The 55787-nt window shown below is 52.8% G+C and carries 55 protein-coding genes, 1 tRNA gene, 1 rRNA gene and 1 pseudogene (1 of these 58 running past the window's edge); 24 read left to right on the forward strand and 34 right to left on the reverse strand.

Features of this window, described 5'->3' with window-relative positions; translation table 11 throughout:
* The first annotated feature begins 365 nt into the window (after nt 1-365).
* Nucleotides 366-2159: a translation initiation factor IF-2 gene (gene infB / locus MVK60_RS05990; RefSeq protein WP_297437640.1), complete on the forward strand. Its 1794-nt coding sequence runs from the start codon at nt 366-368 to the stop codon at nt 2157-2159.
* A gap of 62 nt (nt 2160-2221) precedes the next feature.
* Here the strand turns inward: infB and MVK60_RS05995 are convergent, their stop codons facing one another.
* Both MVK60_RS05995 and rlmD read right to left on the reverse strand, forming a co-directional pair.
* Nucleotides 2222-2968: a hypothetical protein gene (locus MVK60_RS05995; protein WP_297437481.1), complete on the reverse strand. Its 747-nt coding sequence runs from the start codon at nt 2966-2968 to the stop codon at nt 2222-2224.
* A gap of 146 nt (nt 2969-3114) precedes the next feature.
* The gene (rlmD, locus tag MVK60_RS06000; protein WP_297437483.1) at nt 3115-4380 is read right to left on the reverse strand and encodes a 23S rRNA (uracil(1939)-C(5))-methyltransferase RlmD; all 1266 of its coding nucleotides are present in this window, start codon (nt 4378-4380) and stop codon (nt 3115-3117) included.
* Nucleotides 4381-4442: 62 nt separating this feature from the next.
* Here rlmD and gyaR point away from each other — a divergent pair, with 62 nt between their 5' ends.
* Entirely contained in the window at nt 4443-5447 is a 1005-nt protein-coding gene (gyaR, locus tag MVK60_RS06005; RefSeq protein WP_297437485.1) for a glyoxylate reductase, read from the forward strand.
* Between the two features lie 76 nt (nt 5448-5523).
* On the opposite strand, the gene MVK60_RS06010 is transcribed toward gyaR, so the two are convergent.
* Nucleotides 5524-6261 (reverse strand): DUF72 domain-containing protein, encoded by a 738-nt coding sequence (locus tag MVK60_RS06010; protein WP_297437642.1) that lies wholly within the window; start codon nt 6259-6261, stop codon nt 5524-5526.
* Nucleotides 6262-6322: 61 nt separating this feature from the next.
* On the opposite strand from MVK60_RS06010, the gene MVK60_RS06015 reads away from it, so the two are divergent.
* Nucleotides 6323-7861, forward strand: coding sequence for a dihydropteroate synthase-like protein (locus MVK60_RS06015; protein WP_297437487.1), 1539 nt, complete (start codon nt 6323-6325; stop codon nt 7859-7861).
* A 3-nt stretch (nt 7862-7864) separates the two neighbouring features.
* On the opposite strand, the gene MVK60_RS06020 is transcribed toward MVK60_RS06015, so the two are convergent.
* The 4 genes from MVK60_RS06020 to MVK60_RS06035 are packed head-to-tail and all read right to left on the reverse strand — an operon-like array spanning nt 7865 to nt 9891.
* A complete protein-coding gene (locus MVK60_RS06020) occupies nt 7865-8155 on the reverse strand; it encodes a DUF3216 domain-containing protein (protein ID WP_297437489.1) in 291 nt (96 codons plus the stop codon).
* Nucleotides 8152-8916, reverse strand: a complete 765-nt coding sequence (locus MVK60_RS06025; protein WP_297437491.1) for a YchF/TatD family DNA exonuclease — start codon at nt 8914-8916, stop codon at nt 8152-8154. Before MVK60_RS06025 ends, MVK60_RS06020 begins: the two co-directional genes overlap by 4 nt.
* Complete coding sequence (locus MVK60_RS06030; protein WP_297437493.1) at nt 8909-9172, reverse strand: DUF504 domain-containing protein; 264 nt, start codon at nt 9170-9172, stop codon at nt 8909-8911. The genes MVK60_RS06025 and MVK60_RS06030 overlap by 8 nt, the downstream gene beginning before the upstream one ends.
* Nucleotides 9172-9891, reverse strand: coding sequence for an MBL fold metallo-hydrolase (locus MVK60_RS06035; RefSeq protein ID WP_297437495.1), 720 nt, complete (start codon nt 9889-9891; stop codon nt 9172-9174). Before MVK60_RS06035 ends, MVK60_RS06030 begins: the two co-directional genes overlap by 1 nt.
* A gap of 68 nt (nt 9892-9959) precedes the next feature.
* Here MVK60_RS06035 and MVK60_RS06040 point away from each other — a divergent pair, with 68 nt between their 5' ends.
* Nucleotides 9960-11015: a M20/M25/M40 family metallo-hydrolase gene (locus MVK60_RS06040; protein WP_297437644.1), complete on the forward strand. Its 1056-nt coding sequence runs from the start codon at nt 9960-9962 to the stop codon at nt 11013-11015.
* A 60-nt stretch (nt 11016-11075) separates the two neighbouring features.
* On the opposite strand, the gene MVK60_RS06045 is transcribed toward MVK60_RS06040, so the two are convergent.
* Nucleotides 11076-13844, reverse strand: coding sequence for a DEAD/DEAH box helicase (locus tag MVK60_RS06045; protein WP_297437497.1), 2769 nt, complete (start codon nt 13842-13844; stop codon nt 11076-11078).
* A gap of 87 nt (nt 13845-13931) precedes the next feature.
* Here MVK60_RS06045 and MVK60_RS06050 point away from each other — a divergent pair, with 87 nt between their 5' ends.
* On the forward strand, nt 13932-15410 hold the full coding sequence (locus MVK60_RS06050) for an MFS transporter (protein WP_297437500.1): 1479 nt from the start codon (nt 13932-13934) through the stop codon (nt 15408-15410).
* A gap of 9 nt (nt 15411-15419) precedes the next feature.
* On the opposite strand, the pseudogene MVK60_RS06055 reads toward MVK60_RS06050, so the two are convergent.
* Nucleotides 15420-16004: pseudogene (locus tag MVK60_RS06055) on the reverse strand (iron-containing alcohol dehydrogenase); the annotation flags it as partial.
* Between the two features lie 5 nt (nt 16005-16009).
* On the opposite strand from MVK60_RS06055, the gene MVK60_RS06060 reads away from it, so the two are divergent.
* The 6 genes from MVK60_RS06060 to MVK60_RS06085 all read left to right on the forward strand — a co-directional run bounded on the left by MVK60_RS06060 (nt 16010) and on the right by MVK60_RS06085 (nt 21443).
* Nucleotides 16010-16162, forward strand: a complete 153-nt coding sequence (locus MVK60_RS06060) for a hypothetical protein (RefSeq protein ID WP_297437502.1) — start codon at nt 16010-16012, stop codon at nt 16160-16162.
* Nucleotides 16163-16172: 10 nt separating this feature from the next.
* Complete coding sequence (locus tag MVK60_RS06065; RefSeq protein WP_297437504.1) at nt 16173-16427, forward strand: hypothetical protein; 255 nt, start codon at nt 16173-16175, stop codon at nt 16425-16427.
* A 426-nt stretch (nt 16428-16853) separates the two neighbouring features.
* The gene (locus tag MVK60_RS06070; RefSeq protein ID WP_297437646.1) at nt 16854-18086 is read left to right on the forward strand and encodes a radical SAM protein; all 1233 of its coding nucleotides are present in this window, start codon (nt 16854-16856) and stop codon (nt 18084-18086) included.
* 355 nt (nt 18087-18441) lie between these two features.
* Nucleotides 18442-19653: an MFS transporter gene (locus MVK60_RS06075; RefSeq protein ID WP_297437506.1), complete on the forward strand. Its 1212-nt coding sequence runs from the start codon at nt 18442-18444 to the stop codon at nt 19651-19653.
* Nucleotides 19654-19836: 183 nt separating this feature from the next.
* Nucleotides 19837-20607: a type IV toxin-antitoxin system AbiEi family antitoxin gene (locus MVK60_RS06080; protein WP_297437508.1), complete on the forward strand. Its 771-nt coding sequence runs from the start codon at nt 19837-19839 to the stop codon at nt 20605-20607.
* Complete coding sequence (locus MVK60_RS06085) at nt 20604-21443, forward strand: nucleotidyl transferase AbiEii/AbiGii toxin family protein (RefSeq protein WP_297437510.1); 840 nt, start codon at nt 20604-20606, stop codon at nt 21441-21443. Before MVK60_RS06080 ends, MVK60_RS06085 begins: the two co-directional genes overlap by 4 nt.
* A gap of 596 nt (nt 21444-22039) precedes the next feature.
* Here MVK60_RS06085 and MVK60_RS06090 read toward each other — a convergent pair.
* Genes MVK60_RS06090 through MVK60_RS06105 form a run of 4 tightly spaced genes read right to left on the reverse strand, consistent with a single transcriptional unit; the run spans nt 22040 to nt 24048 of the window.
* Entirely contained in the window at nt 22040-22222 is a 183-nt protein-coding gene (locus MVK60_RS06090; protein WP_297437512.1) for a hypothetical protein, read from the reverse strand.
* Nucleotides 22219-22677, reverse strand: coding sequence for a hypothetical protein (locus tag MVK60_RS06095; protein ID WP_297437514.1), 459 nt, complete (start codon nt 22675-22677; stop codon nt 22219-22221). The genes MVK60_RS06090 and MVK60_RS06095 overlap by 4 nt, the downstream gene beginning before the upstream one ends.
* Nucleotides 22678-22693: 16 nt before the next feature.
* Nucleotides 22694-23599: a hypothetical protein gene (locus MVK60_RS06100; protein WP_297437516.1), complete on the reverse strand. Its 906-nt coding sequence runs from the start codon at nt 23597-23599 to the stop codon at nt 22694-22696.
* Between the two features lie 53 nt (nt 23600-23652).
* Entirely contained in the window at nt 23653-24048 is a 396-nt protein-coding gene (locus MVK60_RS06105; RefSeq protein ID WP_297437518.1) for a hypothetical protein, read from the reverse strand.
* A 299-nt stretch (nt 24049-24347) separates the two neighbouring features.
* Between MVK60_RS06105 and MVK60_RS06110 the strand changes: the two genes are divergently transcribed.
* On the forward strand, nt 24348-25247 hold the full coding sequence (locus MVK60_RS06110) for an MBL fold metallo-hydrolase (protein ID WP_297437648.1): 900 nt from the start codon (nt 24348-24350) through the stop codon (nt 25245-25247).
* On the opposite strand, the gene MVK60_RS06115 is transcribed toward MVK60_RS06110, so the two are convergent.
* From MVK60_RS06115 to MVK60_RS06125, 3 genes are read right to left on the reverse strand one after another with little or no spacing between them, the layout of a single operon-like run.
* Nucleotides 25239-26015, reverse strand: coding sequence for an SDR family NAD(P)-dependent oxidoreductase (locus tag MVK60_RS06115; protein WP_297437520.1), 777 nt, complete (start codon nt 26013-26015; stop codon nt 25239-25241). The genes MVK60_RS06110 and MVK60_RS06115 overlap by 9 nt on opposite strands.
* A gap of 18 nt (nt 26016-26033) precedes the next feature.
* A complete protein-coding gene (locus MVK60_RS06120) occupies nt 26034-26582 on the reverse strand; it encodes a TetR/AcrR family transcriptional regulator (RefSeq protein ID WP_297437522.1) in 549 nt (182 codons plus the stop codon).
* A 51-nt stretch (nt 26583-26633) separates the two neighbouring features.
* On the reverse strand, nt 26634-26966 hold the full coding sequence (locus tag MVK60_RS06125; RefSeq protein WP_297437524.1) for a flavodoxin domain-containing protein: 333 nt from the start codon (nt 26964-26966) through the stop codon (nt 26634-26636).
* Between the two features lie 376 nt (nt 26967-27342).
* Here MVK60_RS06125 and MVK60_RS06130 point away from each other — a divergent pair, with 376 nt between their 5' ends.
* The gene (locus tag MVK60_RS06130; RefSeq protein ID WP_297437650.1) at nt 27343-28515 is read left to right on the forward strand and encodes a nicotinate phosphoribosyltransferase; all 1173 of its coding nucleotides are present in this window, start codon (nt 27343-27345) and stop codon (nt 28513-28515) included.
* A gap of 57 nt (nt 28516-28572) precedes the next feature.
* On the opposite strand, the gene MVK60_RS06135 is transcribed toward MVK60_RS06130, so the two are convergent.
* From MVK60_RS06135 to MVK60_RS06145, 3 genes are all read right to left on the reverse strand, one after another.
* Entirely contained in the window at nt 28573-28764 is a 192-nt protein-coding gene (locus MVK60_RS06135) for a ferredoxin (protein ID WP_297069531.1), read from the reverse strand.
* A gap of 132 nt (nt 28765-28896) precedes the next feature.
* Complete coding sequence (locus tag MVK60_RS06140) at nt 28897-29427, reverse strand: metal-sulfur cluster assembly factor (protein ID WP_297437526.1); 531 nt, start codon at nt 29425-29427, stop codon at nt 28897-28899.
* A gap of 65 nt (nt 29428-29492) precedes the next feature.
* Nucleotides 29493-30233: an ATPase gene (locus MVK60_RS06145; RefSeq protein ID WP_297437528.1), complete on the reverse strand. Its 741-nt coding sequence runs from the start codon at nt 30231-30233 to the stop codon at nt 29493-29495.
* Between the two features lie 108 nt (nt 30234-30341).
* Between MVK60_RS06145 and bpsA the strand changes: the two genes are divergently transcribed.
* The gene (gene bpsA, locus MVK60_RS06150; RefSeq protein ID WP_297437530.1) at nt 30342-31397 is read left to right on the forward strand and encodes a N(4)-bis(aminopropyl)spermidine synthase; all 1056 of its coding nucleotides are present in this window, start codon (nt 30342-30344) and stop codon (nt 31395-31397) included.
* The gene (locus tag MVK60_RS06155; RefSeq protein ID WP_297437532.1) at nt 31394-32074 is read left to right on the forward strand and encodes a nucleotidyltransferase domain-containing protein; all 681 of its coding nucleotides are present in this window, start codon (nt 31394-31396) and stop codon (nt 32072-32074) included. Before bpsA ends, MVK60_RS06155 begins: the two co-directional genes overlap by 4 nt.
* On the opposite strand, the gene MVK60_RS06160 is transcribed toward MVK60_RS06155, so the two are convergent.
* The 3 genes from MVK60_RS06160 to MVK60_RS06170 form a co-directional block, all read right to left on the reverse strand.
* The gene (locus tag MVK60_RS06160; protein ID WP_297437534.1) at nt 32063-33817 is read right to left on the reverse strand and encodes a squalene cyclase; all 1755 of its coding nucleotides are present in this window, start codon (nt 33815-33817) and stop codon (nt 32063-32065) included. The two genes, MVK60_RS06155 and MVK60_RS06160, sit on opposite strands and share 12 nt — an antisense overlap.
* A 41-nt stretch (nt 33818-33858) precedes the next feature.
* Nucleotides 33859-35928: a S8 family serine peptidase gene (locus tag MVK60_RS06165; RefSeq protein WP_297437536.1), complete on the reverse strand. Its 2070-nt coding sequence runs from the start codon at nt 35926-35928 to the stop codon at nt 33859-33861.
* Between the two features lie 255 nt (nt 35929-36183).
* A tRNA-Arg gene (locus MVK60_RS06170) sits at nt 36184-36261 on the reverse strand.
* A 102-nt stretch (nt 36262-36363) separates the two neighbouring features.
* On the opposite strand from MVK60_RS06170, the gene MVK60_RS06175 reads away from it, so the two are divergent.
* Genes MVK60_RS06175 through MVK60_RS06185 form a run of 3 tightly spaced genes read left to right on the forward strand, consistent with a single transcriptional unit; the run spans nt 36364 to nt 38049 of the window.
* Nucleotides 36364-36729 (forward strand): BlaI/MecI/CopY family transcriptional regulator, encoded by a 366-nt coding sequence (locus MVK60_RS06175; protein ID WP_297437538.1) that lies wholly within the window; start codon nt 36364-36366, stop codon nt 36727-36729.
* Nucleotides 36729-37520: a M48 family metallopeptidase gene (locus MVK60_RS06180; protein WP_297437541.1), complete on the forward strand. Its 792-nt coding sequence runs from the start codon at nt 36729-36731 to the stop codon at nt 37518-37520. Before MVK60_RS06175 ends, MVK60_RS06180 begins: the two co-directional genes overlap by 1 nt.
* 4 nt (nt 37521-37524) lie before the next feature.
* The gene (locus tag MVK60_RS06185; protein ID WP_297437543.1) at nt 37525-38049 is read left to right on the forward strand and encodes a cytidine/deoxycytidylate deaminase family protein; all 525 of its coding nucleotides are present in this window, start codon (nt 37525-37527) and stop codon (nt 38047-38049) included.
* Nucleotides 38050-38051: 2 nt separating this feature from the next.
* Here the strand turns inward: MVK60_RS06185 and MVK60_RS06190 are convergent, their stop codons facing one another.
* Nucleotides 38052-38423: a DUF2304 domain-containing protein gene (locus MVK60_RS06190; RefSeq protein ID WP_367270859.1), complete on the reverse strand. Its 372-nt coding sequence runs from the start codon at nt 38421-38423 to the stop codon at nt 38052-38054.
* Nucleotides 38423-39745 (reverse strand): glycosyltransferase, encoded by a 1323-nt coding sequence (locus MVK60_RS06195; RefSeq protein ID WP_297437545.1) that lies wholly within the window; start codon nt 39743-39745, stop codon nt 38423-38425. Before MVK60_RS06195 ends, MVK60_RS06190 begins: the two co-directional genes overlap by 1 nt.
* Nucleotides 39746-39799: 54 nt before the next feature.
* On the opposite strand from MVK60_RS06195, the gene MVK60_RS06200 reads away from it, so the two are divergent.
* Nucleotides 39800-40699: a glycosyltransferase 4 family protein gene (locus MVK60_RS06200; RefSeq protein WP_297437654.1), complete on the forward strand. Its 900-nt coding sequence runs from the start codon at nt 39800-39802 to the stop codon at nt 40697-40699.
* Here the strand turns inward: MVK60_RS06200 and cas6 are convergent.
* Nucleotides 40653-41411, reverse strand: a complete 759-nt coding sequence (gene cas6 / locus MVK60_RS06205) for a CRISPR-associated endoribonuclease Cas6 (protein ID WP_297437656.1) — start codon at nt 41409-41411, stop codon at nt 40653-40655. The two genes, MVK60_RS06200 and cas6, sit on opposite strands and share 47 nt — an antisense overlap.
* 220 nt (nt 41412-41631) lie before the next feature.
* On the opposite strand from cas6, the gene MVK60_RS06210 reads away from it, so the two are divergent.
* Genes MVK60_RS06210 through MVK60_RS06220 form a run of 3 tightly spaced genes read left to right on the forward strand, consistent with a single transcriptional unit; the run spans nt 41632 to nt 44286 of the window.
* Nucleotides 41632-42828, forward strand: a complete 1197-nt coding sequence (locus MVK60_RS06210) for a proteasome-activating nucleotidase (protein WP_297437547.1) — start codon at nt 41632-41634, stop codon at nt 42826-42828.
* A gap of 49 nt (nt 42829-42877) precedes the next feature.
* Nucleotides 42878-43834, forward strand: coding sequence for a serine/threonine-protein kinase RIO2 (locus MVK60_RS06215; protein ID WP_297437549.1), 957 nt, complete (start codon nt 42878-42880; stop codon nt 43832-43834).
* A complete protein-coding gene (locus MVK60_RS06220) occupies nt 43798-44286 on the forward strand; it encodes a hypothetical protein (protein WP_297437551.1) in 489 nt (162 codons plus the stop codon). The genes MVK60_RS06215 and MVK60_RS06220 overlap by 37 nt, the downstream gene beginning before the upstream one ends.
* Here the strand turns inward: MVK60_RS06220 and MVK60_RS06225 are convergent.
* The 4 genes from MVK60_RS06225 to MVK60_RS06240 are packed head-to-tail and all read right to left on the reverse strand — an operon-like array spanning nt 44267 to nt 48301.
* Nucleotides 44267-45217 carry a radical SAM protein gene (locus MVK60_RS06225; RefSeq protein WP_297437658.1) on the reverse strand — a complete coding sequence of 317 codons (951 nt, stop codon included), beginning with the start codon at nt 45215-45217 and terminating at the stop codon, nt 44267-44269. The two genes, MVK60_RS06220 and MVK60_RS06225, sit on opposite strands and share 20 nt — an antisense overlap.
* Nucleotides 45218-45219: 2 nt before the next feature.
* Nucleotides 45220-46404, reverse strand: a complete 1185-nt coding sequence (locus tag MVK60_RS06230; protein ID WP_297437553.1) for an MFS transporter — start codon at nt 46402-46404, stop codon at nt 45220-45222.
* 1 nt (nt 46405) lies between these two features.
* Nucleotides 46406-47326 carry an isoaspartyl peptidase/L-asparaginase family protein gene (locus tag MVK60_RS06235; RefSeq protein ID WP_297437660.1) on the reverse strand — a complete coding sequence of 307 codons (921 nt, stop codon included), beginning with the start codon at nt 47324-47326 and terminating at the stop codon, nt 46406-46408.
* 60 nt (nt 47327-47386) lie between these two features.
* Complete coding sequence (locus tag MVK60_RS06240; RefSeq protein ID WP_297437662.1) at nt 47387-48301, reverse strand: phosphate uptake regulator PhoU; 915 nt, start codon at nt 48299-48301, stop codon at nt 47387-47389.
* Nucleotides 48302-48388: 87 nt separating this feature from the next.
* Between MVK60_RS06240 and MVK60_RS06245 the strand changes: the two genes are divergently transcribed.
* On the forward strand, nt 48389-49555 hold the full coding sequence (locus MVK60_RS06245; protein ID WP_297437555.1) for an MFS transporter: 1167 nt from the start codon (nt 48389-48391) through the stop codon (nt 49553-49555).
* 9 nt (nt 49556-49564) lie between these two features.
* Here the strand turns inward: MVK60_RS06245 and MVK60_RS06250 are convergent, their stop codons facing one another.
* From MVK60_RS06250 to lysS, 3 genes are read right to left on the reverse strand one after another with little or no spacing between them, the layout of a single operon-like run.
* A complete protein-coding gene (locus MVK60_RS06250) occupies nt 49565-50149 on the reverse strand; it encodes an indolepyruvate oxidoreductase subunit beta (RefSeq protein WP_297437664.1) in 585 nt (194 codons plus the stop codon).
* A gap of 41 nt (nt 50150-50190) precedes the next feature.
* Complete coding sequence (gene guaD, locus MVK60_RS06255) at nt 50191-51411, reverse strand: guanine deaminase (RefSeq protein WP_297437557.1); 1221 nt, start codon at nt 51409-51411, stop codon at nt 50191-50193.
* Between the two features lie 53 nt (nt 51412-51464).
* Nucleotides 51465-53045: a lysine--tRNA ligase gene (gene lysS, locus MVK60_RS06260; RefSeq protein WP_297437666.1), complete on the reverse strand. Its 1581-nt coding sequence runs from the start codon at nt 53043-53045 to the stop codon at nt 51465-51467.
* Nucleotides 53046-53309: 264 nt separating this feature from the next.
* Here lysS and MVK60_RS06265 point away from each other — a divergent pair, with 264 nt between their 5' ends.
* Nucleotides 53310-53921: a hypothetical protein gene (locus MVK60_RS06265; protein ID WP_297437668.1), complete on the forward strand. Its 612-nt coding sequence runs from the start codon at nt 53310-53312 to the stop codon at nt 53919-53921.
* Here MVK60_RS06265 and MVK60_RS06270 read toward each other — a convergent pair.
* Entirely contained in the window at nt 53915-54481 is a 567-nt protein-coding gene (locus tag MVK60_RS06270; protein WP_297437560.1) for a DUF366 family protein, read from the reverse strand. The genes MVK60_RS06265 and MVK60_RS06270 overlap by 7 nt on opposite strands.
* A gap of 279 nt (nt 54482-54760) precedes the next feature.
* Nucleotides 54761-55787: ribosomal RNA gene (locus tag MVK60_RS06275) — 23S ribosomal RNA — on the reverse strand (it continues 1999 nt past the right edge of the window).

Raw genomic sequence — 55787 nt, forward strand, 5'->3', positions numbered from 1 at the left:
AGAGCGCGTGGAGGAAAATGGAGTTCGCTGGAGCAGGGGACGACGTTAAGGAGCCGGAATGGATTTTTGCGCCGGCCTATGCGAGGAGTGTGTAGATTGTCAGCCCGGAAATCATCAGAATCGGTCATGCACTTGCAGATAGACCAATTCCAAAGCTTGCAGTTGCTCAAAAGAACATGGAGAACCTGGCAAAGTCATCAAATCCGAAGGTCCTTCCTCCCCTCAGCTATATGTATTCCGGCAGGATTGGCCATGCAAGGGATGTCTGAAGCAACCATCGACCAAAATTACTATAGGACTTCTTAATATCCGCCAGAACCCTTTAAAAGCCTTATCCTGAGTCAGTGTCAGAGGTGAGGGAAATGGTGAATGGGATTAGACAGCCCATCATAGCGGTTCTCGGTCACGTTGACCACGGCAAGACGACGCTCCTTGACCGAATAAGAAAAACAAACGTCGCCGGCAAAGAAGCCGGCGGGATAACCCAGCATATAGGCGCGACGGAGGTTCCCATCGAGACCATCAGGGGGCTTGCAGGGCCACTCATCAAGCTTTGGAAGGGCGAGATAAAACTCCCCGGCCTGCTCTTCATCGACACCCCTGGCCACGAGGCCTTCACCAGTCTGCGCGCGAGGGGAGGGAGCCTTGCTGACCTGGCGGTTCTCATCGTGGACATCAACGAGGGCTTCCAGCCCCAGACGATAGAGAGCATCGAGATACTCAGGAAGAACCGGACTCCATTCATCGTCGCCGCCAACAAGATAGACAGGATAAAGGGCTGGAAGGTAGAGGGGGACGAACCTTTCCTCGTAAACATAAAGAAACAGGACCAGAGGGCCGTTCAGGAGCTCGAAACCAAGCTCTGGGAGCTGATAGGTAAGTTCTACGAGATGGGCTTCAACGCTAACCGTTTCGACCGTGTCCAGGACTTCACCCGCGAGCTGGCGATAGTCCCGATTTCGGCCAAGTACGGTATAGGTGTCCCTGAGCTCCTTGTCCTTATCGCCGGCCTGAGCCAGAAGTACCTGGAGGAGAAGCTCAAGATTGAAGTTGAAGGTCCGGCGCGCGGCACTATACTTGAGATACGGGAGGAGGTCGGCCTGGGAACCACGCTTGACGTCATCATATACGACGGGACGCTTAGAAAGGACGACACGATAGTGGTTGGTGGCAAGGATAAGGCGATAGTCACTAAAATCCGCGCGCTCCTCAAGCCCAAACCCCTCGACGAGATACGCGATCCAAGGTTCCGCTTCGACCAGGTTGACGAGGTTGTCGCCGCCGCGGGTATAAAGATAGCCGCTCCAGGCCTTGAGGAAGCGTTAGCCGGCTCGCCGGTTATAGCGGCACGCTCGGAGGAAGAAGTTGAGAGGGCCAGAGAGGAAATCTTGAGCCAGATACAGAGCGTCGTCATAAGCACCGGCAAGGTCGGTGTCATAGTCAAGGCCGACACCCTTGGCTCGCTGGAAGCTTTGAGCAAAGAACTGGGGGAGACGGGGATTCCGATAAGGAAGGCGGACGTTGGCAACATCAGCAAGACCGACGTTATGGAGGCGCTAAGCGTTAAGGAAGAGGAAGAGAAGTACGGCGTCGTCCTTGGCTTCAACGTCAAAGTGAACGAAGACGCTGAGGAAGTTGCGAAGGCCAAAGGAGTGCCCATCTTCACCGGCAACATCATCTACAAGCTCATCGAGGACTATGGGGCCTGGGTCAAGGCCGAGGAGGAGAAGAGAAAGCGCGAACTCCTCAAGAACGTCACCTTCCCCGGGGTGATAAGGCTCTATCCGGACGAGCGCTACGTCTTCAGGAGGAGCAAGCCGGCCATAGTTGGTGTTGAGGTCGTTGAGGGAAGGATAAGGCCTGGTGTGGTTCTGATAAAGCAGAACGGAGAGAAGGTCGGCGTCATCAAGTCCATCAAGAACAAGAACGACTTCGTCCAGGAGGCCAAGAAGGGCGACGCTGTCGCAATAGCCATCGAAGGGGCAATCGTCGGCAGGCACATACACCCCGGCGAGACGCTCTACGTTGACCTGAGCAAGAACGACGTTATAATCCTCGCCAAGCAGCTCAAGAACGAGCTTGACGACAGCGATATAAAGGCCCTCAAGATGACGGCGAAGGTGAAGGTCCAGAGGGACCCGTTCTGGAAGGCGGTTTAATTTTTCCCTATTCTTTGTTGTAATGAATGTAGGGCTTTTGGGGATAGGTAAAAGAAGAAAAATCACCCAACCGAGAAGGCTATCGTGACTTCGCTCTTACCTCCGGTGACGCCGTTGACCCTGAACGTTCCGCTCCAGCTTTTGTGAGGCACCCCGTAGTTGTAGTCCCAGTCAAGGTAGTCATCGTCGAGCAGAATCGTCACGCCGAATCCCCCCATCGGGTCGTCGTTGCCCCTCTGAACCTCCTTTAACCCCTCTTCGGTGAGATTGTAGAGCATGAAGTATCCGGAGTCCCCGGTTATGCCTGAGTAGAGGTGTATCTCCCACCGCCGACCCCATTCGTAACCCTCGTCAATCCTGATAACCGTCGGGGGGTACACGTAGGTCTTGCCGTTGAAGAAGTCGATGAACTTCTCCATGTGGATGTACCTCCCTAGGGCACTCTCGTTAACGAAGCGGATCGTGAATGTCACATCCTTCCCGGGGTTCTGGGATGATGTCAGGGCGCTCACGTAGGTGATGACGTCGTTGTCCCACGGGGGTTCTACCTTTGAGGCTACCGGACCGGCGTAGACGAGACTCACGTTGAGCCTCAGGTTCTCAGGCAGAGAAAAGCCAGGGTCGGCCCCTGTTTTCACTTCAATCCCTTCACTACATCCACTATCCTCGTCCACATCCCACTCGCAGACCGTGTTTCCGTCCTCGTCCTGCTTGGGTTCCGGGGCAGGCGTCCCAGTGGAGGTTTCCGTGTTTGTTTCTGTGGTTGAGGGGGTGCTGGGCCCCGTAACACAGCCGCTTATGAGGACCATCCCATAAGCATAATTGCGAGGATTAATTCCTTTCCCATCTCAGTTGCCCTCCTGTCCAAGCCACGGCGAATAGACTCCATGACCTGAACTTCTTTAAGTTATGTTGCAATCTTACTTAAATTTTGTCAATGGAGAATAGAGATACATCAATTTTTTCTCACCAGTTTTACAACCGCCTCAACGTGGGGCGTGTGGGGGAACATGTCCACCAGCCGGGTGTCCTCTATCCTGTATGCCCTCTTCAAGTAGTTCTTGTAGTCGAGCTGAAATGCCTTTGGGTTGCAGGAGACGTAAATGACCTGTTCAACGCTGCTCTTCACCAGGGATTCAGCCGTTTCCCGTAGTCCTTTCCGCGGAGGGTCAGCTATCACAGTATCGTAATCGCCTAGGGGTGTCTCCTCCACCCTACCAACGCTGAACTTGACATTTACACCATTAATCTCGGCGTTTTCTCTGGCCATCTCGACCGCGAAGGGGTTCAGCTCGACACCTGCAACGGTAAAGCCCCTCTTAGCCAGCCAGACGCCGAAGGTCCCGACGCCGGAGTAGAGGTCGAGGACTTTTTCACCATCGGTGAGGCCCTCAACCGCCCTGAGGAGCAATTCTAAGGCGTAGCTGTTGGTCTGGAAGAAGCTGTTGGGGTGAATGAGGTATGTAACGTCCCCGATCCTCTCACGTATGAAAGGTTCGCCGTCTAGAAGCTCCGGCTCTCCTCTCGGGTCGTCTCTCTCGTCCCCCTTGAGGCTCCAGTAGAGGGAATCCACGAAGGAGAAGTAGTCTTGGAATGCTTCCAGAATCTCATCTGGAGGGTTAACGTGGGCGATTAAGTTCACCATTACCTCTCCCGTGAACTTTCCCTCTCTGACCTGCAGGTAGTGGACGTCGCCGGCTTTCCGCTTTAAGTTCCAGGGCTTAAGCCCCATCTCGGAGAGAAAATCTCTGAGGGCACGGAGATATTCAGGCGTTCTCTTTGAGAAGACCGGGCATTCCGAAAGGTTCACCACCCCCGACGGGCTTCCGTACCCCTTCAGGCCAATTCTTGAAGTGGTTACAATGAAGTTGCTCACGTTTCTGAAGTCCCAGATTTGGGGCGAGCCCTCGATCTCCGCCTCTATCCCGGTAATCCCCTCGAAGAGCTCCGCTTTAAACCTCAACTGCTCTTTATACTTCAACCCCTGCCAGAGGCAACCGCCGCAGGTTCCGAAGTGGGGGCATTTTGGCCTCCCCCTGAGCGGCGATGGCTCGAGGATCTCAAAATCCTCTGCAAGAAGTCTGCCGAATCGCCTTTTGGTTCTTCTAACTCCCACCTCGTCGCCGGGATACGAGAACGGGACATAGATCCGCCTGCCGCCCGTTTCCAGTATTCCCAGGCCGTCGTCGCTTAAGGCATTTACCCTTCCTCTGGCGTGCATGTCCCCATCTCGCCGGCAGGGTTTTTATAACCAGCGCCAATTCTTTAGATGGTGGTGATAACGTGAAGCCGAAGGTTTTTATCACGCGTGCTATTCCAGAAAACGGCATCCAGACCCTGAGGGAGCACTTTGAGGTTGAGGTCTGGGAGGATGAGCACGAGATTCAAAGGGAAGCCCTGCTCGAAAAGGTTCGCGACGTTGATGCACTTGTTACCATGTTGAGTGAGAGGATTGATAAAGAAGTCTTCGACAGCGCGCCAAGATTGAGAATAGTAGCCAACTACGCAGTCGGCTACGACAACATAGACGTTGGGGAAGCAACGCGGAGGGGAATTTACGTCACAAACACCCCCAAAGTTCTCACGGACGCCACCGCTGACTTCGCCTGGACCCTCCTTCTAGCCACCGCAAGGAGGCTCATTGAGGCGGACAGATTTACCCGCTCCGGAGAGTGGAAGAGGAAAGGAATAGCCTGGCACCCGCTCATGTTCTTGGGTCATGATGTCTATGGGAAGACCCTCGGAATCGTCGGCTTCGGAAGGATAGGCCAGGCGGTGGCAAAAAGAGCCAGTGGCTTTGGAATGAGAATCCTCTACAATTCACGCACGAGGAAGGCCGAGGCTGAGAAAGAGCTCGTGGCTGAGTTCAAACCGCTGGACGAGCTCCTCGGGGAGAGCGACTTCGTGGTTCTGGCCGTCCCGCTGACGAAGGAGACATACCACATGATAGGCGAGCGAGAGCTTAAGCTCATGAAGAACACGGCGATACTAATCAACATCGCAAGGGGAAAGGTGGTTGACACAGGAGCACTAGTTAAGGCCCTCCGGGAGGGCTGGATTGCCGGTGCCGGCCTGGACGTCTACGAGGAGGAGCCGTACTATCACGAGGAGCTATTCAGTCTCGACAACGTGGTTCTGGCCCCGCACATAGGGAGCGCGACCCACGGTGCAAGGGAGGGAATGGCTGAGCTCGTGGCGAGGAACCTCATAGCCTTCAAGAACGGCCAAATCCCCCCGACGCTCGTGAATAGGGAAGTGGCGAATGTCAGGAAGCCGGGATTTGAGTGAGCCCATCCGGCGATGATGAGCACTGGTCTCCCCGGCTGACGGTGATGAGCTGGACCCGTGCCTGAGCCCCTTTCCTTTACTCTTTTTTGGAGAGAACTTCCCTAACCATCGCCCTGAACCTCTTCGCGTCTTTGCACATGTCCGAGTTGTTGAAGAAGACGAGGCTCTCCGAGCGGTTCCGGCCAGGAACCCTTTCCCTCACCTTTCCCAGCTCCTCGTCGCTGTAGGAGTGGCGGTAGATTATCCTCCCGTTCTCGTAGCGCCCGTGGAGGCGGTAGTAGCTGACCTCGCCGAGGTGAAGCGGAATCCTCACGAGCGGATCGGTCACGTCTATGACATCAAAAGCTCTCACGAAGCGTTTTACTCCATCTTCACTCCAGCCCCTCAGCTCCACCGCTATCTCAAAGCCTCCCCGCTCTATCGTTTCAAAAAACCTCTCGGCGCTGGTAAAACTCTCCTCGCTCTCCCTGAAGCTTTTGGGTAGCTGAATCAGTATAAACCTCGCACCGAGCGTTTTCGCTTCTTGCAGGGTTATCCTCCAGAAGTTAAGCACCTCGCTGTTCAACCTTAACAGGCCTACATTCTTCCCTGGCTTTACGTTGCTCCTGCGCCACGTCGGGTTGTTAGACGGGTGGGTAACTCCTTGAAATGCCTTGATGGCAAAGGTAAAGCCCTCCGGAGCTTCTCTCCGCCAGCGTTCGAGCGTCTTCTCCTGAAGTATCCGGTAGAAGGTCTGCTGCACCTCTATAGCGTCGAAGTCGCGGTAGTAATTCGAATGGCTCTCGCAGAAGCCGCATGTCCCGACGTTAATCACCCATACCACCGCTGGTCGTTTCTTCCAAAAGCCTAAATACTTTCGGGGTTAATTCCAATCCATGAGGCCACCCGCAAAAATCCTCTTAGTTACCGGGAAACTCGCCGAACCCCTCGTGAGGAAGTACGGTGAAGGCTGCGACGTCTTCGTTACGCCGGTGAGCGTTGCCGCCTTCCTGACGCCCGAGATGGTAGTTCACTACCTGAAAAAGGCCGGAATCAAAAACGGGGACTACGACATAATCCTCATCCCCGGGCTCGTCCGCGGTTCCACCGGACTTATTGAGGACGAACTCGGAATCCCTGCCTTCAAAGGGCCGAGGAACGCGATGGACATCCCTCAAACGCTTAAAGCCCTGGGTGAGGGTTTCAGGCTCAGCAAAGAAAAACCGGCGGACGAGCTCTTCTCCTTCGATGCCCTAAAGCGCGTCGAGGACATCAGAAATAAGACTAGAAACAGGCGCTATATCGAGAAGGCCTTCAAGAAGCCGTGGAACGTCCTCATCGGCAACCTCCCCGCGGGGAGGGACTTTCCGGCGAGGATTTTAGGGGAAGTTGTCGATGCCCCGAGACTCGGGGTTGAAAAGACCGTCGAGAGGGCCCTATACTACCTCCGGGAGGGGGCCGATATAATCGACATCGGCATGGTGACTGGAGAGACCAACCTCGATTTTATCGAGCTGATTCCCGAAATCCGCGAGAGGCTTGGGGAGAAGGGCTTTGAAGTCCCTATAAGCTTTGACTCCCTCAACACCGCTGAAATCGAGAAGGCGCTCGAATACGCCGATCTCTTCCTCAGCGTTGACGGGGGGAACCTTGAGGAGCTCGTAACGGAGAAACCCGTTGTTTTAATCCCGACCAATCAGGGGAGGGGCTTTTTCCCTACCAGGCCGTCCGAGAGGGTTGAATTCCTAGAAAACCTCAAGAAGCAGGCCCTTGATTTGGGTTATAAAACTGTAATACCTGACCTGATTTTGGAGCACGTCCCCCACTTAGCGCGCTCCCTTACTGCCTTCCAACTCTACCGCGGGAGGAATCCGGACGACGTTCTTTTGGCCGGGGTCGGCAACGTTGTCGAACTCTACGATGCTGACAGCGTCGGGATGAACGCCCTGCTGGCGGGAATCGCGAAGGAACTTTCAATAAACCTCCTCCTCACGACCGAGACGAGCGCCAAAGCCAGGGGCTCCATAAGGGAGCTCAGGCGGGCGATAGACATGAACCTCTTTGAGATGCCAAAGGATTTGGGCTTCGACCTGCTCCTCTTAAAGGAAAAGAGGCCTGCTGACTGGCGATTTGAACCCACGGGGGAAGTCATCAAGGCAAGGGAAAGGCCGGTTCAGCTTGAGCCTATCTACTTCCGGATCTGGGTTGAAGGAGGAAAAATCTGGGTCAACGCTCACCGCGGGACAGAGGCCGTTCTCACGATAGTCGGCGAGGAGCCGAACGCGATAATCGACACGATTCTGGAGCACTTTGAGATAAGCCCAAGGCACACCTTCTACCTCGGCAGGGAGATTGAGAGGGCCAAAACGGCGCTGAAGCTGAGGAGGAGCTACGTCCAGGAGGTTGAAGTATTCCAGGATTTTTATGAAGGTTGAGAATTACTGGAGGTTTTGCATTTTTGGTCTTCTGAAGAGTTCATCCAGCTCGGCCCTCTTTGCCCTTATCTCCTCGTAAAGCCTGGCCACGTTTTCTTCGTCCATGTACTTTGTTTTGAGGGTCATCAGCATGCCTTCGAGGAACCCGAGGACTGAGAGCCTAACGTAGTCCCTTCCTTTCTTCGTTTTGAGACCTTCGTTGAGCATTACAAAGGAGTCCAGCCTCACTATCAGGGCCTTTTCGCCCAGTTCCTCCAAGAGTACCCGCGTTTTCTCAACCTCCTCCATTTTCATCCCCCCACTTCCAGACCGAAGAACTCAACGGCGTTTTTCTCTGTTATCCTCTCAACCTCCTCAAACTCAATCCCCTGGAGCCTCGCTATCCACTCGACTGCAACCTTCACATTGCACGGGACGTTGCGATGTCCCTTAAAGGGGCTCATGTAGGGGCTGTCGGTCTCAACTAGGAGGTAATCGACATCGATTACTCCAGCGACGGCCTTTACCTCCGGAATGAAGACCACACCCGTGTTTATCCCTATGACGTGGCTGTTCTCTACTATCTCCCCCGCCAGCTCAACGCTCCCGGCGAAGGAGTGGAAGTACGCCCTAACGCCCGCGCGCTGAACTATCTCAAAGGCCTCCCTTTCGGCCTCGCGGGCGTGTATCACCACGGGAAGCCCCAGTTCGAGGGCCAGCTCAAGGAAGTGCCTGAATATCGCCCTCTGGTTCTCCCTCTGAGTTTCGTTTTCCGCGTAGTGGTAGTCGAGTCCTATCTCCCCTATCGCCACTATCTCGTCCCTGTGGGCCAGGATGAACTCCTCTACTTTTTTCACTTTCTCCCAGTTGCCGCGCCGCGCCTCGTTCGGGTGGTACCCCAGGGTAGGGGCGATGAAACCGAAGTACGGCTTCAGCATCTCCCAACTCCTCCAGACGTGGGCTTTCCGGTACTCGGTGATTGAGTCCACAACGGCCGTCAGCTCCTCCCTGCACTCCTCTATCATACGCGGTGCGTCTTTCTTGTAGAACTCGAAGTGGGCGTGTGCGTCAATCACTCTCTCCCCTCCTGTCCTTTCTGGTCTCCCATATTACCTTCCCATCTTTTCTGACGACCTTCAAAATCCGATGGTACGGTATCTGGGCCTCTCCGACGAAGAAGTAGCCGTGACCGAGCTCTATCATCCCGACGGGGATTTTCTTGACATCGCCGTAGGCTCCGCGGTGCTCTATGATGACGTAATAATCACCCTCGTCCTCCCTCGGATCGTACTTAAGCTTCGCTAGAACCTCCTTCACTGAACCCTTCCGCATCAAAGCCACCCCAGGATTTCGTCGATGTTCTTCTTCCAATCTTTGATGGCCCAACCGTGCCCCGGAAGGCCGAAGTCAACATCGTAATCCCTGAGCCTCTCGAGGCTCTCCTGGAGTTTCCATCCGTTTCCGGTCGGCAAATCCGTCCTGCCAACGGTTCCCTTGAACACTGTATCCCCTGTGAACATGATCCGGGTTTCACCATCGTCGAGGTGGAGGCACGAGCTTCCCGCGGTGTGGCCGGGTGTGTGGATCAACTCAAGCTCCAGGGAGCCGACTTTGAGCGCATCGCCCTCCCCTAGGTGGAGATCAACCCTCTGCGGTTCGAACCTCCTCCCGTAGGAATAGGCCAGAATCACGTAGTCGTCTCCCCTCTCCAGCGTTTTTGCCGTGGTTTCATAGGCGGCGAAGAGAACCTTGATCCCCTTCCTTTCAAGCCATTCCTTCAGCACCCCGTTTCCGCCGACGTGGTCGAAGTGCTCGTGGGTGTTGAATATCGTGACCTTCTCAACACCGTTGAGGTAACCTTCCCTCTCCCAGATTTCAGTGTAAACGTGCCAGTTAACGCCGGTGCCGGTGTCCACTACGAGGGCCTCCCTCCCGTCTCTCACCAGGTAGACGTTCGAGTCCCAGCCTATGCCTCGGAGCATGACCGTGTGTGGCGGAATCTCAACGGGCACCAGCTCCCTCGGGAACTCCTCGATGGAGCTTATCCTCACGCTTTCACCACGTTAAATTGGCGGCTGGGTTTATAAGGCTCACCTTCAATTGATACTAGGTGACCTCAATGAAAACCGAGCGCGCGAAGGAGATACTCCTTCAGCTTCTGAAGGTACCATCCCCCTCTGGAGAGGAAGACAGAATCATGCTCCACATCATGGAGTTTCTCCACAGGCTGAACTACGACGTCCACATCGAGAGCGACGGTGAGATAATAGATCTGGTTGTGAACCCTGAGGCAGACCTCTTCTACGAGGTTCACATCGACACGATACCGATTCGCGCGGAGCCCTTCCTGAGGGGCAACATCGTCTACGGAACCGGCGCGAGCGACATCAAGGGCGGTGCCGCTGCCATACTCCTCATGCTCGAGAACCTGCGCAGGGAGGGAAAAGACCTCAACGTCGGCATCGTCTTCGTCAGCGACGAGGAGCTGGGGGGCAGAGGCTCAGCCCTCTTCATGGAGCGCTATAAACCCAAGATGGCCGTTGTCCTTGAGCCGACCGATTTAGAAGTCCACATCGCGCACGCCGGCAACATCGAGGCCTACTTTGAGGTGGACGGCAAAGAGGCCCACGGAGCGTGTCCCGAGAGCGGGGTTAACGCCATCGAGGAGACCTACAAGATGCTGGAGGGGATGAAGAAGCTTGAGCCATTCAAGGCCAAGGGCAAGTACTTTGACCCACATATCGGAATCCAGGAGCTCGTCTGCGAGAACCCGGTCTATCTAATCCCCGCGCTCTGCAAGGGCCGGCTTGAGGCGAGACTTTTGCCAGACCAAGAAGTCGAGGGGGTACTCGACCTGCTCGACCCGATATTCGACGAGTACACCCTGAAGTACGAGTACACCGAGATATGGGACGGCTACGAGCTCGAACCGGACGAAGAGATAGTCCAGCTGGCGAAGAAGGCAATGGAAGCTACCGACATAGACGAGTTCGGTGGAATGAGGAGCTGGACGGACGCGATAAACTTCATGTACAACGGCACTAAGACGATAGTCTTCGGCCCCGGGAACCTCGACATCTCTCACACCAAGAATGAGCACATCGACGTGAGGGACGTTGTAACTGCCAGCGAGTTTTTGAAGGCGTTGAACGAGATTTACGGGAGGGATGGATGAGCTTTTTCTTTCTCCTTTGAACAAATCTTTTAAGCAGGGGCCCCACCAGTAACTGGTGGGTCATTCCTCTCCCTCTTTCTTCTCCTTCCTGTCCACCCAGAACCTCCTCGTCCTTATGAACTGCCTCTCCCGCTCCATGAGGGCTACGAGCAAAGCCTCCCCCCTGTATTGAGCTAAAAGCCTCGCCGCCGTGTCGGGCCCCGTCCCGTAGCTCGCCAGCGCCAGAACGGCCTCAAATCCGTAGGAATCCACCAGATCAGCGGATTTCAACAGCTTCCTGTAGGCTCTCTCCTCCTTTCTCTCCAGCGGCCTCCCGTGGCGGACCTTATCGAGAACGGGTAAAAACTCCTCGGCATCGATGGGGTGGGCAACGGCCAGCATCTTCGAGCCGCAGCGCGGGCACTGCCTCAGCTTTATGTTTTGTAGCCTTACAACCTTCGTCTTCGAGTGCCAGCCGCAGTTGGTGCAGACCAAGACGACCTCGTGGTCGAGCAAGCGCTTCCTGAAAAGCTCCAGTATCTCGTCCCTCTCCAGGACGCCGGAGAGTAAGAACTCGCCGCTGACGGTCATGTTGAGTCCGGCTAAAGTCGAGGGCTCCCTCCTGAGCTCTGTCTTCACCCTCATCGTGCCCCTCCTGAGCATCCCGAGGACGAGTTCTCCTTTGCTCACGTCCACCTTGTCATGGTACAGCTCGCTTAGGGTTTCTCTCTCAACAACCGTCCCCTCGAAGAGCCTCTCGATTCTCCTTATCCTGGCGTCCCTCCGCAGGGCTCCAAAGCGCTTCGCCACGTTCAGCATTCTCCAGCGGTAGGCGTGGGAGTCCCTCATGACACGGGAAACAATGAACTCCAGGCTTTCAGGCTCCCCGTAGAGGTAGCCCTTAACCTCCTCCGGGTTCAGCTGGAAGGGCGTCTTGAATACTATAGCGTGGGCCTGTGAGCGGACGGAGAAGACTCTCCCGTAGCGCAGAATCAGGAGCGAGTGAACTAACCTCCCCAGAGCCTCGTTGGCCCTGTTCCCGAAATCGGCGTGGATGACGAGTGCCTTGGGCGTGCTCTCGACGACGATGTCGCGGTCGGTTGAGAATGGCTCGTCCCTGATTTCCCCAAAGGCCCTCCTCAGTTCCTCCTCGATGAACTCGACCCCCTCCAAAAGCCCCTTCGCCTTCTTGAAGTCAAAAGCCAGTTCTCTCTTCAGCCGGCCGACGTCGAGGGCAACGCTGAACGGAACGGGGATCATCTCGCCCTCCCAGCTCGGTATCGCACTCTCCAGGCTCTTGCTCTCGCGAACCTTCAAAAGCCTTGCCTCGTCATCGATTTTAAGCACTATCCAGCTCCGTCCGTTCATCACGAAGTCCATGCCCTCCTCCAGATCCATGATAAAGCTCTCGTCTAAGCGACCTATGACGTGCCCGCTTCCAGCATCGAAGACCCTCCACGAGACCTCGTCCGGTATCGTCGAGAGGTTCTCGTAGTAGTACCCGAAGGCCCCCCTCCTGAGGTAGAGAAGGCCTCTTTCCTCGTCGTAGCCTATCAGCCGAGCATCCTCCAAAACGCGGAGAACGTCGAGGTAGTCTTCCCAGCTCAAATCCCTGTAAACATAGGCCCGCCTCGCTATCTCATAGGGCCTCTCGCGGGGCAGTCTTTTGTACTCGATGAGCAGGCCGACGAGGAAGTGGGCCAGAACGTCCAGACCCCCAATCGGCTCGACCGCCTCAAAGCGACCCTCAAGGGCGTGCTTCGCTATGATTAGACTCTGGAGGTAGTCCTCGACGTTGGAGGTTATGACGTAGCCCTCGCTGATTTCACCGATGCGGTGCTTTGCTCTGCCGACGCGCTGGACGAGCCTGTTCACCTGGCGGGGGCTCATGTACTGGATCACAACGTCAACGTCGCCTATGTCTATGCCAAGCTCCATCGAGGAGGTGCAGATTAAGGCTTTGATTTTGCCCTCTTTCAGTGCCTTCTCTGCCTTAATTCTGGCTTCCCTCGAAAGCGAACCGTGGTGAACCTCAACCGGCTTCTCCCAGGCCTTGAGGCGGTGCGCCAATATCTCCGCGAACTGGCGCGTGTTGGTGAATATGAGGGCTTTTCCGTGCTCCTCTACTATCTCCCAGAGAAGCCTCAGCCTCGCCGCTATCTCGGTTGGGAGGCTCAGCTTCCGGGCGAGCGCCATGTCCCTCTCATTGGGCTTCGGATAGAGCACGTGGAAGCGGTAGTTCTTCTTCCAGCTCGGCTTCACTATAGTATCAGCTTTCAGCCACTCCCTCACCTCATCCTCGTTGCCGACGGTTGCGGTCATGCCTATCCTCCTAAAGTCCGCTATCTCGGCCAATCGCTCAAGACCAAGGAGGAGCTGGGCACCTCGTTTGTTGTCCACAAGTTCGGCTATCTCATCGACGATGACGAACCTCACGTTCTCAATGTGCCCCCTGAGCGACTTCACCGTCAGGATCACGCCGAGGGTTTCGGGGGTTATGATTAGCATCCGAGGGGGATTCTTCACCTGCTTCGCCTTCCTGTAGGCCGAGGTGTCGCCGTGCCTGACCTCAACGGTTATCCCAAGCTTCTTTCCCCACCATTCAAGTCTCTCAAGCAGATCCCTGTTGAGGGCCTTGAGGGGGGCTATGTAGAGTGCCGAGATTGGTTTAAGCCCCTCTTCAAGGATTTTGTTGAAGACAGGCAGAACGGCAGCCTCGGTCTTTCCCGAACCGGTGGGGGCGATGATCAGAACACTCTTCCCGGAGCTAACCTCGTGGAATGCCTTGGTCTGAACCTCATTGAGCTTCCCAAAGCGCTCTTTGATGGCCTTTCTCAGGAGGGGGTGCATGATGTTACTCCATTGGAGCCCTTTATAAGTCCCACCACCGCTAACTTTATAAACAAACCTATCGCCCGATACATTGGTGATACAAAGATGCAGGTGAACACTGGGGACGAGGTCTATGACATGGCATACGCCAAGAGGGCCATGATGGTGGTGGTCATACTGCCCTTGCTTGTCATGTATACGGAGGCGATGCTCACTCCAGCTCTGCCGACCATCCAGAAGGAATTCGCCATCAATCCCAACGACGTCAGCTGGGTTCTCACGATGTACCTCCTCGTAGGAACCGTCAGTGTAGCTCTCTTCGGCAAGCTCGGCGACATGTACGGTAAGAAGAAGATGTTCCTCGTTGCTCTCGGCTTCTATACGCTTGGCGTTGTTCTGAACGGCTTCGCTCCGAGCTTTCAGTGGCTTCTGGTCACGCGGGCTGTGCAGGGCTTTGGAATGGCGATCTTCCCGCTGGCTTTCTCCCTCGTTCGTGAGGAGTTCCCGCCTGAGATGGTGCCGCAGGTCCAGGGTATGATAAGTGCGATGTTCGGTGTAGGGATGGTCATAGCCCTGCCCCTTGGCGCATGGGTCACGCAGAATTACGGGTGGAGGTGGACTTATCACTCGGCGGCTCCATTTGCCGTATTGATGTTTCTCCTAGCATGGAGGGTTCTCAGAGAGAGTCGCTACGTCAATCCTGGAAAGATCGACTGGTTGGGAACCCTGTTTTTAACGATCGCAGTTGTTCCTGCATTGGTGGGGGTTACCCGTGCCCCCAACGTTGGCTGGACTGCAAGGGAGACCCTCGTCCTCTTTGGCGTTGCAATAATTGGTGCCCTCCTTCTGGTCCTTTGGGAGCGGGGGGCTGATAACCCGCTCATCCCGCTGGATATAATCTCCTCCAGAAACCCAGCAATCGTCAACATCGGAATAATGTTCGCGGCCTTTGGTATATCCATGATGAGTCAGGCAAACACCTACATCTTCCAGATGAAGCCTCCCTTCGGCTTCGGCAAGACGATACTGCAGAGTGGTCTACTTATGACCCCAATGGCGGGCGTTATGCTCATCGTTGCGCCAGTGGCGGGCAAGGTAATGCCGAAAACGGGAGCAAAACCCCTTGCGATAACCGGTGCACTGATCGCAAGCGGGGGGCTGGCCTTCCTCGCGAAGTACGCAACGACACTCTCCCTGTGGGAGTTCGTGGCGACGATAACTCTGGTGGGCACGGGTATAACGCTCATGAACATCTCGCTGATCAACGTACTGGTCTTCTCAGTCCCACCGAGGGTCATGGGGGTAGCGACCGGATCAAACAGCCTGTTCAGAAACTTCGGCTCGACATGGGGACCGGCCATCGCTGGAACCGTCATGAGTACCTACTACACCCTGATTCACATTCCGGGGGTTCCGATGGCGATAAAAATTCCGACCTCAAAGGCCTACGAGGTGCTCTTCGGGACTTCCGCTGGGATATACCTCTTCCTGGCCCTGCTGAGCCTTGCCATAGTGGAGGTCATGAAGGGCGGAAAGATACATGAGGTAGAGAACGGGGGAGAAAAGGAAATAACCGTCGGATGATTTCTTTTTTCATTCTCCCCCGTATGCCCTGAGGTAAATCTCCTTTATCTCTTCCGGCCTCGGCTCGACGGGGTTGAAAGCTATAAGCCCGTCGCGGTAGGCTTTTTCTGCCATCTCGTCAAGCCTCACCACGAAGGTCTCCCCATCAACCAGCTCGCCCAGCTTTGGAACACCGAGCATCTCGTTGAGTTCTTTAACCACTTCAATGAGGTCTTTGGCATTCTGGAAGCCAAGCTCCCTCGCTATCTCCGCGTAGCGCCTCCTCGCGTAGTCGCTTCTCTCGGCGTTGAACTCCATCACGTAGGGCAGGAATATCGCGTTGAGGAGTCCATGCGGACCAATCCACGCTGCCTTGTGGCTCATCGCGTGGCATAGGCCGAGGCGCGCGTTGAGGAATGCTATTCCCGCCATCGTCGCCGCGTAGTGAACCCTTGCTCTTGCCTCCTCGTCGCCTTTGACCGAGAGAGGAAGCCACCGATAGACGGTCTTTATCGCTTTAATCGCCATGGCGTCGCTGAAGGGGTTAGCAACCTTGGTTGTGTAGGCCTCTATCCCGTGGACGAGGACGTCAAGGCCGGAGTTCCTCGCGACTTCAGGGGGTGTCGAGAGAGTTTCAAAGATTATCTAGGAGAAGGGGGAGTATTACATTGAAGGAATGCCCGTTAAGGCCTACAAAAGAGCTGGACGGGATTGAGGTTTGGCTGGACTGGAATGGTTACGCATTCACCTTCATGCTCCCAGAGGAATATTGAGGTGAGGAGAATGGGGGTTTCTCTTTCTCAAATTCTTGACGAAGTAGAATACTACCTTTATTACAAACACTACGACAAACTGAATCTCGATTTTGAGACCAAGGAAACCAAGACCCAGATTAAAGTCATAGCTTACGACTGTAAAACCGGGGCAATCATTGAAACAATCACTTTGAAGAAAAAAGAGCTTCTCAATGACCCCCTTGGAGTTTTTGAGAAGTTTAAGACCCTCAAGGAGGAGACCATAAAGGGTCTTTCCGCTTAAGTTTTGAAACTTTTGTTAGGACTTTTCTTCAACTTTCTAAAAAATCAACCGATTTTAGGGGAGAATAAGAGTATAAAAAGCATGTGGAAGTAGCAAAAAGTTTTAAAACTTTGACTTACATAATATACTCCCGGACAACCCCAAGGAGCGGGTTCTAATGAGTGTGGTTCAATTAAAGGCATCACGACCATAAAATCCAAAATTGCCAATATCCCCAAGTTCTTCGTTCTCCACGAAGGTTCGGGATACATCATCGAAGTTGAACCCGAAACCTACTCCGGCCTTCAGAAAATAAGCCAAGGAAAGAAGGACAAACTGACCCCAGAGGAAAGAGCGAAGCTCAAAGAACTTCAGGATTACTTAAATCAACTCCCACCCCTGAAACTCGAATACAACGAGGGCTATGGCTTCCTCCTTGGAGGAAGCATCAACGTCTCTCAGGCCTGTAACTTCTCCTGCATTTACTGTTACGCCAACAAAGGCACTTACACCCTCGAAAAGCCCAAACTCATGGACAGGGAGACTATGAGGAAAGCCATTGACTTCCTCTTCGACAAAGCCCCTTATGGTGTTAGTATCGTCTTCTTCGGGGGAGAACCACTCCTCAACTTCCCAGTCATCAAAGAGGGCGTCCTATACGCCGAACAGAAAGCCAAGGAGAGTAGAAAGCCCGTATTCTTCAGCGTTACCACAAACGGATACCTCCTCACTCCGGAGGTCGTGGACTTCCTTCTGAGCCATCCGTTTAATATCATCGTCAGCGTGGACGGGCCGAGGGAGATTCACGACCACAATAGGCCTTTTGTGGACGGTTCACCGACATATAACGTTGTAGCAAATAATCTCAAATACCTCATTAGAGAAGCCAAAAAGAGAGGAAAACTTGAGAAGATTATCCTAAGGGCTACTGTCCTCCCAGAGCAATTGAACAGGGTTCATGAGATTTATCATCACCTTAAAACCGAGTTTGGAGTTCTCAACGCCAACGTTGAGATGGCTACTCTTCCAACTAATGTCATCACTAAGGAACACATGGACACCTATCTTGAACAGCTCAGAAAAATTGCCGTTGAGGAGCTGGATACATTTAAAGAGTTACAAACAATTGTGCATACCGGATTAAGACAAACAATACTCGACATATACCAAGGGAAAGTCAGAAAATACCATTGCGGTGCAGGACGAAGAGGAGTTGCCATTGATGTAGATGGCAACATCTATCCATGCCATAGGTTCGTTAGCATGGAGAACTTCAAGCTCAGCCACGTGGATAACTTTGAGTGGGAGCATCTGAAACGCTTTGAGCCTCAAAAATACAATTTCTCCAATCATGAACCCTGTAAGAGTTGCTGGCTAAGGTTTTACTGCCACAACTTCTGCTTCTATGAAAACACCATCTACACCGAAAAGAGCTTCATTCCACCGGCATTGAAGTGTTATTATGCCAAAGAGTCCTTCAAAATAAGTCTTTGGCTTTACGCCCGTCTCTGGGACGAGTATGGAGACGAGTTCGAGAGATTTTTAGAGAATTCTACCCCAACCCCCAGTTTAGACCCAGAGAACACCCCTGAGATTAAATCAGAAACTATTACGACCACAACTCTACACGGAGGTGGTGCAACCGGAGGGTTGCCCAAAACGGAGGAGGTAGAAATATGATAGGACAAGACCAAAGGAAAAAGGACGACATGCTTTGTGCATCCATTGGAGACCAGCTTTGTGAGATAAACATCGTAAAGGATGTTATTTGATTAAAAAAAGAGAAAGGAGGTGATAAGATGAGGGCTATGGTGAAGACCAAGCCGAGGATGGATGACGATATGCTTTGTTCGGCCATCGGCGACGGATGGTGCGAAGTGGACGAGAGAGAGGAAATCTACTAAACATCCACCATACACCCCCAATTAGCGGGTTCAAACCTCTTTTTCTCTTTATTTTGATGTGCAAAAACAAAAAGCTTTTTACATCAGAAATAAAACCATAAACTGCTAAAACCATGTCAGGGGGGCTTTAAATGGATTTGATTCGGAAGTATAAGCTCTTTTATGCTTTAATAAACATGGGCTTCGTTGGAAACATTCTCATCATCTACTACTTAACCAGGGGATTCAACTACGCCCAAATAGGAACCGCAACAGCAGTAATGACCGCCGGATACGTCCTCTTCGAAGTCCCAACCGGAGTAGTAGCAGATAAAATCAGCCGAAAACTAAGCGTCCTCATCGGACTAATCATCCACACCCTCGGCCTCCCCGTCCTAATCCTCCTCAACAGCTACCCCCTCCTCATCCTCTACTCAATCCTAAACGCCCTCGGCGGAACATTCGCCAGCGGAAGCCTCCAAGCATGGCTATACTACAACCTCAAACACCTCGGCAGAGAAAAAGAATACAGACAACTCATGAAAGACATCAAAACCCTCACAATCCCCCTCTCAGCCACAACCCTCATAATCGGCGGATTCTTAGCCCAATACTACGGGTTCACACTCCCGCTAATCCTAACCCTCCTTGCAGAGATAACCGCTATTGTAGTGGCTTACACGATTCCGGAGTATGAATTCAAAAAGCCCGAACGCTCCTACCTCAAACACACTCTTGAGGCCTCCAGAAAACTCCTCCGGCCAGAACTCCTCTGGCTCATAATCCTCTCAATCATCGTTACGATGCAAGTAAGCCAGTTCAGGAAATTCTTTGAACCCTACCTCGGAGACATCCTCGCCAAGAACCTAAAGACAACCCTAATCGGCACACTCGGAATCCTCGGAGTGGTCGAAGCCATCGTCAAAGTCATCCCAAGGCTCATTGGAATACACCTGAGAGACAAATGGAGCGTTAAGGCTTATTCCCTCGCCCCCCTCGTTATTCCACTCTTAACGGCCCTCTCTGTAGTTTACCAGAACCCGCTATGGATTATCACCTTGGGGATTGTGGTTACGGTAGTCAATACTGCCTTCGGCTTCAACGTCTCGATTGAATTGCAACACAGGATTCCGAGAGAGGAGAGGGCTACCATAAGGTCTCTGGACATGATGGTTTCAGCGTTGGTCATGAGTGCCTTTTACTTCATCTACGGTTTCGTCGTGGACTGGCTGGGACTGGCTGAGGCGAGATTACTCTTCGCCCTAATCCTCCTCGGTGCTGGAGTCTCATTGAAGGCCGGAGAACTCTTAGGCCCACTTAAAGACGTTCTAAAACTCAAACACATGGAAGCTATGATCAAATAAACTTTGATTGGGCTTTGTTTTTGTCTAATTAATCTTGTATCTTACTTTGGGTGATATCCGAGGAATCTGTGCATTTTCCAGATAATCCATCCAGCTAAAAGCATAAGGTACTTAATTTCCAAAACCTTTATATTCAAAAATTCTCATTTTTATCCAGTTATATTGTGATTATGGTGAGAAAATATGAATACCACGGAGGTCTTAAGACGGCTTTCCGAACTGGGTGATGTATTCACCAAGAAGGAGGCCCAAGAGAAACTTGGCATAACTACGAGGCAGTTAAGCTACTATCTTGAAGCGCTCCTCAGAGAAGGATTTCTTCGGAGAATTGCCAAGGGCATCTACACTTTCTCCTTAGAACCGGGGAGAGCATCTTCCCCCCATGAATTTGTTCTAGCTCAGATTTTGGTACCTAACGGGGCAGTTGCGTACTGGTCCGCCCTCAACTATTACGGGTTAACTGAGCAGATTCCAAGAACAGTTTTCATTCAAACTCCCGTAAAGAGAGGCTATCAAAAGCTCATAGTACTCGACGGTAAGAGGTTTAAGGTAGTCGTAGTCAGCCCTGAGAAGTTTTTTGGAATAGGCACTATACGTCTTGGACGCAGGGAGATTCGAATAACAGATCCTGAAAAGACGATAGTGGACTGCCTAGACAAGCCTAAGTACTGCGGGGGAATAATCGAGGTCGTTAAGGCTCTCAAGAACGCGAGGCTGGATTATGAAAAGTTGCTGGAATATGCTGAACGGATGAAGAGCAAAGCCATCCTGAAGCGTTTGGGATTTTTAAGTGAGAGGCTGGAGCTTGGGATTGAGAAGGAAATCAGACTTTCTGAAAATGACAAAAAGAGCTTTGCACTTCTCGACCCTTCAATGCCTCAGGGAGGTCGCTTTAACTATCGGTGGGGCCTGAGAATCAACGTTCCGGAGGATTATTGGGAGGAGGTAGAATGATTGAGGAGGAGATAAAGGCCCTGAGTTCTGAGCTTGGAGTCCCGGTTTCTACCGTTGAAAAGGACTACGCCATAAGCTGGATGCTCTATGGACTCTGGAAGTCAAAGTTTTGGAGAGTACTAGCATTCAAAGGAGGGACCTGCCTGAAAAAGGCATACTTTGCAGACTACAGATTTTCTGAGGATCTTGACTACACCTTGCTTTTAGAGGAGCCGGATACAGAGGAGGTTCAAACTAAAATAGCCGACGCCGTTGAAGTGGCCGATGAGGGGCCCGTTCAGTTCCTTGAGTTTGAACTAAGGCCAAGATACGGGGTAAAGCTTTTTCCAGGAGAGCTTCTTGGGTTTGAAGTCCGGATTCCGTTTAGACTGCTCACTAGAACCGGGAATCCACCGAAGATTAAAATGGACATAACTCTAGAAAAGTACGAGAAAATACTGCTTCCACCCCAGGAAAGGCCGATCCTGCATGGGTATTCCGACAGCCCAAGGTTTTCCGTGGTAAGCGTTAAGACTTATAGTTTGGAGGAAATACTGGCTGAGAAAATAAGGTCTCTGTTCCAGAGGACGAGGCCAAGGGATTTGTATGATATATGGTTTCTGAAAAGCGTTGCTGATTTAGAAAGTGTAGCTCAGATACTCAGTCCAAAGTTTGAGGCTAAGAGTGTTGAGCCAGATGTGAATGCGCTTCAAGGCAGAAAACCCTACTATGAAAGGGCCTGGCAGAGCAGTCTGGGCCACCAGTTGAGAGAACTTCCAGAATTTAGTACGGTGTGGAACGATGTCCTGGAATTAGTGAAGGATGTTCTAAGTAAGCTGGACAATTTCAAGGACTAGAATACATTCATACTTAACAACATCTAAAAAGTTTGGATCAAATAGACCTAATGCCTAATAATCTTTTAATTGCAACTGCAGTAAAACTCCTAATTGTTGTTGAGACTGAAACAAAAAATGTGGAAATGGAAGTGAGTTCAAAGTTCAGGCTAAGGGCTCTGAGTTAATGGGAAAATCTAACAAAAGTTGCTAAGCCATAGAAGGCCATGCTAATTATGAGCTAATAGATAAGCAGCAATAGACTGAATTATTAAAATTGTCAAAAGAATGCTCACACCAGAGCATTGAAGGGTCTAAGAAAGAAAGAGTTGGGAGTATAGATATGGAAAGCCCCTTTCTGTGTTCCCATGAGTTCCATAGCGTTCTATCAAATTCTATCTTGTTTTATCTAGTTTCATCCTGTTTTGCATCAGCTCCTCAGAATTCTGACGGATGATAATTGGGCATCCCAAGTTCTCAGAAGGTCTCCATAGAACATCAATTCTCATACTTAAACTCACAATTTCTAAATCCAACACACGGTGATTACTCAGACTTGCCAAATTAATTTTTAGATCATCGGCTTTATTTAGAGTGAAAATCCAGCTGATGCACTATCATTGAAGATTCTGTTTGTATTTTCTTCCTTTCACATTATCCCACCATTCATCTTCTGGTCTGTTCCAGTCTTCAGCTAAAATTGGCTCAATATTTTTGAGCATTCCTAAGATAAACTCTTCATCTTCGTCCTTTGGGATATAGTAGGTTTTCTTTTTCTTTCCCTGGATCAACGTTATCAAACCTCCCCTTCTTCTCGGACCAGCTCTGAATAAGATTCATAAAAGAATACCATATGATTCTTCATCTTTTCTGTCTTCACTCTGTATTTATAGGCGAGTGTCCCAACGATTGTGACTTTTCGCTCCAGGAATCCATTCTTGTATAAGCGGTACAAGAACATTCTAATAAATGCTTCCCACTTAGTGTCCTTAAGATCATTGGGGGAGAGGATGGAGTATTTTAAGAGTTCATCCATTAGTTCTCTAACTGTGAGCCACACCCAATCATTCTGAGCCAAGTAGCCCAAAACAAATATTTTTACTCTCACTCTCCGGTATTCTTCTGTGTTCTCTTTTAGCCTATCTTGAAGTTTAAGCAGATCTACGTAGACATCATCTAGGGCCAACTTTGAAATTTCAATTCTGGCATTTTTACTTTTCATCTTCCCGTGCTTTTTAACAGCGTATCCCCCCATTTTATCACCCCTGTGGCTACACAACTCCTTTTATTTTGTGGACAGTTTCTACCGAGTCAGAATTGAGATTGCTGGAAAAGAATCTCTGAACAGTTTCTTCACTCAGAACCAAAAGAAGTTCTGGCATGACTTCATCTATAATCGAGTCAACAAACAGTCTTGTAAGTCTCTTATACCTCCTGCGGAATCTTTTGTCTTCTGTAAGAGAAATGTAGTTCATGAAATCGACACCCTCTGCTCTTCCAAGAAGATAGTTCTTGTACCTTCTCAGCTCATCCACAAGCCGAATTCCGCTTAGGAAATTCATGAAATCAGCCTTACCATCGTCTACTAAGCTGTAAATCATGTTCTGAAGATGACTGTCAAAGAACTTTCTGAATAGTTTAATTGTGATTATTGGCTTATCCGGACGGCAGTATTTGAGCCAGGGATACTTTCGGTAGACTTTTTCCAGCTTTTTATGGCTTCTAAACGTCTCTTTGGGAGTGTAGTAGTGGGTGAATATCTTGTCTATGGAATAGAAGCCAAAAATTGGTTGTGTTGGATCTAGAACATATCTCTTTTTGAAAACCCTGAGTTCATTAACCAATACGGGATGTATGAATACTGGAGTAACACCTCCTCCATCCCGCCGTAGCTTTGCTCTCCTAAAGTATATTACTCCCTCTGTGAGGTCTATTTGCTTAATTCTTCTGCCTGTATCGTCAGAAGTAATGAATTGAAGGTCGTTAATTTCTGAGCCCCTAGCTCCAGTCATAAGGGCTATTAGAGTAGCAAGCCGAACCTTTTCTACTGTGATGGTGGGTCGCTCTGAGATAAGAACCGAAAGCCATTTTAGTGCGAGCTTTATTTGATCTGGAGAAACAACCTTTTCCTTCTCTCTTTTCCAGTGAGTCTGCAGTTGTATGGCCTTTGATCGCATAGCAATTTTAGATACTAGTCCTAGATAGGTGGTCGGGTTGAAGACTTCATCCCCTAAGGCTCGGTTAAACTGATTCCGTATTTTTCCCAGAGGATGTGCTTCAGGGCTTCTTCAGTGTATTTAACCACAACCCTAAATGTGTGGGTGGATTTGCTCCTACGAGGGTCTTTGAGGTATTCGGAGAACACCTGGTACACATCCATTGCGGTCAGTTTTATTATGGGGTTATCATCGGCTACAGGCCCCTTTATTCTCAGCAGGTACTCAATGAACGTGTTTATTGCAAATGATTTATTCTGAAAGGTGCCCGGACTCAGCTGTTTTAAGTTTCTCAAGCTTATGAGTTCCTCTTTATATTCATCAATGTCTCTAAGGTCGAGAAGTATGTAATCATCGGAGGAGTAAGGAACGGGCAGTTTTTGAGGACCTCCAAATCGTTTCCTCCTCATGGTTCACGCCGCCCTTTATAGTGTTCTAAATTGTTCTATGAATATTCAAAGTTTATAAACATTGCTAAATCGCATACTTTAACCTATGATATTAGTTCTTTAGAAATACTTATATACTATAAGAGCATAATTAACGCATACTTTAAAAATATATTGAGAAATTAAAGCATGCAATTAGTTTTGTATTTGTATACAAAACGCATGCAAAAGAGGATTTAGGATGACACTCATCATCGGTCACTTCCACTAATGGGCAGGGCTTATTAAAGGTTTAGCCCGGAATTTCAATGGGGAGAGACATGAGGATAATTCCGCTCGCCTCGGAAAGTCTCGGCGTAAGGAGCCTGGCGGTCTTCGTTGACGCAGGAGGAAGGAAAATCCTTATCGACCCCGGTATCGCCCTCGGGCCGAAGCGCTACGGCCTTCCGCCGGCGAAGGTTGAGATAGAGGCACTCCACAGGATGCGCCGCAAGCTCCAGGGCTACGCCCGAAGGGCGGACGTTGTCACAATCTCTCACTACCACTACGACCACCATACTCCATTCTTCGAAGGCCTCTACGAGAGCTCAAGCGAGGAGTACGCGAGGGAGATATACGAGAGAAAGCTCCTTTTCATAAAGCACCCATGGGAAGACATAAACTTCAGCCAGAAAAAGAGGGCATGGGTCTTCCTCAAAAACGCCGAACCGATAGCGAAAAAGGTTGAGTTCGCGGACGGCAGGAGCTTCGACCTCGGCGGAGTTACGCTGGAGTTTTCTCCAGCTGTCCCCCATGGGTGCGAGGGCTCGAAGCTCGGCTTCGTTGTGATGGTCATGATCGACGACGGCTTCCGCTTAATCCATGCCAGCGACATTCAGCTCCTCAACAGAAAAGCCGTTGAGTGGATAATCGAAAAGGTCCCGGACCTGCTCATAACCGGAGGACCGCCGACGTACCTCGGTAAGCGCGCCGAGGGAAGCTGGGAAACTGGAATCAGAAATCTCAACGAGATAATCCGCGAGACCAACGCTCAGATAATCCTCGACCATCACATCGTCAGGGATAAGAACTATCCGAGATTCTTCGACGAGCTGGAGAAGAGGCCTAAAACGTTCGCTGGCTTTCTCAAGGTTGAAGACCGACCGCTGGAGGCCTATCGGAGGGAGCTCCATAAAATTGAGGGGGGTGAGAAGGGGGAGGTGCCGTTCAAGTTACGTTGATAGAAATTCCCCATCAACCGGGATTATTGCACCGTTCATGTAGCTGGCTAAATCGCTCGCGAGGAAGAGTATCATCCTCGCGACCTCATCGGGCTCCCCAAAGCGGCCCATCGGAAGGCGCGCGTTGAAGTTGAAGGATATGCCTATCTTCTCCATGTCGAGCTTCATTATCGCCTCTTTCTTGAGCCTCCTTACCCCTTCGGTCTCTATTCCTCCCGGAACTATCACATTGGCCCTGATTCTCTTTCCGTATTCCCTCGCTATCGCCCTCGTTAAAGCGACCACGCCGAGCTTTGCGGTATCGTAGTGGGCAAGGCCTTTGGCGAAGGGCAGAAACGCCTCTATGGAGCCCACGTTAATTATCACGCCTCCCTGCTCCTTTCTAAGCCTCACGAAGTTCTGGCACATCCAGAAAACGGAGTGGATGTTTATCGCCATGACCTTTTCGTAGAACCCTTCATCGACCTCCGTGAAGTCTCTGAACCAGTAGACGCCGGCGTTGTTGACCAGCACAGTGGGCTCCCTGCCCCTCAGGCCCTCCCAGAGGGCATCTACCCCCACCTTCCGAGAGAGGTCGACGCGGTGAAGGTTCACATCTACTTCAAACTCTACCACAAGGGCTTTAGTTTCTTCCAGACCTGACTCGTTAATGTCAACGAGCTCGAGGTCTGCCCCGGCTTCGGCAAACCTTATGGCTGTGGCGCGGCCTATCCCGGAGGCAGCACCGGTAATAAGTGCCCGCCTTCCTCCCAGGGGAAAGGAGCTCATCCAGGGATTTCTCCATGCTCACACCCCCATAATTCTCAAAACTTCTTTCTTCATTTCATCGACGTCGAACAGTTTGCCGCCCGAGAGAAGGTGATGCAGCGCGAGGCCATCAACCAGCGCCCCCAAAAGAAGTGCTTTCTTTTCCGGCTCCCCCACACCGGCTTCTCTGAGCACGCTGGAGACGGAGCCAATGTACATTTCATAGAACTCGTCCCATTCACTGGCCCTGTTGAGTTTGATGCTCTCTTCGTACAGCTCCAAGAAAAAGCGTGAGAGCTTTGGGCTGGCCGTTACCAGTTCAAAAGCCGCATCGATTAGGGTTCTAAGCTTCTCTTCGCCCGAAAGTCCTTTCAGCTGCCTCTTGAGGTTCTCCGGCCATTCGTCGAGGAACATAAACAGAACCGCCCTTGCCAGCGTATACTTGCTTGAAAAGTGATAAAATAGCCCTCCTTTTGAAATCCCGGCTTTTCTTGCTATCTCTTCCATAGAGACGTCATGGTAGGACTTCTCGCTGAACAGCTCAAAGGCAACGCTTATTATTCGTTTTCTGGTCTCCAGTTTTCTCATCATTAACCCTCCGGATGTTCTATCCCAAGCTCCTCTCCCAATTTAAAGGCATCAAGAACCCGCTTTATCCAGTTCTCTGCTTCCCTTATTGTCTTTGGATTCTCCTTGAGTATCCAGCCGTCGAAGACCCTCTTCGCTATTATTCCTCACTTTAATAGGTTCGGTCATCAGGCGCATGTATCTGGCTTCTGTGTATTTCTTGCCGAGTTTCCCGAACTTGTCGGCTATGCAGAGTATGAAGACAGCTATCGCCTTTCCCTCAAGGTCGTTCTTTGACAGCAGAAACTCTTTGACCCCCGGAAGAGGACGCTCGTAGTAGACGGGTGCACCGATAACCATGAGGTCACAACTTTCAACGTCGGGATTTTCAGTAACCCTAAACACTCAAACCTCGGCAATGCCTTTCACCACTTTTGCCATGGCTCTTGCCACCCTTTCGGTCGAGCCCCTCTTGGTGTCGTAAACTATGCAGACCCTCACAATTCCATTTCCTACCGACCGGTCGGTTTATAATCTGCATGTGCTGCTTTTAACCTTTGTGCCAGCCCGCAGAATTTAGAAGCCTCCATGTGGGGCGTGTCTAAAACTGCTGATGTTTGTATGATGGAGGAATAACGTCTTCCGGGAGATGCACTACTAAATATGCAAAAACTTCAAACATAATGCCCGTAAAATGAAGCAATCTTAACTTTTGGACACGCTCCCTCTATGTGAAAAGCTTAAATCAAAGGAGAGTCAAGTTAACAGTCAGGTGATGGAAATGAGGGACTTCTACATCGCCCATGAGGATGAGATAAAAGCCGGAAAGACCACTGACGTTTACTTCATCAGAACCCGGAAGATACTCGTCGAGAAGGGAATTCACAGGAAGGTTTTCACCGATGTAACGACGACTTCTTTGCCCCATGGCTGGAAGTGGGGGGTCCTTGCTGGAATTGAAGAGGTGGCAAAACTCCTTGAGGGGCTCCCGATAAACGTCTATGCGATGCCTGAAGGCACTATATTCCACCCCTACGAGCCCGTCCTCCAGATTGAGGGCTACTACAAGGAGTTTGGGATCTACGAGACCGCTTTACTTGGAATGCTCAGCCAGGCTAGCGGTATAGCCACCGCCGCCCTCAGGACGAAAATAGCGGCGAACTTCAAACCCGTCTACTCCTTTGGGGTAAGGCACATGCATCCTGCCATAGCGCCTATGATTGACCGCTCGGCATTTATAGGGGGCTGCGACGGGGTTTCCGGGGTTCTAGAAGCTGAGATGATCGGAGAGAAGCCCGTCGGAACGATGCCCCACGCGCTGATTCTTACCGTAGGTGACCAGGTGAAGGCCTGGAGGTACTTCGACGAGGTTGTTGAGCCAGGGGTTCCAAGGACAGCGCTGGTTGATACGCTCTGCGACGAGAAGTTCGAGGCTCTGATGGCGGCTGAGACCCTCGGCGAGAGGCTAACAGCGGTAAGGCTTGACACTCCGAGCTCTAGAAGGGGCAACTTCCGGAGAATTATTGAAGAGGTCCGCTGGGAGCTTGACCTTAGGGGCTACGATTGGGTTAAAATCTTCGTCAGCGGCGGCCTTGACGAGGAGAGTATAAGGGAGATAGTTGACATAGCCGATGCCTTTGGAGTTGGCTCGGCAATAGCTTCCGCAAAGCCAGTTGATTTCTCGCTTGACATTGTAGATGTTGAGGGAAAACCGATAACCAAGCGCGGAAAGCTCAGCGGAAGAAAGCAGATATACCGCTGTGAAAGGGGTCACTATCACCGCGTTCCAGCTGGGAAGAAGCTTGAACGCTGTCCGGTCTGCGGTGCAAAGGTCGAACCGCTCCTCAAGCCCCTCATCGAGAACGGGGAGATAGTGGCAGAGCTGCCAAAGGCTAGAGAGACAAGGGAGTACGTACTTGAGCAGGCCGAGAAGTTCGGGTTAAGCCTTGAATGAGCCCCTTAACAACACTATTAGAAAAATCCAAACGCCAAAGGAAGAAAAAGAAGGAATTCAAATCTCCTCGAGGGTAATGGCACCGACTGGGCAGGCCTCAGCGGCTTCCTGGGCGCAGTCCAGATCAGTGGTGTCGACTATCGGGTGGGCCTTTCCGTCGTCGCCCATCTCGAAGACGTCGGGGCAGAGGCTTGCACAGATAGCGTCTCCAATGCAGGTGTCCTGATCAACACTAACTTTCCATGCCATGGGAACATCACCGCTCTTGGATGCGTTTCGGCGAATATAAAGTTTTCGTCGGGTAAGAGGGGGTCCGAGGGCGAAAACCCGTGGAAAAGGGAAGGAAAGTAAACTTCGATGAACAATAATTGTCAGAATTGGTCAGTAAAGCCCCAGCTTTTTCTTGTACTCTTCGCTCACCATGTCCGGTGTCCACGGAGGATCAAAGGTGAGCTCTATCTCCGCGTCCTTGACTCCCGGAATCTCAAGGACCTTATCCTCAACGGCGCGGAGTATCCACATCGTGAGCGGGCAGCCAGGAGTGGTCATCGTCATCTTGACGTACACCGTCCTGTCCTGTCTCACCTCAAGTTCGTATATGAGACCGAGGTTGACGACGTCGATACCTATCTCCGGATCAATGACCTCCTTGAGCTTTTCGAGCACGAGTTCTTTGGTGATCTCAGCGTTTTCATCGCCGCTTATCCTGCGTTCACGGTTGATGGTTACCGTACCCACCCCGTTGAGCTTTGTGAGCTCTGTGTGGAGTTTTATGAGGACGTTGTCTATATCCGGGACGTCTTCAGCGAGTGTAACGCTTACGTTGCCGTCTCCATCGACATCGATGGATTTGAGGAATTTTATGTCAATTATGCCCTCAACTACGTTCTTAACTTCCTCTTTCGTGACCATGAATTCATCACCTGATTCGGGGTGGAAGAAGACAGATTTAAACCTTTTGGGTCAGAAATGAGTAGCTACCTAGACAGCACATCGAGTATCAATTTCTCGGCCATCGTCGGCGTTATCGCCCTCGCCCTCAGCTCGCGTAGGACGCGCTGTATTGCAAAGCGCTTAACGCTCGGTGTCTTCTTGAAGGTCTCCCAAAGCAACGGACAGCCGAACTTGAGATCGTACTTTCCTCCTATCAGCCTAATTATCTCGGCCTTGTCCAGGGCCAAAAAAGCGGGGAGGTTAAGAGTTACGAGTTCGCCAGTTTCATAAATCGATATGAGCCCAGAGCTGAGGAGATCACCAGAGGCAACGATCTTTATCCCGTTCTCCCTAGCGTAGCCCTCCACGGCGTCCATAACCATCGCGTGGCAGCGGCCGCATATCGGAGCACCTTTCGCTATCTGGTCTTTGATAACTTCCATGTAACCGGGGATTTCCACAAAAACCGCGCCCTGTGTCATGGCGTTGAGGAGAACCGGCTCCCTCATCTGCGGGAGCTTTACCATGACCGGGACGACGTCGAAACCGGCCCAGCGGAGTATTTTGAGGGACGCCGTGCTGTCCGAACCGGCGGAAAATGCGAGGATTATCTCAACATCGATAGGTGAGCGGTCGAACTCCGTCCTGTAGAGGCGATACTCCAAAAGGGCCCTCAGGCGGGAATAAGTTTCTTCACCAATTTTTCTCCTAACCCGCTCAAGGGCATCCAGGTTGTACTCAAGCCGACACCTCTTAACGAAGTCGTCTCCCACAGATCCTATCATCGGAGACCAATCGGTGGGCGGTTTATTAAACTTGCCGCTGGGAAAACCTTAAAAGAAGCCCCTCATAACCCCGGTTACTAACCAAAAATCCTTCTGGAGGTGCTTGAAATGAGGGAGATAGTCGAGAGGGTTAAAAAGAAGACGAGCATTCCCGTTTACGAGAGAACCATGGAGAACGTTCTGAGCGCCATCCAGGCAAGTGGAGATGTCTGGAGGATAGTTGACCTCAGTGAGGAACCCCTCCCACTCGTCGTCACCGTCATTACGGCGCTTCACGAGCTTGGTTACGTGGGCTTCGACGGGCCTAATGTAATCCTCACCCAGAGCGGGAAGGAGCTGGTGGAGAAGTACGGGATAGGAGCGAGGAATGACTACACCTGCTCCCACTGCGGAGGCAAGACTGTGGAGCTCGATGCCCTCAGCAACCTGCTGGAGGGGTTCAAGGAGATTGTCAAGGACAGGCCGCGGCCGAAGCACGACTTCGACCAGGCCTATGTTACCCCCGAGACAACCGTCGCCAGGATAGCCCTGATGCACACCCGCGGAGACCTTGAGAACAAGGAGGTCTTCGTCCTCGGCGACGACGACCTCACGAGCATAGCCCTCATGCTCAGCGGCCTTCCCAAGAGGATAGCCGTCCTCGACATAGACGAGCGTCTCGTGAATTTCATTGAGAAGACCGCCGACGAGCTCGGCTACTCGGACATCGAGATGTTCACCTTTGACCTCCGTGAGCCCCTTCCTGACTACGCGCTCCACAAGTTCGACACCTTCATAACGGACCCTCCAGAGACCGTAGAGGCCATAAGGGCCTTCGTCGGTAGGGGGATAGCGACCCTCAAGGGACCCGGTTGTGCAGGTTACTTCGGCATAACGAGGCGCGAGAGCTCCCTTGACAAGTGGAGGGAGATTCAGAGGCTCCTCCTCAACGAGTTCGGTGTTGTCATCACGGACATCATCAGGAACTTCAACGAGTACGTGAACTGGGGCTACGAGGAAGAAACGAGGGCATGGAAGCTCCTGCCGGTCAAGGTCAAGCCGACCTACAACTGGTACAGGAGCTACATGTTCAGGATTCAGACGCTTGAAGGCTCGAAGGGCTTCGAGAAGAGGATTACAGTCGGTGACGAGCTCTACAACGATGAGGAGGCCTCAACCACATGAGAGCCGAAAGGCTCATGGATTGCATACAGAAGAAACTCGATCGGATTTCTGGCCTCCATTCCCTCATCCTGTACGGTTCCCTCATTAGAGGCGACTTCATCCCAGGAACTAGCGACGTGGACTTCTTCGTGGTCCTTAAGGATGGAACCGAACCGGAACCTGTTCTTCAGGGGATAAGGCCCGTTCTCAAAGAGTGTTCGTCATTCCTCAATCCGGTCGAGATTGACGTCGCCTGGGAGTGGCTCTCGAACCTCCGCAACCCCCTCAGCCGGGGCTACCCATACAAGTTTCTGACGATCTACCAGCGGGATTTCAGGGAGAACCACGCCGTGGTTATCGGCGAGGACGTGGTTACCACAATTCCAACGTATCCCATGGAGGAACTCCTATCCGCAAGGCTGGAGAGCACTTTGAGGAACCTTGAGCGCTTTTCGGGTAACCGGAAGATGCTCCACATACTGGCCGGCGAAACGGCTAGGCTCCTCGCGTTTCTAAACGGCTCAAGCCTCAGAAAAGGGGACGTCATTAAGAAACTGGAGGAGCTCGGGGACATGGAAGCGCTCGAAGTCTACAAATCTTACCTGGATGAGAGAAAGACACAGTTCAGAGAGGAGTTCCTGAAAGAATTCATCCGATCAAGGGTGGAAAAATTGAAAGGGACGCCGTTACTTCCGTGATTTCCTGCTTCCACTTTTCTTCCTCTTTCTTCTCACAACTGCTAGATAAGCTCCAACGATGACCAGCAGACCCATTCCACCCAGGTAAAAGGCGTACGGCCCCCAACCACCAGTGCGATTCCCTCCACCGGAGGACAGTGCTTTCCACGGACTTCCCGCCGTAAATCCCCCGACCGGGGTTGTATTAACGATGAGGGGGTGAACCATCGGGTACATAACGACGTAACCGTCAAGTCCCGACGTGTTTAGGGTTCCGGTGGTGTTTCCAAGGTAAATCCCGTTCTTTATCCGGAAGAACACGGCGTTCCGGAGAGTTATGGAGGTGCCGTTTGACATCACGGCGGGGATATTGGCGTAGAGAAAACTGCGTATGAACCGGTACCCCCTCTGATAAGCCGTCGTGTTGGCCAGACCCACGGCCCGAAGGGCACGAAGAATCTCCGCGGTGCTCTTTAAGTTTCCGGGGGAACCGGCGGTGTATCCCCACGCACCGCTCGGATTCTGACGGGACCTGATTATCGAGTACGTTACGTTGAACGCACTCGTGTAGTTAAAGCGGTGGAAGTCCATGAGCGCATACGCGTAGTAGTAGTTCGGGTACTTATCCGTCAGATTTGTGACAAGCCAGTTCAATGGTTCTGTATAATTCAGAGTAACGTTCAGATCGGACAGAACCCACACAACGTACGCCGTGTTGAAGAAGTTGCCCCAGCCACTCTCCATGTGCTCGGTGAGGTACCTCACTTCATCCCCGTATGGCCGTCCAAGAAGGTGATTTATCCTGGCCATCTCGGCTATCATCCAGGGCTTCAACTTGGAGTAATCGATGCCGGTAAAGCTGACGCTCTCGTTGCACTCGACATAGTACCCCGAAAGGACAACCCTCTCCCACTCAAACTGAGGTTTCACCTTCTCCATGTATGGGCAGGCTATGGGCGTTAGGTCGGAGAATCCAGGTAGCGTGGCCACCTCAAGGAGGTCAGGGGGTTGGTATTTCAGAACACCCCAGAAGCCGAAGTGCACCTTCTTTATAAGGTCCGTCTCGTACCGTTTATCGCCCGTTGCGTAGAGGAGAAGCGCCAGCGACGCAGGGTCATCAAGAGCGGAGTTTATCTGGACGGATTTTCTCGTTAGGTACGCCATTGCAAAGGCCTTGTAAAGACCGTTCACTCCAGTTGCCTCGATGGACTCAAGCCCCTGGAGGTCTCCGAGGGCCATGTCCCCAAATATTTTGTCCATGGTGGTTCTGGGCCTGTGGGTCTGGAGGTAGTAGAGACCGTTCTGTATCGCTTTTTTAACGGGTATCCACGAGTATTTGAACTTCTCATACTCCCTCAGAGCAACCACCGCGAGCGCGGTGTCCGTGTAATCACCGAAAGAACCGTTGTCGGACTGCTTATAAAGGAGCCAGTACACCCCCGCGTGAATCGTCCTGTTGAACATGCCCTCAGCAACGCTCTCTCCCCTCATGAGCGCCATAACCGCGAGCGCAGTGTATTTGGCCTGAGGCGCCATCCCATACCGGTAGGCCCATGCCCCGTCAGGTGTTTTCAGCTCCTGCAGCCAGGTGCAACCGTCAAGCACGTAACCGTAGTTATGGACCCGGTACAAGGCTATAACAGACAGAGCCGTCGCGGGTACCGTTGGATCGTAAACGTAGGGGACCTCCCCTGCCCGAACGGGAACGTAGACGATGGACAGCAGGACAAGTACTGTTACGACGATTCCAAAGAACCTCTGCATCCGCTCACCTCCAAAGAAAAAGGGTAAAGGGGTTAAAAAGATCAGCCATAGTAGACCTTGGTCTGGAGGAAGTAGTTCGCCGACCAGTAGTAGGTGTCGTAGGCGTAGACCAGGAAGTACCAGGTCCCAGGCTGTGGGTTGCTGTAGCTAATGTACTCGTCGGAGCCGGAGTTGGTTGAACTGGTCACGAGGTTCTGGTTCGGGTCGTAGAGATAGAGGTCGAGGTCGTCGTAGCTGTTGCCGTAGAGGTAGCCCTCTATTTTGGTGGCGCCGCTGTTAACGGTGACCGTGTCAACGACGTAGTTCTGGTAGTCAACTGTTCCAGTGAAGTTCTTGACGACGACTGACTGGGTGGGCTGGCTTGGGGTGCTGCCGTTACTCCCACTTTCCCCGCTGCTTCCGCCACTACTACCGCCGCTGCTTCCACCGCCACTCGGGGTGCTGCCGGAGCTCTCGCTGACGGTTCCGCCTTCGTCGAGAACCTCAAGCTTGTAGTTGGCGCCACCCGAGTAGCTGGCGATGAGGAAGTACCAGGTTCCGGGGGTCGGGTTCCGGTAGGCAACCTTCTCAAAGCCGTAGTATGAGGTATCGGAGTAGTCGGTGAGCTGGCCGTTCGGGTCGTACATGTAGAGATCAAGGTCCGCCTGCGGGTTGTCCCAGGTGAGGAGGGCCGCTATCCTGGTGGTTCCACTGCTGACGGTTACGGCCTTGGTAACGTTCTGCTTGTCGTTGAGGTATCCCGTGAAGTCGACCTTGGAGTCTTGGTCATAGTTGAGGGCCTCGTAAACGTTTATTCTGCCGGCACCGTAGGCGATTCCAGCGATGGCGCTCGCGTTAACGACGTCCGCAGTTATTTCAAGGGCGTACTTTATTTTATCGGGGCTCCAGTCCGGGTGTGCCTGCCTCAAAAGGGCAACGGCACCGCTGACGTGCGGAGTGGCCATCGAGGTTCCGGAGGCGGCGACGTAGTACTGACCAACGAGCTGGTCGGTGAGCTGGGTTCCGGAGGCCCTATCTGAGATTATCCAGTTGCCTGGGGCAACGACCTCCGGCTTGAGCCTGCCGTCGGCGGTCGGACCCCTGCTTGAGAAGTACGTGATGACGTCGTTCTTGTCAACGGCGCCAACGGTGATGACGTCGGGGGCGGCGGCTGGCGAGCCAACGGTGTACGTGTCGGGACCACTGTTACCGGCTGCAACACAGACGGCTATACCGTCCTCCCAGGCTTTGTCGACTTCCTGGCTGAGGGCGTCGGTTCCATCGGAACTCTGTGAGCCGCCGAGGGAGAGGTTTATGACCTTAATGTTGTACTTATCCTTGTTCTGGATTACCCAGTCAATGCCGGCTATAATGGTCGAAACGGAGCCGCTTCCGTCCGAGCCCAGGACCTTGACGCCGACAAGCTTGGCCCCAGGTGCCACACCCTTGTACTGGCCGTTGCTCGCAGCACCGGTTCCGGCGATTATTCCGGATACGTGAGTCCCGTGTCCCTGGTCATCATAGGGGGTGGTTCTATTATTGACGAAGTCCTTCCATCCTATGACCTTACCCTGAAGGTCCGGATGGGAGGCGTCGATTCCGGTGTCAACGACCGCAACGGTTATTCCTGTACCGTCGTAGCCAACGTTCCAGACCTCAGGGGCGGAGATCTGGGCGGTGGACTCATCGAGTCCTTCAAGGTCAACGTCCGCCTGTATCTTGTAGTCGTCCTGAATGAACTGAATCCCCTGGACGTCGAGTCCGTTTATTGCCCCGGTATCGGAGAGCCCCGCGAGAACCAGAAGGTACTTAACGGGTATTTCAATGGCCAGGCCCGGTATGGCGTGGTAGTTGTACTTTATCTTCGCCCCAAGGAACTTGAGGAGCGGGATCGCATTCTGCTTGTCAGCCTGCGTGTTGAAGAGTATAATGGTACTTATGACACTGTCAGGATTCATTCCCTGGACCTCTTGGAACAGTTTGGGAGTCAGCAGACCGTAGGTTTTGGGGACGTTTCTAGGAACGTTCTGCGTCTCTGTGGACCCCTTGTGGGGCACCGGACTGGCTGCCACCAGGCCAAACATCAGGCCGATCAGAAACAACGCCAGTATGGCTGTTTTCAACCCTCTCATTCTATTCACCTCAGACCTTAGTCAAGCATCGGGGTACCGTACCCGTCATCGAAGAACTGATAGCACCCATATTGAATATAAGTTTTTCGTATGCTAAGTGGTCAGTTGCGACAAAAATTCCATACGTAAAGACCAAATACAGGAACAATCTACGACGATGGATGACAACGTGAATGAAGGTAAGTAAAACAGGGTTGTAACAGCGTCCCATCTCCACAAAGCAGGTTCCATGAAACATGGGGTGGATGGAAAAGCTGGCGGGCCGGGCGGGATTTGAACCCGCGACCTTCGCCTCCGGAGGGCGACGTTCTGTCCTGGCTAAACTACCGGCCCGTGCCCATACATAGTCAAGATTAGGATTTAAAAATCTAATCATGTCGCCGGCACAAAAACTTTTTATCCGACCGGCACCAAAGTATTCTGGAAGGTGATAAGATGGAGCCCCAAGAATTCAAGCTCACCGAGGAGGGCGTACGGGCGGTTCTTCCTCCCCTTGAGGCGGAGATAATGGAGTACATGTGGCGGGCAAAGACCGCAACCGCCGGCGAGGTGTACGAAAACATGAAAAAATCCCACCCGGACATGAGACGCTCTACGGTGAGCATCCTAATGAACCGCCTCTGCGAGCGCGGCCTTTTAACGAGGTACGTCGACCACGGCAGGGGTGGCATCAGGTACGTGTACTCCATAACCACAACTAAGGAGGAGTTCGAGGAAAAGGTGGTGCAGAGCATATTCGATGCCCTGATGAGCAACTTTAAAGAGGCCACCTACGCATACCTAGCCAAGATAAAGAAGTGATGCCCATGCCACTGCTCTTTCTGATCCTCCAGGTGCTGATTCTGCTGGGGATGGCGGGGAACCTCGGTCTGGCAGCGACCATCGGATCACTGGTTCTGCTCGCGGCCCTTTACGTAAAGGTAAACCGCCGGGGACCCAGCGGGGACTACATCCAGCCGGAGGGAGAGGAGTTTTCCTGGCTCCAGGAGGAACTTGAAAAGCTCTCAAAAAGAGCAGGCATAAAAACCCCGAAACTGCTCATCCTCGATGAGTACATCCCCAACGCGTTTTCTTACGGACGCACCGTGGTCCTGTCCATGGGGCTGTTCGAGGTGTTAGAGGAGGAGGAGATAATCGCCGTCATGGCCCACGAAATAGGGCACATAAAGAACAGGGACACGCTGATGTTCCCACTCGTCGTTTACGGAAGGTACTTCTCAATAGGGGCCGTCATGTTAACGTTCATGCTCTCAAACAAGTTGGCATTGGGCCTACTCTCCCTGATATTCTACGCATTCTACGAGGAGAGCAGGGCGAAGTTCATGAAGAACCGGGAGTTTAAGGCGGATGAAACCGCACTCCACCTTCTGGACGTCCCGATGAGCATGAAGCGTGCACTCGAGGAGCTGAAATACTACGAAGATCTCCGGTCGGAGGTCAAGATGACCGGTTTCCCAGGGATAGACCCCTCAATAGAGCGCCCTCAGAAGAACACTCAGCTTATAGAGACGCATCCAAGTTACGATGAAAGGATCATCAGGATAATACTAGAAATGGAGAACCTCAAGGTGCAGAGGGGAATGCTAAGGTGATCCCATGGAAGTCGAAATATCCCTTGATCCGGAGAAGGCTGAGAAAATAAAACGGATACGTCCCACCAAAGACGAGTATTTCATGCTTATCGCCAAGCTCGTCTCCCTCCGGGCCACCTGTCCAAGGCTCCGCGTCGGGGCGGTTGCTGTCAAGGACGGCTACATTCTTGCCACAGGTTACAACGGTGCGCCTAGGGGCATGAACCACTGCATTGACTTGGGGTGCCTCATCGTCGACGGCCACTGTCACAGAGCCGTTCACGCGGAGCAGAACGTCATAGCGATGGCGGCCAGGAAGGGTATAAGCCTTGAGGGGGCGACGCTCTACGTCACCCACTTCCCCTGCGACATATGCTTTAAACTCCTCGTCAACGCGGGGATCAAGGAGATCGTCTATGAGGAGATGTACCCCAACGAGGCGACGGAAATTCTGCTCAGAGAAGCGCAGGAAAAAGGCATAGTGAAGATAAGGCAGTTCAAACTGCCGAAAGAGAGGGTCAAACTGTTTCTGGAGGAGCTTTTCAAATAGCGTTAGAGCTTCTCTTCCATGTTCCTGAGCCTCTCGTTTATCTCCTCAAGCTCAATTGCTATTTTTCTCGTCAGCTCCGTTATCTCCCTCTCGGCCCTGTCAACAGCCAGATACACCCTGAAAATCATGAGGTATGCAAGGCCGATTGCAACCACAAAGAGTGCATCCAGCCCCCTGCTAATTCCAAGTATCCTCTTAACCTCAAGGGAGATTTCCACAGGGAAACAGGACAGCACCAGCATTACCAGTAACAGAGCCTCCCAAAAAAGAACATCCCCCCACTCAAGGTGGCCATCCCGGTATTTGCTGAAAACATAAAACATTAAACCTGAGACAACAACAATAGATATATACTGCACCACCAACATTCTCATCACCTCAGTTTATCGAACAGCAGGTTAAGGGCGATCTTAAGCCCTTCTAGGACGTTCGTCCCCTTCTTCATCGAGTATTCGGTATAAACGGCTTTTATAGGGACCTCAACTATCCTGCACCCGTGCTTTGAAGCCTCGATTATGATCTCACTGGAAACCGCGTAGCGGTCACAGGTTATACGTATCTTCGACGCACATCTCCTGTTAAAACATCTGAGACCGCTTTGACTGTCACTTACGTACTTACCTGCAAAAAGGGCGGTTATCGCGTCAAGAATAGTGTTGCCAAGCCGTTTTACAAACGGCATTTCACTGGTATCACCTTTAAGGCGGGAACCGACGGCAAAGTCAGCCCGCCCCTCCGCAACGGGCTTCATGACCCTCAACGCATCACTTATGAGGTGCTGCCCATCGGCATCGAAGGTGAGGACAAGCCTTCCGTTCTTCCTAACGGCGTAGGCCAGACCCGTTCCCAGCGCCCCTCCAAGGCCGCGGTTGACCAGGTGGGTGAGAACGTGAACACCCCTTGACCCTGCCATCTCCAGAGTCCTGTCCCTGGATCCATCGTTGACCACCACTATCTCATCCTTTCGAAAGTACCTGAGGAGGTTGTCCAGAACCCCCCCAATAGTCCGCTCCTCGTTGTACGCTGGCACCACAACGAAGGTGGAGAGGAGATTCTCCAAGAGGGGCCTGAGTTCGACGAGCGTCGGCACCTCAAAGTTAGGTTCGACTGGAACGTCAAAGCTCATCCTTCCGGAACTGTGCGACGTTACAAGAACGGTGAGTGCACCTATCTGAGCCGCGGGAAGAACGTCATAACCATGGTCGCCGACGACAAGGACCTTCGCCGGGTCGACCCCGAAATGGTCCAGTATGCGTTCAAGCTGACCGGAGTTGGGTTTGAGCTCTTCAGGTGAAACATCATCCCTAGTAGAGACCACCGGGAAGTACCGCACCAGGTCGTGAAGCTCAAGCGCCCTCAGCGCCGCCCGCCTGGAGCTTCGGGTCATTAACGCCAGGGCGATACCCCTGCGCTTCAGCATGTCGAGAACTTCCCTGGCCCCCTCAAAGAGGAAGCTGTTCTCAATTCTCCGGGTTTCAAGGTCCACCATTAGTTCATAGAGTTCTTCAAAGTTCCTACCGGTCTCCGTTGCTATTCTACGGATGCTCTCATACATTGGGGTCAGATCCCCAACGACGTCCTCTGGGATTCCCAGGGATAAAAGCTTGGATTTTAAACTCTCCTTGAGCTCTGTAAAGGACTGTTCTGCGCCTATAAGTGTTCCATCGAGGTCAAAGACCACCAGTCTTATGTCCATTTTGCCCACCGAAGGGTTTATTTTCCCAGACATCAACGGAATCTGGTGTCAAATGTGATGTGGGCATCCCCTCTTATAGGTTTAACCCTGTCACTCATGCTTACCCCATACGTTGGACGGGTAATGACCGCCGCGGGGATAACGGGGAAGGACATCCACAAGCCCAACCCTTACGATGTTCCGGAGATGTGTGGAATTGCGGTTCTCCTTTCCCTGCCCATTGCATTAAGCCCCGCGCTGGACGAGAAAATGGCCATGGCCATGCTACCGTTCCTCCTCTTCGGGATCGTCGGGATTTTAGACGACACGACGAACCTGCGGCAACTTCATAAGGTCCTCCTCTCCCTTCTGGTCTCGATTCCCGTCACATTCATCCCGGTGCCCCATACTGTTAACGTGTTCGGACTATCCCTCAAATTAGGAATGCTGTACCTCCCCTTCGCGGTGCTCTTCGTTACGGGATCCGCAAATCTCGTCAACCTCCTGGCGGGCTTCAACGGCTTGGAGGTTGGGACCGCCGGGATAGCCCTGTTTTTCCTGGGCCTGATTACCGGGGGCACGGCTCAGCTCGTTGCCCTAACCGGAGCCGCTGTATCCCTTGGGTTCCTATGGTGGAACCGGTATCCTGCCAGGGTATTCCCTGGAGACACCGGAACGCTCGCCCTGGGCGCGCTCATCGGCATCGTTGGTATCATAGGAAAAGTGGAGGCCTACGCTGCACTGCTCCTCATCCCACATTTCCTTGACTTCATCATCAAAACCAGCGTCAGGTTCGGCGTAAGAAAACATGGAAGGACGAGGGTGAGGGCGGATGGAACCCTTCAAGCCCCCCCGTACCCGAGTTTCCTGGGGTTGATAATGAGGAGCGTCAGGGTAACCGAACCAAAACTCGTCGCAATAGTGTGGTCTATTGAGACAGCCCTCGGTCTTTTGTCACTGGCTCTTCATCTATGACCTTTACCATACCGAAACCGTACCTCGTCTTTTCTCCAAAGCCGTTCTCATACCCAAAGCGGGCTATGTCCATGGAACCGTGATAACGGAACACCATCAGTGAGCCGCGGTAGTACGTGTCCCTGACCAGAATCCGGACCGGTTTGAACTTTATCACGTCTATGCTGAAGTCCCTGTCCTCGGGCATACTGCCGTTGAGGGCTGAGTAGCGCATCAGCATGACCTTCCTGAGCCTATCAAAAAAGCTGTTCTCATTGGGATAGAGGTCCCAGACCTTCATCCTGCCGCCGTCAAGTTTCAGACTGCGAACCATTACGGGGCTGAGCGTTGAGAAGAGGACACCGTCCCTTAGCCTGGGCTCCCGGAGAACCTTTATATCCTCGGCAACGAAAGACGCATCCTCAATCTTCAGGAGGGGGCTGTCCATAAATCCCTCCACTATGGCCTTTATGACATCGGAGGAGGATGAGGATATGTACAGGGAGACCTCACCAGATAGAACCCGTATCCCCCTGTCCGGAAGGAGCTCCCGTTTGCGAACCATTATCCGAGAGAACGTGAAGTAGTCTATGTGGCTAACCTCAACGTTGTGGGCCAGCTCCGGCGAGATCAGGAACATCTTCTCCAGAAGCTGCTCGTACACTTCATAATTGTAGTTAAAGGGAAGAACAGTGTCTTCCTTAACAGGCCGGAATTTTATCTCGATTCTCAACTTTATCACGCTCCGCTTATACGGTACCGCACTCATGACCCGGTAATAATCTACGAGAACAGACTTAATAAAAATTTCGTCAAAATACCAGCCCACCATTACTTCCCGTCCTAGCAAAACCCCGGATGGGGCAACCAAAAGTATATAAGTTCCATCCGCGAACCGATGGATAGAGTTAAAAGGACTCTTCTATAGAAGACCAGCCAGAGAGGTGAGAACTATGAGTATTGAAGATGTTGATGTCAAACCCTCAGAGGAATACGATGATTACATCACGTACCTGAAGAGACGTATCAGACAGCTCGAACTCCAAGTGAGAACTCTAGAGGCAGACAAAGAGAGACTGGAGAGGGAACTGTCACGGTTACGCATGGAGATGTCGCGTCTGAGACAGCCCCCGGCATTTGCGGGAACAGTGATAGAGATGCTGGACGAGGACAGGGCCATAGTGCAGAACTACAACGGGCCCAGGTTCGTGGTGAGGATCGCACCGTGGATAGAAAGGGACAAGGTGAAACCAGGTTCAAGGGTGGCCCTCGATCAGAGGACCATGGCAGTGGTTGAGCTGTTACCGAGCGAGAAGGACCCATCGGTGCTGGGATTCGAGGTAATAGAAAGACCTAGGATGAGTTACAAGGACATCGGAGGACTGGAGAAACAACTCCAAGAGCTCAGGGAGGCCGTCGAACTTCCACTCAGACATCCAGACCTGTTCTCCAAAGTCGGGATCGAACCTCCAAAGGGTGTTCTCCTCTACGGACCGCCGGGATGCGGGAAGACCCTGATGGCGAAGGCACTCGCCCACGAGGTAAACGCCACGTTCATCAAAGTCGTCGGCAGCGAGCTCGTGAGGAAGTTCATCGGGGAGGGCGCGAGGCTCGTCCACGAACTCTTCGAGCTGGCAAAGGAGAAAGCCCCGGCGATAATCTTCATAGACGAGATAGATGCCGTTGGCGCAAGGAGACTGGACGAGACGACCGGCGGTGAACGCGAGGTCAACAGAACGCTCATGCAACTCCTGGCAGAGATGGACGGCTTCGATCCCAGCGGCAACGTCAAGATAATCGCGGCGACCAACAGACCGGACATCCTGGATCCCGCACTCCTGAGACCCGGCAGATTCGACAGGCTGATAGAGGTGCCCCTACCGAACTTCAGGGGCAGGCTGGAGATACTTAAAGTCCACACGAGGAAGATGAACCTACGCGACGTTGACCTAAGGTTGATAGCGGAGATGACAGAGGGCGCGAGCGGGGCCGATCTGAAGGCCATAGCAACGGAGGCAGGGATGTTCGCCATAAGAGCCAGAAGGGAACGGGTGACCCAAGAGGATTTCATAAAGGCCGTCGAGAAGGTCCTTGGGGGCGAACAGAAACTCGCCCAGCAGATAGCCGCACACGAAGTCATGTACGGCTGATCTCCCCCGTTTTCTCCCATTCTTGGAAATGTGAAGCGGGTGCAGGCCGATGGTAAGTAAACTGCTGGCGCTCGACGCTTACCCAAAACTCCGCGACCTGGACTTCAGGGTACTCAGAGGGGTAGAGCTTAACATGAGGCACCATCGGTGGGTCCCCTTGGAGGACATAGCTCGCTTTGCCCGTCTGGACGTTGAGACCGCGTCATTCAGACTCGGAAAGCTCGACGACTGGAGCCTGGTGGTGAGGAGGAGTGACATGGGCTACGTGGGTTACCAGCTAACGATCCATGGGTACGACACCCTTGCCATACGGGCGCTGGCCAAGAAAGGTGTGGTTGAGGCCATAAGTACAGCCCAAGTAGGCGTCGGAAAGGATGCGGACGTTTACGTTGGGATAACCCCCTCCCAGGAGAAGGTGGCCGTCAAGTTCAACAGGATAGGGGGAAGGACAAGTTCAAGAAAAGCGAGGTACCACGGAAGGGCCTTCCAGAACAAACACCACACGAGCTGGCTCTACGTGTCCCGATTGATAGCCCAGAGGGAGTACGAGGCCTTAACGCTACTCAACCCCATAGCCAGGGTTCCAAAGCCGATAGCGTGGAACAGACATGCAGTGGTGATGGAATTTATCGAGGGAAGGGAGCTTGCAGAGTTAAGTGATGCGGAACTGGGACGGGACGAGGCAGGGGAAGTTCTTAATAAGGTTCTAAACGAGTATATGAAGATAGTGCGTTTTGGGATCGTCCACTCAGACCTGAGTGAATACAACGTCGTGTTGAGCGGAGATGGGGTCCTGATAATAGACTGGGCCCAGTATGTGACAACAGCCGATCCCGAGAGTCTTGAGTACCTTGAAAGGGATATCACCGTTCTGCTCAATGCATTTAAACACCGGTGGCACGTTGAAGTGGATTTTAAAGAGGTATGGAAAAGTTTTAAAGAGGCATGGACTGAAAGCCGAGGGGCGGAGTGGAGGGATTCAAGATGGGGGTCGATGAGGAGATAGTGAGGCTGTTCAGAGATGCAATAGCGGCGGAGAACGCCAACGATCTTGAACGGGCAAAGAGAAAGTTTGACAGGATACTTGAGCTCAGCAGAGGAGAGAGACCTGAGGCATACTTCGAGGCGTGTTTCAGAATTGCAAACGTCTTCATCCAAGAGGATAACTACAGGGGCGCCGTCAAGTGCGCTCTGCGGGGGATCTGCCGTGCACCAAGCAGGGAACTCCGAAGGGATGGAATCCGGAGGCTGGGAGACGTGCTCTTCATAATAAAAAGACGTGGGGGACTGGGCATTCTGACGGAGAACATGGAACCCGCACTCAACCTCACCAGAGAGGAGGATCCGGAACTCCACGAGTTCACCGTTGCCCTCATAAGGCTGGCGAGTGGGGAGAGGGTAAGACGGACGTTCATAACGGCGGAACTCAGCGAAATACTCAACGGCCTCCAAGGATGAGCTTAAGCTGTTCTTTGAGATAACCCTGCTTCGGAACAACCGGAAAATTGTATGGTTCCGAACTCGGCTTTTCGTTGTAGTAAGGCCGGTTGCAGGCCGGACATCCATAAGTTGCAAACACCTCGGGGGACACAACCCTTCTCAACTCGTCTGCCCCAACGCCGAAACCCTTCAGATTGCCAGCCCCATCAAACTCAAACTTCCTTGGCAGGTTCTTTCGGATTAGGTAGTGGGCCAACTGGATCCTGCGGTAGCGGACCATGCTTGGGGGGGATAGGCTCTCAAGCCGGGTGCCTTTAACGGGCGTGAAAGCGAAGAGTGAGACTTCTCCACCCAACCCGTAAACCTCTTCCAGCGTTGTCACGATCTCCTTATCCGTTTCGCCAAGGCCCACTATCACGTGGACAACCGCCCTTCCCCCTCCAAAAACCTCCAGAACATCACGGGTAAACCTCCACATCTCCCCCCAGGAATAGGCCGAATCCTTAATGATCCCGTATAGCCCTTCGCTGGCGACATCGAGGCCAATTCCGATGTAATCAACCCCAAGCGCACGGAATCTCAGCAGGACTTCCCTGTCCACTGGGGTTATGGAGAGGGACACCGGCAGCCCAAGCGGCCGCAGATCCTCCAGAATAGTCAGGACGTCCTCAACCATTCCGGGATAATCAACGGTCTGAATACATATCCTTCCAAAACCTCCCTCAATCATATGCCCTATGACGTCTTCAAGCTCGAAAGCAGGCCAGGTGACGCGGGAAAGCTTCTTCAGATCAGCCCTGCTCTCCCTGGCCTGTGGACAGAAACCACAGTTGTTCCTGCAACGACCATCGTGATACGTCATCAGATACGCGGTTGTGGGCCTTGCCAGCATTCTTCCTGAGAGCAGTCCCATTGAGAGGGCGGTTCCGTACGAGACCCTTATTAGCATCCTCATCCCCCACCCAGCTCCTTGCTCTCCCTTAAAAACCTTGGCAGTTGGGCCACCAGGAGGGAGGCCAGAAGTATGAAGGGGAGAATGGGAAACACGGCCGAGTATCCCCTGACCTTGGCCACATACCCGAGGATTATCGGCCCCGATAAGTACCCAAGATCAAAGAACATCGTGTAGATCCCCGAGCCGACGGTTCTTATGCCCTGCGGAAGCCTCGCAAGCGCCATAACCTGGAGGGCGGGAACGGCGAAGCCGAAACCGGCACCAAGGAGGATGGCACTGATGTAGGACATCGGAGGTTGCATGTACCCATCGAGGGCTACGTAGGAGAGCAGCACCATAAAGAGGCCCACCGTAACCACCGGAAGGGGGCCGCGCCGGTCGGCCTCTTTGCCTCCGAAAACCCGGGTTACAAGGCTGGCACCCCCCATTACACTTGCGTAGAGACCAAAAACACCCGTTCCAAAACCCAGTTTGGCGTAGAATGCTGGAAGAAATGTCATAAGGCCCCCGTACGTAAACGACATGAAAAAGAGGGCCAAAGATGCGGCAACGAAGAAGGGCATGAGCAGGTGTCTATAATCCGCCTTCCCACGTCTCCCCTCCCCGCCAGTACTCACGTACACCCCCGTCCGTCTGTAGGCAGCAAAAACAAAGGCGATGGCCGCGATCGACAGGGTAACCGTCAGTGCAAAGACCGCGTTGAACCCGAAGAACTGGGCGGCGTAACCACCTATACCCGGCCCCACGAGGTTGCCCATCGAGAACATCATGCCCCTCCATCCAAGGGTGGCACCGACCTCTCCCTCGGGGGCCAGGTCTATGGCACTCGCAAGGGACGACGGAAAGAACAGGGCCATACCAAACCCGTGAACGGCCCTTCCAAAGGCGAAGATCCAAAGATTGCTGGAGAAGGCTGAGATCATGTAGAGCACGCCGCCCACCGCACCCAGAAGGGAGCCCAGCGCCATCATATGGAATTTGAGCCCTCTATCTCCCAGAAAACCTCCGAACGGTTTAAACATCAGGGAAACTATCGAGGCCACCGCCGCCACGGTTCCAACCAAAAGAGGATCCGCCCCCAGGTTTATAACAAAAGGAGAGATTATAGGGTTCACTACCGCCATTCCCAGAAAAAACAGAAAGGTTGAGGCGTGAAGAAACCAGATGTCCCGGGTTCCCATATCAGATCCCCGTGTACGGCTCCGGCATCCCGTCCTTCATGTACGCAACGCTCATATGTTTTGTGTTTTTCGAGAACCCAACATTCCCGTTCCGGTCTATCATTATTATTCCAGCCACGTTCTCACCGAAGTACTTCGTTGCGAGGCCAATCGCCGCCTCACTGGCCCGCAGGGCGTCAAGACCGAGGTGTACAAAATCCGCGGCACTCTTCGCAAGAACGAGTCTTATCATGACCTCTCCAATGCCAGTGGCCGATGCGCCGGCAAACTCATCCGCGTACGTCCCGGCACCAATAAGGGGTGTGTCCCCAATCCGCCCGAACATCTTGAGGAAAACCCCACCGGTCGAGGTGCCCGCCACAACTTCCTCGCCGTCGAAGGCGACGGCTCCCACGGTACTCCTGAGAACTTCGGGATACTCCTTTATCAGCTCGTTGAGTTTTTTCCAGTGACCCGCTTCCCCCTTCTCAATGAGCTTCCTGCGGAGCTCCTCCCACTGCCTTCTCCTCTCCTCCGTTATTGGGTTGTACTCCCCAAAACCCATAAGGCGGGCGAACTTAATGGCCCCCTCCCCCCCAAGGAGCACGTGGTCTGTTTTCTCCATGACCCTCCTAGCCACGCTTATCGGGTTTTTAACTCCCCATATACCTGCAACTGCCCCGGCCTCAAGGCCCTTCCCACGCATAACCGCCGCATCCATTTCAACCCTGCCATCAAGGGTCAAAACACTTCCGGTTCCAGCGTTGAAAATTGGGTTATCCTCCATGGATTTAACAGCCTCTTCAACCGCATCCAGGGCGGAACCTCTTCTGAGCTCGCGCCAACCAGCCATGACAGCCTCCCTGACACCGCCCATTACCTTAGGGATTCTCTCCTCCTTCTTTATCGTTCCAGCACCACCGTGGACTATTATCGCAACCATGAGAACCACCGAAGAAAAAAATGCTCGAAAGGTTAAAAGGATTATGGAAATGAAGAGAAATCAGCTCAATGCCATGTTGATGACGCTCTCACCAATGTTCTCCAAGTATTCCAGAATCCTGCGGTAGCTCTCGAGCGCTATGGATTGCCGGTAGTCGATACCGCGGACCTTGACCTTGAGCTCCAGCATAAGGCGGTCGATTTTACCCAGGTTGCGCTCCTCCACCTGGACCATCATCTCGTTGAACTTCTCCCGGAGGTACGAAACGTTGATCCTCCCAGGGTTCTCGGATATACGGGTGATGTGGTCCCCTATGCGCTCTATGTTGCGTACTATGAACAGGATACCTAAGAGGTCAAAAGAGCGCTTTATCATTCCACTTTCCTCAGTTACCTCTCGTTTACTCAAGAGACGGTTTACCGCCCGGATTATGAGGAAATAGAACCTGTCAAGCTCGTTCTCAAGGTCGTTGATGTCCCTGAGTATCTCACCGTCTCCTGGGGAGTTTATGAGGAGCTCAAGATCGCCTAACATCGATAGAACCAGCGACTTAATCCGGTTGAGGAGCTCGGCAAGGTTCACCTCCTCCTCATCCAAGAGGCTCTTGGCGACCATCCTCTGGTACTCGTCCATCACTATCTCCACACCTGGAAGACTCTGGAGAACCTTTCTTATCTTCACCTTGTATATCGGCATCTCCTCAGAGAATCGGATTTCCAGGATGTCGTAGCCCTGGATGTAAGCCGAGATCACCAGCCTGACCGCCATATCCGGTGAGTACTCCTTGGATATTTCCAGTATCTTCTCCTCACTCACTTCCCTTGGCTCCTTGGGAAAAATCGTGATGCTCCCATCTGAGTTTATAGAGAGGGGTATAACGTCTCCCTGCTTTAGTCCATTCTCAATGACCCATTTTTTTGGGAGGGATATTATGTAGGAACTCCTACCGGTAAATTGAACCTTTCGAAACTCCATAGATACCACCACGGGTATATGGAACGTTCGAAATAATAAAAGGCTTCACTTCGATAGACTTATAAACGCTAAGATTTAGGTTAGGGCATGCTCTCGGGTTACGGCAGGGACGCAAAAGTACTCATAGCGGCCAACGCGGCGGGCCAGCTCTTCCTCCAATTCTCGGTATTCGTAATGCCCTTCTACCTCAGGATCCTCGGCTACAACATGGGCGCTATGGGTACGTTCTTCTCGGTTCAAACGTTCACTGGAGGACTGTTCTTCCTCTTGGCGGGACCAATCTCGCTCAAGATGGGTTATAGAAAAACACTCATGATGAGCGCGCTTCTTGGCCTCGCAGGCCGATTACTCCAGGTGGCGGCGCTAAACGACTACGTCCTCGCCCTTGGCTTCTTCCTGGTTGGAGTCAACATGGGGCTCAGACAGCCGAACTTCACGGCGCTACTCAGCGAGGAGGTCGGAGAGGAGAGACGCCATCACGCGTTCTCAATAAGCTTCGGTCTGGGGACCATTTTCAACGCCGCGGGTGTACTCGTGGCGGGATTTGCACCGAACTTTTTCGTGGGGTTAGGCCTCTCCGGGGGAATGGCCTACAGGCTGGTCATCTCGCTGGCGCTCCTCCAGTTCGCCATAGTGATCCCGGCACTGCTCATGATAAGCGATGTTCCCGTGAGAAACCCCAGGATAAACTGGAACCACGAGCTGGTCATCAAGATACTCAAGTTCTCCCTCCCGAGCGCGCTGATAGGCTTCGGGGCGGGGATAACGATACCCTACATGAGCCTGTACTTCAACATGAGGTTTGGACAGACCCTAACGGCAATAAGCGGGATATTCTTCTTCCAGCAGCTGGCGATGGGTCTCGGCTCCTTCGGACTTCCAAAGCTGGTTCAGAGGATAGGACCGGTTAAGGTGATAACATCGTTCCAGAGCACGGCTGCCTTTCTCTTCGCGATATTTCCCTCGGTAGGGACCTTCCTACTGGCGGCCCTTCTGTACGTTCTCCGCTCCATCCTCATGAACATAGTCTGGCCCATAAACGACTCATTCATGGTGGGCTTCTTCTCAACCGAGGAGAAAGCCACCGCGGCAGGGATAAGGAGGGCCTTCTCGACCTTCATGCGCGGCGGGGGAAACTGCGTCGGTGGCCTGCTCTTTGGCACCTCACTGAGCTATCCGTTTTACGCGACGGCGGCGCTCTACGTCATGGCAACGGCGATATTCTACGCATTCTTCATGAAACACAACAAATGATAAGAAAAATCAGGCCTTCGCGAGTTCGATACCCCGCTCAAGGGCCCTGAAGTTGACCTCCCAGAGCCTCTCCCTGAGGGTGAGCCTTATTCCCTCCAGCAGGGAATCCTTCTTGAGTGGCACAAGGCCTTTCCCGTAGGCGTAGCCGAGCATCAGGACGCCGAGGGTTCTGGGGTTTATCCCATCGGCCTCGCGCTGGAAGTCCATCATGTATACGGGGCAGATTCTTCCCAGGGCAGCCTCTATCTCCTCCAGCTCCGGGTACTTCTCCTTTCCGACGAGGGTCGTCGCGGTGTGTATCGGGTAGGCATTGACTACCACACGGCTATCCTTCCCCAAAAAGCGGGCGTTCCTCAGCGCTTCGGCCGGTTCAAGGGCGAGCATGAGGTTTGCCCCACCCTCCTCGATGAGAGGTGAGTAGACTTCCTCCCCAAACCGAAGGTAGCTGAGGACGCTTCCATAGCGCTGGCTCATCCCAAGGGTTTCACCGATTCTAACGTTGTAGCCCTTCTGCATCGCGGCGTTTCCAACTATCCTGGAAAGGGTGAGGCCCCCCTGACCACCGACGCCAGTAATTATGAGGTTGAACTCCATCCGCACCACCACGGGCTATGGAACCTTGACGTTTTTAAAGATTAGGACGGCCATAATCGTTTTCCACGCACGTAGGTCGCCACCACGTTCCTCTCATCGCCCAGTATCATGAGCCGGGAGAGCAGGACTTCGAGATCGTCATGGATAGACGCCAGCGGCCCAGGGTTCAGAACGACAAAGTCAGCCTCCTTTCCGGGTTCAAGGCTTCCGATTCTGTCCTCCATCCCCAGTACCCTCGCGCCCCCCATGGTCAGGAGATGGAACGCCTTGGCCGGGCTCATCGCGTTAGCGTAGTACGCATCCCTCAGGACGTTGAACATCGAAATAAAGGGCCCCGCACCAACGTCAGAACCGAGGGCAATGGTTAGACCAAAGCGCTCATGGGCTTCCAAGTCCATAACACCGCTGTGAAGGAAGAAATTGGACGACGGGCAATGGGCTATCTTCGTGCGGGTCCCGGCCAGCAGTTTCCTCTCTCTATCGTCGAGATGAATGGCATGACCCACTATGGTTTTCTCACCGAGCAGACCCGCCCTCAGATAAATCTCGGTGTATGATTCAAAACCCGGGAAAAGCCTCATAACCTCGGCGATCTCCCCCAACTGCTCCGACAGATGGGTCTGGACATAGAGGTTCAGCCTCCTGGCTATTTCTGAAGCCGCCTTCAGGAGGGCCATGCTACAACTCACGGCGAAGCGCGGAGTTACGGCGTAGAAGAGCCGGTCATCAAAGCCGTGCCATCTTGAGGCCACTCCCCTGATGTCCTCAACGGCTTTCTCGGGCGTTGTTAGAAGCTCCTCCGGCCCATTCATATCCATGAGAACCTGGCCTATAACGGCCCGTATCCCGCTTTTTGCCGCCTCTTCGAAAGCTATATTGGTGGATTCCCTGTGAGGGGAGGAGTAAACAGCGGCGGTAGTCGTTCCATTCCTGAGAAGCGCTGAGAAGAACTCCCGTGCAATATTCCTGGCAAGGCTCGGATCGGAGAACTTCATCTCCGCGGGGAAGATGTGACGCTCAAGCCACTCCAAAAGGGAGTTGCTTATCATGGCCCTCCGATGGAACTGAGGGAGGTGAATGTGAGCGTCAACAAAGCCCGGGAGTATTAGGTATCCGGAATAGTCAACGAACTCGCCCCCAACGTCCTGTCTCTCATGGGACAGGGAAACTATCCTGCCGTTGTCATCGACGGCCATATAACCGTATTCTCTGGGTGATGTGGGGTCTTCAAAACTGAGGATTCTGCCGTGGTATACCTTCATGAATAACACCCGGGAAACTGGTTGGGTTTTGGGATATTAAAAAGTTTTTAAAGTCAGGCCTCCAGGCGGAGGCGCCTGACGACGAACTCCCTGTCAAGTGAGGCTAGGAAAGGCGCGAGCCTCGGACCACGGTCCTTACCTATGAAAAGGTTGTATAGCGCCTTAAACCACTCCCTGCTCGTGATTCCACGCTTCTTGGCGGCATCGAAGATAACGTTGTTGAGTTCGTTAACATGAAATTTCTCGTGTTCTTCGAGCCAGCCGGCCACCTCAAACATGGCCTCTCGGATTTCGGCCTTGAACTCAATCTCAGGGGGCTCCTCTAGGAGACTGAACTTGATGTTCTCCGGGGCGTACTTCTCGACCCAGTTCTTGGCAAGCTTAATCCTCAATCTCATCCGCTCAAGGTCCTCCTTGTGGATGTTCTCGGAAATGTGGCCCTGCTCTTGGAGAACCCTGATTATCCCATCCTCATCGAGGTGGGGCATCTGGACGAGCGTAACCAGGAACCTGAATGGCGCCTGCGCGGTCAATCTGTCGGGAACCTCCGGCATCGAGAGCTCGTAGGTTCTCTTGAGTTCATCTTCCTCCTCCTGGTTCTTAGCATCCTCAAGGCCGAAGTAAATCCTCTCAATTTTGTCAAACTCGTCGTAGAGATTAAGCAATCCCAAACCGAGGTCTATCTTCAGCTCCTTGTTAGGCCTAGACTTAGCGTAGATGAAACGGATTATCCCCGGCTCGAGGACCTCGTAGAGGTCACTGAGAAGGATGACGTTGCCCTTGCTCCCGCTCATCTTACCTTTCTGACCCTTGATTCCAACGAACTCATACATGAGCGTCATAGGTGCCTTCCAACCGAATACCTTTTCCGAAATCTCCCTGCCTGTGTCGTAGGAACTTCCGGCGGCGAGGTGGTCCTTTCCGGCCGGTTCGAAGTCCACATTGAAGTGGGCCCAGCGCATCGGCCAGTCCACGCGCCAGCGGAGCTTGACGTTGCCCTCCCTTATGTCGGTTTCACCCTCACTCCCGCAGTGCTCGCAGTGGTATTTGACATTCCACTCGCCGTCCCAAGAAACGAACTCGGCTTCCCTCCTGCACTTCGGGCAGTACACCATGACCGGCTGCCAGCTCTCCTCAAGGGGTGGCTGCTTCGCCCTCTCGCGGTAGTTATCGAGAACCGCTTTGATTTCGTCGCGCTTCTCCAGGGCGCGCCTTATCTCCTCTGCGTATTCACTAGACTTGTACAGATCGCTCGCGTAGAGGAAGTCCACCTCGATTCCGAGCTTTCTAACTTCATTCTCGAACTTCTCCATAAAATGCTCCGCGTAGCTATCGTGGCAGCCCCACGGGTCCGGAACCTCGCGAACCGGCCTCGTGAGGTGCTCCTTCCATCCCGCAGGAACGTTCTTTGGAACCTTCCTGAAGCGGTCGTAGTCGTCCCACATGTGGATGTGACGGACTTTCTTTCCCCTGTCCCTCAAAGCGTGGCCCACTATATAAGAAGTGAAGAACTCTCTGAAGTTCCCTATGTGAACGTAACCGCTCGGGGTGATTCCGCTCTCGACAACGTACTCCTCTTTGTCGCCCCTTTCATGAATTATCTTTTCAGCCATATAATCGGCCCAGTGAACCATTCTCACCACCCGGCTAAGCTATTCCCTAGGGCTTTTAAGGTTAAGCTTCGTTCGACTAACAATTCATAAAGGGAAAAAAGCACTGATATTAGTAATAATCTTTTGATAATGTAACTACGGGGGTCAATAAGGGAATCAAAGAGGGTGAGCGGGGGGCATATTGTGGTTCACGTGAGTGATTTTGTCAATGCCCTCACGGTGGTTGGAGAGACTTCGAGAGTAAGTCATATTAACCCCAACCCGCTTTATTTTTTGGTGGGATATATGCTGCCCGAATGGACACTCTACGCTCTTATCGCCGCAACTTTTATAGTGGTCGCCATCGGAATCACCAAACGCCTCGGTCCCGATTGGGCGTGGATAAATAGGAAGATAATCCACTTCAGCATAGTTCCGGCCGTGATAATGTTCTACTACGGCCTGATTCCAAAGGAAGTCTTCAGCGCCGCCGCATTCCTTTTCGCCATCTTTCAACTATGGCCCCACCTCAGGAAGAAGGAGTTCTCATGGTACCAGATAGAGCACAACTACGGGGAGGTCTTCTTCGCTTTTTCCGCCTCGGTTGTTCCGCTGGCTCTCCCGCGGGAGTACGCGACGGCCCTGTTACTGACCATGGCGATCAGCGATGGCATTACAGGGGTTGTAAGAGATTTCTACTTCAGGAGACACGGCTTCAACGTGAAGCTCAGGAAACACTGGACCGGCAGTCTAGCTTACCTTGTCACTGCGGTATTCATCGCCTTTACCCTCTTAGAAGCGGGAACTATTGGAAAAATAGGCTGGGCGGCAATTTTAATGATGACCGAGTACCAGCCCTGGTTAGATGATAACTTGGCCGTCCCCCTTGTTGGAACCCTTCTGTTTCTAATCTACTGAGCCCACCTGACCTTCAGGCTATCTTTCTTAACCTTTTTGAACTCCCCGATGAGGGCTTTCCCCGTCCTCTCCATGAACTTCCCAACGTCGGTAATGCCAAGCTCCTTAAGGCCGATGGCATCCACGCCCTCCGGGATTCCTTTGGCCTCGACGTTTATCCCGATGTGAATTTTGACGCTCACGGGAGAGACCGTCGCTATGGATATGCTGAGCTTTTTACCGTTCACGTATATGTCGTCGCCCTTTCTGTGGGTTTTCACGCCGTATTCAGCCAGAACCCCGCAGAGCCTCGCTATGAAGAGCTTCTGGAGCGTTGAGGCGAAGAGGGTGTTGACAAGGTCAAAGACCTCGATTATGTAGTGAACCATGTCGTTGCTCTTGATTTCCTTGCTCGCCCTTAAATCCTCGATGTCTATCATCTCCTCCACTTTAACGTCGCACTTTCCTCGGAAGACGACTAGCGAGTTTCCGAGGATTCCAAAGTTCTTGTAGGCCCAGTGGCCCCCTATTGCGGAACCGTCGTAGTCTATGATTCTATCCTTCACGATGAGCAGCTCCATGATATCACCCCATCCTTTCAGGAAGTTCCATCAACCCTTCAAAGCTTTTTGTGTCCCCACCCACGGGATGAACCAATAGAAGGGACGGTGATTTTAACGTCTTTGATAGGTATCTCTAGATCCTAGGGGGTGCCCTCAAGATCTAGAATTAAAAGCCATATTCAATCATCAAAAGGACTCCACTGGAAGGTTCTTAATGATCGTGGAAAAACATTAGAATTAAGGGATTGGGACCGCGCACAGGCCGATTGACCTATCAAATGCCCAGCCCTCCTTTCAGAGGCAGAATCCTCGGGCCGTTGGGAGCGGCAGACTGAACGGGTCGGTTTCCCTTCCCGCTTACATCCCCGCCCCATCAAACGGGTCTTCTTCCCGAGCCCTCGTCCCAGGCAAAGGACCGGTCGCCCGACCCCCTGCGCCTAGGAGTGGGTGCCTATTTTCAGGGGCCGCTTCGGCCTTAGATGCTTTCAGACCTTATCGGCTACGGCGTAGCTGCCCGGCTACCCCCTGTAGGAGGACCGGTAGACCAGAGGCCGCGGCTCCCTGTTCCTCTCGTACTGAGGGAGCCTTCCCCTCAGGCACCCAGCACCTCCGGTAGATAGCATCCGACCTGTCTCACGACGGTCTAAACCCAGCTCACGTTCCCCTTTAATGGGTGAACACCCCCACCCTTGGCCCCTGCTGCAGGACCAGGATGGGAAGAGCCGACAGCGAGGTAGCAAGCCTCGGGGTCGATATGGGCTCTCGCCCGAGACGACTCTGTTATCCCCAGGGTAGCTTTTCTGTCATCCCTGGCCCCCACCGGGGAGGCTCAGGGGTTCGCTAGGCCACGCTTTCGCGGCTGGACCCGCCTCTTTTACGGGTCCAGTCAGGCCGGCTTTTGCCCTTGCACTCTACGGCGGATTCCTGACCCGCCTGAGCCGACCTTAGGGCACCCTCGATACCTTTTCGAGGGTGTGCCGCCCCAGCCAAACTGCCCACCTACCGCTGTCCCCGCGTCGCGGGTTAGCCATACGGCAGAGGGTGGGCGGTGTCTCATGGACGGCTCCACCCGCCCCGGAGGACGGGCTTCGACGCCTCCCGCCTACGCTGCGCACCCCCCGCCGTATGGCAACGGCAGGCTGCAGTAAAGCTCCATGGGGTCTTCGCTTCCCACCGGAGGTCCCAGGCATATGCGCCTGGAAGTGGTTTCGCCGGGCCCCAGCCGGGGACAGTGAGGACCTCGTTACGCCATTCATGCAGGTCGGCATTTAACCGACAAGGAATTTCGCTACCTTAAGAGGGTTATAGTTACCCCCGCCGTTTA

Origin of the sequence: Thermococcus sp., from assembly GCF_026988555.1 — an archaeon.
GTDB lineage: Archaea > Methanobacteriota_B > Thermococci > Thermococcales > Thermococcaceae > Thermococcus.

What these genes read in the sequence shown, in the direction of transcription:
- MVK60_RS05995 (WP_297437481.1), bottom strand. Translation starts at nt 2,968, where the DNA reads ATGGTCCTCATAAGCGGCTGTGTTACGGGGCCCAGCACCCCCTCAACC.
- rlmD (WP_297437483.1), bottom strand. Translation starts at nt 4,380, where the DNA reads ATGCACGCCAGAGGAAGGGTAAATGCCTTAAGCGACGACGGCCTGGGA.
- MVK60_RS06015 (WP_297437487.1), top strand. Translation starts at nt 6,323, where the DNA reads ATGAGGCCACCCGCAAAAATCCTCTTAGTTACCGGGAAACTCGCCGAA.
- MVK60_RS06020 (WP_297437489.1), bottom strand. Translation starts at nt 8,155, where the DNA reads ATGAAAATGGAGGAGGTTGAGAAAACGCGGGTACTCTTGGAGGAACTG.
- MVK60_RS06030 (WP_297437493.1), bottom strand. Translation starts at nt 9,172, where the DNA reads ATGCGGAAGGGTTCAGTGAAGGAGGTTCTAGCGAAGCTTAAGTACGAT.
- MVK60_RS06040 (WP_297437644.1), top strand. Translation starts at nt 9,960, where the DNA reads ATGAAAACCGAGCGCGCGAAGGAGATACTCCTTCAGCTTCTGAAGGTA.
- MVK60_RS06045 (WP_297437497.1), bottom strand. Translation starts at nt 13,844, where the DNA reads ATGCACCCCCTCCTGAGAAAGGCCATCAAAGAGCGCTTTGGGAAGCTC.
- MVK60_RS06050 (WP_297437500.1), top strand. Translation starts at nt 13,932, where the DNA reads ATGCAGGTGAACACTGGGGACGAGGTCTATGACATGGCATACGCCAAG.
- MVK60_RS06065 (WP_297437504.1), top strand. Translation starts at nt 16,173, where the DNA reads ATGGGGGTTTCTCTTTCTCAAATTCTTGACGAAGTAGAATACTACCTT.
- MVK60_RS06075 (WP_297437506.1), top strand. Translation starts at nt 18,442, where the DNA reads ATGGATTTGATTCGGAAGTATAAGCTCTTTTATGCTTTAATAAACATG.
- MVK60_RS06080 (WP_297437508.1), top strand. Translation starts at nt 19,837, where the DNA reads ATGAATACCACGGAGGTCTTAAGACGGCTTTCCGAACTGGGTGATGTA.
- MVK60_RS06085 (WP_297437510.1), top strand. Translation starts at nt 20,604, where the DNA reads ATGATTGAGGAGGAGATAAAGGCCCTGAGTTCTGAGCTTGGAGTCCCG.
- MVK60_RS06095 (WP_297437514.1), bottom strand. Translation starts at nt 22,677, where the DNA reads ATGGGGGGATACGCTGTTAAAAAGCACGGGAAGATGAAAAGTAAAAAT.
- MVK60_RS06100 (WP_297437516.1), bottom strand. Translation starts at nt 23,599, where the DNA reads ATGCGATCAAAGGCCATACAACTGCAGACTCACTGGAAAAGAGAGAAG.
- MVK60_RS06105 (WP_297437518.1), bottom strand. Translation starts at nt 24,048, where the DNA reads ATGAGGAGGAAACGATTTGGAGGTCCTCAAAAACTGCCCGTTCCTTAC.
- MVK60_RS06110 (WP_297437648.1), top strand. Translation starts at nt 24,348, where the DNA reads ATGAGGATAATTCCGCTCGCCTCGGAAAGTCTCGGCGTAAGGAGCCTG.
- MVK60_RS06115 (WP_297437520.1), bottom strand. Translation starts at nt 26,015, where the DNA reads ATGAGCTCCTTTCCCCTGGGAGGAAGGCGGGCACTTATTACCGGTGCT.
- MVK60_RS06120 (WP_297437522.1), bottom strand. Translation starts at nt 26,582, where the DNA reads ATGAGAAAACTGGAGACCAGAAAACGAATAATAAGCGTTGCCTTTGAG.
- MVK60_RS06130 (WP_297437650.1), top strand. Translation starts at nt 27,343, where the DNA reads ATGAGGGACTTCTACATCGCCCATGAGGATGAGATAAAAGCCGGAAAG.
- MVK60_RS06135 (WP_297069531.1), bottom strand. Translation starts at nt 28,764, where the DNA reads ATGGCATGGAAAGTTAGTGTTGATCAGGACACCTGCATTGGAGACGCT.
- MVK60_RS06140 (WP_297437526.1), bottom strand. Translation starts at nt 29,427, where the DNA reads ATGGTCACGAAAGAGGAAGTTAAGAACGTAGTTGAGGGCATAATTGAC.
- MVK60_RS06145 (WP_297437528.1), bottom strand. Translation starts at nt 30,233, where the DNA reads ATGATAGGATCTGTGGGAGACGACTTCGTTAAGAGGTGTCGGCTTGAG.
- bpsA (WP_297437530.1), top strand. Translation starts at nt 30,342, where the DNA reads ATGAGGGAGATAGTCGAGAGGGTTAAAAAGAAGACGAGCATTCCCGTT.
- MVK60_RS06155 (WP_297437532.1), top strand. Translation starts at nt 31,394, where the DNA reads ATGAGAGCCGAAAGGCTCATGGATTGCATACAGAAGAAACTCGATCGG.
- MVK60_RS06160 (WP_297437534.1), bottom strand. Translation starts at nt 33,817, where the DNA reads ATGCAGAGGTTCTTTGGAATCGTCGTAACAGTACTTGTCCTGCTGTCC.
- MVK60_RS06165 (WP_297437536.1), bottom strand. Translation starts at nt 35,928, where the DNA reads ATGAGAGGGTTGAAAACAGCCATACTGGCGTTGTTTCTGATCGGCCTG.
- MVK60_RS06175 (WP_297437538.1), top strand. Translation starts at nt 36,364, where the DNA reads ATGGAGCCCCAAGAATTCAAGCTCACCGAGGAGGGCGTACGGGCGGTT.
- MVK60_RS06180 (WP_297437541.1), top strand. Translation starts at nt 36,729, where the DNA reads ATGCCCATGCCACTGCTCTTTCTGATCCTCCAGGTGCTGATTCTGCTG.
- MVK60_RS06185 (WP_297437543.1), top strand. Translation starts at nt 37,525, where the DNA reads ATGGAAGTCGAAATATCCCTTGATCCGGAGAAGGCTGAGAAAATAAAA.
- MVK60_RS06190 (WP_367270859.1), bottom strand. Translation starts at nt 38,423, where the DNA reads ATGAGAATGTTGGTGGTGCAGTATATATCTATTGTTGTTGTCTCAGGT.
- MVK60_RS06195 (WP_297437545.1), bottom strand. Translation starts at nt 39,745, where the DNA reads ATGGACATAAGACTGGTGGTCTTTGACCTCGATGGAACACTTATAGGC.
- MVK60_RS06210 (WP_297437547.1), top strand. Translation starts at nt 41,632, where the DNA reads ATGAGTATTGAAGATGTTGATGTCAAACCCTCAGAGGAATACGATGAT.
- MVK60_RS06215 (WP_297437549.1), top strand. Translation starts at nt 42,878, where the DNA reads ATGGTAAGTAAACTGCTGGCGCTCGACGCTTACCCAAAACTCCGCGAC.
- MVK60_RS06225 (WP_297437658.1), bottom strand. Translation starts at nt 45,217, where the DNA reads ATGCTAATAAGGGTCTCGTACGGAACCGCCCTCTCAATGGGACTGCTC.
- MVK60_RS06230 (WP_297437553.1), bottom strand. Translation starts at nt 46,404, where the DNA reads ATGGGAACCCGGGACATCTGGTTTCTTCACGCCTCAACCTTTCTGTTT.
- MVK60_RS06235 (WP_297437660.1), bottom strand. Translation starts at nt 47,326, where the DNA reads ATGGTTGCGATAATAGTCCACGGTGGTGCTGGAACGATAAAGAAGGAG.
- MVK60_RS06240 (WP_297437662.1), bottom strand. Translation starts at nt 48,301, where the DNA reads ATGGAGTTTCGAAAGGTTCAATTTACCGGTAGGAGTTCCTACATAATA.
- MVK60_RS06245 (WP_297437555.1), top strand. Translation starts at nt 48,389, where the DNA reads ATGCTCTCGGGTTACGGCAGGGACGCAAAAGTACTCATAGCGGCCAAC.
- MVK60_RS06250 (WP_297437664.1), bottom strand. Translation starts at nt 50,149, where the DNA reads ATGGAGTTCAACCTCATAATTACTGGCGTCGGTGGTCAGGGGGGCCTC.
- guaD (WP_297437557.1), bottom strand. Translation starts at nt 51,411, where the DNA reads ATGAAGGTATACCACGGCAGAATCCTCAGTTTTGAAGACCCCACATCA.
- lysS (WP_297437666.1), bottom strand. Translation starts at nt 53,045, where the DNA reads ATGGTTCACTGGGCCGATTATATGGCTGAAAAGATAATTCATGAAAGG.
- MVK60_RS06265 (WP_297437668.1), top strand. Translation starts at nt 53,310, where the DNA reads ATGCTGCCCGAATGGACACTCTACGCTCTTATCGCCGCAACTTTTATA.
- MVK60_RS06270 (WP_297437560.1), bottom strand. Translation starts at nt 54,481, where the DNA reads ATGGAGCTGCTCATCGTGAAGGATAGAATCATAGACTACGACGGTTCC.